Here is a 57,671-nt window from a genome sequence, read left to right on the forward strand (position 1 = left end):
CCGCTTCGCTACCTGCTGTACGAGCAATTAGCAGGATAATCACGTTTCAGATTATAAAGTCAGCCAGGCTTTTCCTGGCACACCAGAGGCGCAGAGGTCGCAAAGGAAATAGAAAGAAGAAATGAGAGAGAGAAATTTCCGGTTTCGTGTCTTTCTCCGCGGTCATTGCGCCTTTGCGGTTTATGAAAGTGGTTGAATGGCGATTGAATGAAGCGGGATGTAGGGGCGACTCGATGAGTCGCCCGTCAGGTGGAGGGGATATGGCTTGGGCATGGCGGAGTGTTGGAGCCATCTTGAAGATCGCCGCGGCGGGGGTATGAGATGCAGCGGAAATTGGAGCCAATTTGACCAAGCACAATGCCCTAAGAACACGATGCAGGGGCACGGCACGCCGCGCCCAGAAAAGTACAGGTCCCGGCATTGTTTCGCCACTTGCTTGTGCTATGCAAAAAGTATATGATTTCAGCAAAAAATGATGTTGCGCGTAGGGCGCACAGTACCCGATTCACGAGGTGAGCCATGGCTCATGTGGACCAGACAAAAGAGGAACTCATTCGAGAACTCGAAGCGGCCCGCGCCCGCATAGCGGAATTGGAAAAAGAAGCGTCCGAGCGAGAAGAGCGCTTCCAGGCCTTCATGGATAACAGCCCGGCAATCGCCTGGGCCAAGGATGAGGAAGGGCGATATATATATTTAAACCAGGCCGTTAAGAATCGATTTCAAACCCGTTTCAATTGGCGCGGGAAGACCGACGCCGAGTTGTGGCCGGCGGCAGTTGCGGAGAAATTCCGCAGGAATGATTTGGCGGTTTTGGAAAGCGGGCGAACGATGGAGGTGGTCGAAGAAACTGTTAATCCAGGCGGGCGCATCCGATATTGGTGGAATTTCAAATTCCCCTTTCAGGATTCTTCTGGGCGGCGATACATCGGCGGGATCGGCGTGGAGATCACCGAGCGCAAGAAGGCGGAGGAGGCTCTGAAGGCAACCGAAAAACAACTGCGCGAGCAAGCAGCGCGCCTGCAGGCTACTTTGGATGCCGCTCCCGTGGTCATTTTGAGCGCGCGGGATAATGAATGCCGCGAGATATTTGGAAACCGATTCGCGAGAGAGCTGGCGGGCGTTCCCGAAGGGACCAACATGTCAAGAACAGGCCCCTCGCCGGGATTCAACTGGCCCTTCCGCCTCTTCAAGGATGGGCTGGAAATGCGGGCGGAGGATTTGCCGATCCAGCGAGTGTCCGCGTCCGGAAGGGAATTGCGGAATTACAGCTACGATTGGGTCTTTGACAATGGGGACGTTCGAACGATGTTCGGCAACATCGTTCCAACATTCGACTCCGACGGCAGACCAAACGGAGCAGTTGCCGCCTTGATGAATATCACTGAACGCAAGCGGATGGAAGAGGTGTTGCAGCAGAGCCAGGAACAGATTCATCAGCAATTGACCGAACTCGAATCCATTTATCATTCCGCACCGGTTGGTTTATGTGTCTTCGATCGCGAACTTCGGTATGTTCGGATTAATCAGCGGCTGGCGGATATGAACGGGGTCCCGATCATTGATCATATCGGCAAGACAGTCCGGGAGATCGTGCCCGATCTGGCGCCGCTCGCCGAAGAAATCGCGGAAAAAATTTTGCGAACCGGGGAAGCTGTTCTCGATATTGAATTCAGCGGAACGACCGAATTCCAACCCGGCGTGCAGCGATATTGGATCGAGCATTGGCTTCCCCTTAAGGGCGCTGATGGCGAAGTGTTTGGGATCAATGTGGTCGTCAATGAAGTCACCGAACAAAGGCATTCCGAGCAGGCGCTGCGCAGAAGCGAACGCGGCCTGGCTGAAGCGCAGCGAGTCGCTCACATGGGGAGCTGGGAGTGGAATCTTCAGACGGGTGAAATGCATTGGTCCGAAGAAATGTATCGTGTCTTTGGGCAAGACCCAATGACTTATGTGCCCACACCGGAAGGGAATCTGGCTATTGTCCATCCCGATGATAGGGAAACTGTAAGGGAATTGAGAAATCTCATTACCTCCGGATGCACGCGCATCAGCGTCGACTATCGCATATTATTGTCAGATGGTTCGGTGAGGATATTGCATTCGGAAGCTAATGTTACCGATTTTGACGTATCCGGTAAGCCTGTCCGGCTGGTTGGCATGATTCACGATATTACTGAGCGCAAGCAGGCGGAGGAGGCCCTGAAGAAGGCGCTGAGCGAAGCAGAGCGCCAGAAGCGTCAACTCGAAGCGGTTATGGAGGCCTTGCCGGTGGGGGTAGCCATCGTGGACAAGCACGGCGGGATCATCCGCTCCAACAGCGAGTATGAGAGAATCTGGGGAGGAAATCACGGCAAATCGATTCCGCCGGTGGGTGCAGTAAAAGATTACGCTGCGTTTCAAGCGTGGTGGGCGGACAGCGACAAACTTGTGAGGCCGGAAGAATGGGGGGCGGCACAGGCCGTCCAAAAAGCGGAGACGGTTTTCGGACAGTTGCTCGAGATCAGGCGGTTCGACGGCTCGCACGGCTTTGTTCTTAACAGCGCAGCGCCCATCCGGGATGCAGGCGGAAAAATTCTCGGCGCTGCCGTCGCCATCCAGGACATAACAGAACTGAGGCGAACACAGGATGCGCTGCGCGAAAGCGAAGAAAAATATCGCCGACTTGCGAAGAGCCTTAAGAAGACGGTTAAAGAGCAGGTGGAGCAACTCCAACAGGCAGAAAATCTGGCTGCCATCGGACGAATGGTGGCGATTGTGGCACACGAGATCCGCAACCCGCTTCTGAATATTCAACTGGGAGTGGATACCTTTTGCACCACCCTGAGCGACAGTAAGGAGAACACGGAGATACTCGCCGAGCTCGAGTACGGGCTCCATCAATTGAACGGCACGGTCAACGAGCTGCTGGAATATGCGCGTGCAGTACGACTCGAGCCGGTAATGCAGCCGGTAGGCCCTATGGTCAGTCGTGTCCTGAAGAACCTGCTGTACAGATTTGATAGTGTCGTCGCTGAGGTAACGCTCGAGAACGAAAAGAGAGAGATCTTCGCTGATACCTCAAAGATAACGCGGGCTCTCACAAACATCGTTTTAAATGCCGCGGAAGCAATGCCCCAGGGCGGCGCACTCAAGGTGGAGTCCAGATTGTCCGGCCCAAACCGGCTTTGTTTGTCAATAACGGATACCGGGCGGGGAATGAATTCAGAAGCCATGAAGAGACTCTTTCAGCCGTTTTACACGACGAAAACAACCGGGACCGGGCTTGGGCTCGCCATCAGCCGGAAAATAGTGGAAGCACATAACGGAAGGTTGACTATACAGAGCAAGATGAATAAAGGTACTACGGTGAAGATTTATCTACCTCTTGGTCTTCCGAAAGCGTCAAGAAAGGGCGGGGACAGCGGGGCGGTCCAGTAAAGATTCTCCGCCGGGGACATTAGGATCGTTGTCATTCCGAGGAGCAAGGCGACGAAGAATCTACTCTTCTTTGACTTCTCAGGCTGAAGAGAGATTCTTCGCTACGCTCAGAATGCCATGCCGCAATGCGCCATTTCACGAGAAAGTAGGCCAGAACCAGCTTTCTTCTCGTCGCATGTGACAGATTCGTTATTTACAGGTAATGGGGAACAGTTCTCCGGTTCCGTGATCCATCCCAATATTATCTGGATCCGGGGAATCAATCTCATGGCAGAATCCGAACCCTTCGTATGTTCCGCTCAACGTCGGCAAGCTCAGTACGATTCTGTTGATGTAGGCGAATGTGTCAGTATCATCAGTACCCGCAGAAACAAGCGTCATGTGAACGTTTCCCGCGTTCATCTCAGCACTGCCAATCAGAGCTTCGACTTTGCCTTCAATCGAGGTATACCTGCCATTTATCAAAAAATGCTGGCTGCCCATATCCGTCGCAACAAGTATTAAAACGCCCCCCTCCTCGTTTTCCCAGCAAAAGGTGCTGCCTGCGCTTGGCCATTTCGCAGCCTCACTTGGTCCGATAAACAACCAGCTCGACAAGAGAATAATTGCGCCGCACAAACCGATCACCCATCCGAATTTCCTCATGCGCTGCTCCTTTCCCGACTCGGGTCCTGCCTGGGACGTCCCCGGTGAATGAAGAATTAAATCATTTTACCAATTGATATGTCAATGAGAGCGCTGCGCCTGAGCATTCAGAACGCGGTAGATCGCGTCGATATCGAGGTTTTGGCGCAGCAGCGCGGCCAGCTTATCGTATTCGAGATCGACATCATAGCGGGTCATTACCGATCCCAACGGTTGAAGGTTTTTTCGCTCGCGGATCGAATCAATGAAGCTCCTGCGGAAAACATCGTCGTCGAACAGCCCATGAACGTATGTTCCCCAGGCGCGGCCGTCCGCAGAGACCGCTCCGTCATCGAGTGAAAGGCCGGTGCGGGAATTTCTGGAGAAGAGCCGTAGTGCGGGGCGGGCGCCCAAGCCGAGATGGGTTTCGCCCATATGGATTTCATAGCCGCGGACACTCAGGCCTGATTGCGCATGGACCGCCTCCACCTGGTAGAGGTGTTTTTCCTTCAGGAAAACGGTCTCGACATCGAGTAAGCCGAGACCGCGCGTTTCTCTCGCCTCCGACTCGACGCCGTCGGGATCGCTCAGTCTTTTCCCGAGCATCTGATATCCGCCGCAAAAGCCGATGAGCGTACCGCCGTTACCGACGAACGAGATGATCTGATTGTCGATGCCGCGCTCGCGCAGGTAAAGGAGGTCGTCGATGGTACTCTTGGTGCCCGGTAGGACAAGGACGTCGCATTGGGGCAGGCTTTCTCCCGGGTGCAGGTAGCGGAGGTTGACGTCGGGTTCCGCCTCGAACGGATCGAAATCGGTAAAGTTCGAGACGTGCGGCAGGAAAACGATCGCGATATCGATCGCATCGTTCCTGCCTTTCTTTTTGAGCGCCGCTTTCCTGGCGAGCGAGTCTTCCTCGGGAATCCGAATTTCGGTGAAATAGGGAATGGTTCCAAAGACGGGTCTCCCTGTGCGCCGTTCGAGGAAGTCGACAGCCGGCGCAAGCAGTTTTCTTTCGCCCCGGAATTTGTTGATGATGAATCCCTTGATTCTGTTCCTCTCCTGCGGCTCGAGCAGTTCGAGCGTTCCCACAAAAGAGGCGAATACGCCTCCCTTATCGATATCTCCAACGAGGATAACCGGCGCATCCGCGATCTCAGCCATTGCCATATTCACGATGTCGCCGTCTCGCAGATTTATCTCCGCCGGGCTGCCGGCGCCCTCAAGGACGACAATTTCATGTGTGCTTGCAAGGTTCTCATACGCCTGCCGCACAAAATGCTCGACGCGCGTGCGATACGTCGGAAATGCTTCTGCCGGCAGATCGAACGCGGGTTTCCCCATCACGACCACCTGCGCCTTGCAGTCGCTTGAGGGCTTGATCAGCACCGGATTCATATCCACGTGGGGATGAAGCCGGCAGGCCTGCGCCTGCACCGCCTGCGCGCGCCCGATCTCGTGGCCTTCCCGCGTCACATAAGAATTGAGCGCCATGTTTTGCGATTTAAAGGGGACGACATCATGACCATCCTGCAGGATAATCCGGCATAAGCCGGCCACTATCACACTCTTACCAACATCGGAGCCGGTTCCCTGTATCATGAGCGGCCTGGCTTGGAGCGGCATCTTTTTATCCCTTGTTTGTCGAATTCGGCAACACAAAACCGGTTTTGCATGCTCATTATATCCTGACGTTTTGGTTAAATCAAAAGATTTATTGCGATTATCGATAACAAGTTGATTTAAATACAGAAGAGAGGAGGGTACCCCTCACACGCCGGGTGGGAAAAATTTTCCAAAATAATGTTGACAATGTTTCATCGCTATGATAACATCATGTTGTATTAGTTACCGGAATTAATACCAGAAGTTGTGGACTCCCGATTTGCAGTCGTTTTCCCCGAGCCGGCGGCAGAGCAGATGATAGAGCATGCGGACAGCGAGATTCCGGAACAAAGCACGACGCGAAAGGCCTCTGAACCCCCCCTATCATTCCTTCGGATATCCGATACCTTATCCAGTATTTCCTCATTTTTCAGAAAAATGCCGGTCTTTCTTTCATCGCTGGTACGCGAAAAAGTCGGACTTTCTATCTGCGCTGGGGCTGGCGCCGGATTGCTTATGGCGTGCGGTTTTCTGTTCTTTGAGACGGGTAAAGAGCAGTGGATGCTGAAGCAGAGATATCCGCAGGCCATGAATTGGGAAGAGCGGTATCTGATGTACTCGCAAGATCTTTTGGCCGAGGGAAATGTGGAGAAAGCGGAACAGATGCTGCTGCGGCTCCTTCAGAAGGAGTCCACTAGTGTTACGCATGCTGATGGGCTGTTGCTCTGTGCGCAGACGATCGAACAATTGCGGCAGGACGAAAGCTCAGCGGCCGAGGCGCGGGAATTGTATGAGAGATTTCTAACTCGTTATCCGGCAGAGCCCCGTGTTCCATTTGCCCGGATGCAGCTTGCGGAGAATTTCGCCGATGTGGGTTATTTTCCCGAAGCGAACGCCGAATACCAGAAAATGCTGGGCGCGTTGCGGGAACCGGAAAAGGCAGATGAAATCAGGCTTCTGCTCTCCAGAAACCACTACAGATCACGCGATTTTGTACGGGCTCGTAACCTGCTCACGCTTCTGATCCAGGAATCCTCGAATGAGAATCTGGTTCGGGATGCGCGGTTTCTGTTGGGTCAAACACATTGGGAACTCGGGGAAAAGCATCATGCCGAAACTCAGATGAAAGCCCTCGTTCGCGATGCTCCCGGGAGTCCGCATGCTGCCGCAGCGCTGCAATTTCTTGCTCAATCCGCGCTCGATGAGCAGGCATATCAGGAGGCGGCGAATTACTGCATACAGTGGCTGAAGGAATCGCCGGTTGCTCACGGACGTCCGGAAGTTATGCTGCTTCTCGGCAGAGCGAAGCTGGGGCTGAACAAGGCGGACGAGGCGGTTAAAGCCGCTTCGGATGTCATCACTTTTTTTCCCGATTCACCTGTTTTGTCCGACGCATTCATGCTGAAGGGAGAAGCGCTCGAATCGCTCGCTCGGGTCGAAGATAGCCGCAACGCATTTAAGGAGGCGGCTGGATTCTTCCCAGAAGCGCCGCTGCCGCTGCTGGAACTTGCCCGGATTGAATCCGAGATGGGCAATCTTTCGGAGGCGATCTTCCTGACGGAGCGGGCATGTGGGCTCGATTTTGAGAATGATTCCGCTCTCGTCGGGCTTGCAAAATTGTATTGGAAAAATGGCGAAAATGTAAAAGCGATACGGCTTCTGCAGGATTTCACCCGGGAGCGCCAGCTTTCGCCAAGCATAGCGGAGGCGTTCCTTCTTCTGGCCGACATACAGGCGAGCCTAAAAGATTTTGACGGGGCATATAAAACACTCGACCGCCTGCTCGCTTCAGGAACAACAACGATTGAACAGCATGTTGTAATCGAGAGGCAGGGGGACATCTACTTGCAGGCCGGCTTATATAATGACGCGCTTGAAGCCTACGAATCAGCCCGCGAAAAAGGCGCAAAGTCGCCAGCTTTTTCTTTAAAAATCGCCAGAACGCTTTTTGAAGCCGGCAAATTCGAGGACTTTTTGAAAGCGGCTTCGTCGATCAACCAGGATTCACTTTCGCCCGCCGAAAAGTTTGACCTCCTTTACTTGCAGGCAAGAGCAAACGCCGAACTTGGATCTTTCAAGAAAGCACGCCGCGAGATCCATCAGGCGATCGCGCTGAAGACGGCGAAGGAAAATTTTTCCACGTTGGCATTATTAATGCACATTAACCTCCAACTGGGCGATGAAGCTGAAGCAGCAAGAATACACGACGTAACTCGCAAACTTATCGGGATGGAACAGGCGGAGGCCCCTTTCGAAGCTCGAAAAATCGTGCTCGATTGGGCCGACCGGTTCTATGAGAGGGCGAATTATCAGAAAGCTGCAAGCTTATACTCGGCAATTTCCCCTCCGCAATTTCCGTTGTCAGATGCGGCCTGGGCGTTGTGTCAGAGAGGAAACTGTTATTTCAGGCTTGCGCAGTATTCGAAGGCGAGAGAAGACTATTCCGAGTTGGAGCGCAGGTATCCCGATTCTGAATATGTTTCCGTCGCAAAGCAGCGGAGGACGCTGTTGGATCTAAGGGTGAAACGGTCCAACCCCGATGCCGGAGATGCTGAAGCCGATGCGCGAATCGATTGAGCGGGAATTTGAGCGGTTTCAACAGATGCTGCGCGCCCAGGCGGAGCTCTATCGAACACTAATCGGCCTGGCGAAGAAACAGGCGCAGAAGATTGCGGAGAAGCACATTGACGGATTCATCGGCGTTCTTGAAGAAAAAAGAACGATATTGCAGGAAATAGAATCCATTGAAGTTTCAAGCGCCCCCTTGCGCGATGCCTGGGAATCGCGGAGCCAACTGGCCGACGAGGAGACGCGACGGCGCGTGCGCGGGCTTGTGGACGAGATACGGAGGCTGCTCGAGGAGCTCCTCGAGCTCGAATCAAACAGCCAGAGTGAGCTCGGACATGCGAAGGATCTGGTTGAAGAGCAACTCCGGCAGGTGAATGCCGGCCCCGATGCGATGCGGTCGTATAAAGGACCTGTTCAGTGCAAACCACGGTTCATGAACGAAATTGGCTGAACCCGGAGCCAAGCGCGAGTCTGGCGGAAGCGGTATCCGCATTTAACGACAGCACACAGCAATTGCAGCGCGCATATATCGCGCTTCAGGTCAAATTCGCGGCGCTCAACCGCAAGCTCGAGGAGACGAACCGCGAACTCAATCACAAAGTAGGCGAGTTGAGCGAAGTCAAGGAATATCTCAACAGCATTCTCCAGAGTGTCACGAATGGAGTGATCGCTCAAAGACCGGACGGTACCATTACCGCGTTCAACACAGCCGCCGAAAAGATTACCGGCCTGAACAGCGCCGACGTTCTTGGAAGAAGATATGAAGATGTTTTCGAGAGCCCGTTCAGCATGGCTGCTCCGGCAAACGCTGCCGGCGGCGCCGCGGACAATAGACATGTGACGCGTGAGATGAAGGTTAAAAGACGCCCGGCATTTCCCGTGCGGGAAAGCACTTCGCGCACGCGCGACAGCCGCGGGCGACTGACTGGCGCCGTGAAGGTGTTTGAAGATCTGAGTGAGTTGCGCGATTTGGAAGAGCAGGCCCGGCGGCAGGACCGGCTGGCGGCGCTCGGGCAAATGTCGGCGACCGTCGCTCATGAAATCCGCAATCCACTCGGCGGGATCGAGGGCTTTGCTTCGCTGCTGGCGCGCGATTTCGATGCGGACGACCCGCGTCTCAAACTGGTGACAAAGATTCAGGAGGGCGCACGCAGTCTCAATCGGATTGTGAGCGAGTTGCTGTTATTCACGCGGCCAATGAAACTGAACTGTCAGGAGTTTGAGGTCAGCACTTTGATATCAAACGTCCTTGGATATCTTTCGGAGGAAATCAAGAGATCCCGAATCTGCGTACACAAGAAGCCGGGGCCGAAGAAAGGCAAACTTCACGGTGATTTCGAGCAGTTGAAACAGGTACTGCTGAATATCATGTTGAATGCAATTCAGGCGATGCCGGGCGGCGGGGCTTTAGATATCGCTTGCCGCAGGCGGAGGCTTCCTCCGGGGGCTCTGGCGGCGTTGGGATCTTGCCGCAACGGGACGTGGCTGGACATCGGCATAAAGGACACGGGTCCGGGAATCGACGAGGCCAAGGTTCCCCTGATTTTCAATCCGTTCTATACGACAAAGGAAAAAGGAACGGGGCTTGGATTGGCCATCGCCTCGAAGATCATTGAAGCGCATAACGGGCAGATAGTTGTTACGAATCCGCCTGAAGGCGGAGCGTTATTTACGATATCAGTTCCATCGGCAGGTTAGGGATGAATGAGAGCGGAGGCTTCACATGCCGCGCGCACAGATTCTAGTAATCGACGATGAGCCGCTCATGCGCGACTTTCTCGAAGAAACTCTTTTTCGGGCGGGATATGAGCTAATCACTGCGGCCGACGGCAACGCCGGTCTGGACGAAATCAAAAATAACGCATTCGATCTCATCGTCACCGACCTCAAGATGCCGGGAATCGACGGGCTTGAACTGCTGAGCAACGTGAAGAGAATACAGCCGGACACCTCGGTTGTCATCATGACGGCCTATGCCTCGGTCGAGACGGCGGTACAGGCGCTCAAGGCCGGCGCCGCGGATTACATCATGAAGCCGTTCACTCCGGATGAGATCGAGCACGTGGTGAGGAAGGCTTTATACGAGCGCAAGCTGGAAAACGAAAACAGGTATCTTCGTTCGGAGATCGAGCAGAGCTTTAATTTTCAGGAAATGGTCGGATCAAGTCAGGCGATGCTTGCGATCTACGACCAAATAAAGAAGATTTCACAGAGCAAGGCATCCGTGCTGATCCGCGGCGAGAGCGGGACCGGCAAGGAATTGATCGCACGCGCGATCCATTACGCAAGTCCGCGCAAAGACAAGCCGTTCATCAAGATAAATTGTGCGGCGCTTGCGCCGACTTTGCTTGAAAGCGAACTGTTTGGCCATGAGAAGGGCTCGTTCACCCATGCCATCAACAAAAAGATCGGCCGATTTGAATTAGCCGATGAAGGGACGCTCCTGCTGGACGAAATAGGAGAGATGGATCCCGGCCTGCAGAGCAAGTTGCTGCGCGTGCTGCAGGAGAAGGAGTTCGAGCGGGTCGGCGGGACCAAACCGATCAAGGTGGATGCGAGAATCATCAGCACGACGAATCGGGATCTGGAAACCGCAATCGAACAGCAGCGGTTCCGCGAGGATCTGTACTTCAGGTTGAATGTCATTCCGATCAAGATAACGCCCTTGCGCGACCGCAAGGAAGACATACCGGCACTGGCCCAACATTTTTTGAAGAAGCATGCCCTGGAAAACAACGACCAAATGAAGAAGTTGGATCCCGAGGCTCTTGCCCTGCTGATGCGCCACAACTGGCCGGGCAACGTGAGAGAACTGGAGAATTGTATTGAGCGTGCCGTGGTTCTTTGTCCCGGAGAATCGATCACCCCGGAATACTTTGCATTCCCTCTACAGAAAACCCGGCCGCAGTCTTCGGACGGCGTCTTTTTACCAGAAAGCGCAACGATCGGAGAGGCTGAACGGCTGATGATATTGCATACGCTGAAGAGAACCAATAACAACAAGACGCGGACGGCGGAAATCCTGGATATCAGTGTGCGAACGTTGAGGAATAAGCTCAAGGAATACCGGGAAAACGGTTTGGCGGAGGCTGTTTCATCGGATGAAGGCTGATTTTTCCCGTTCTGCAATGGCGGCAGCAATCTCACTTGCTGCGAGAACCCACGAGAAAAAGGCGAAACCGCTCCGTTTCACATCCCGGCATTTTTTTCCGCACAAAGTGGCAGTTTTTACCTGGAGTCGAGAAAGCGTTTTCTTCTTCAACAATTTAACCCACTGCGTGGCAAGGTCTTACGATTTATTGTCACATGCAGTTCTCATGGCACAGTTATTGCCCGGAAAAAGGCATCGACGGATATGCCGAATTTCGACTTGAATGGTCCGATTAGGGAGGCGCCGTGAGTACTAGCGAAGTTACAACCATACTCGAGCACGTGCTCGGAGTTTTGGAGGCATCGCAGCGCGTACTCGCGAATAACGTGGCCAATGCGAACACTCCGAATTTCACCCCGACTCGTATTTCATTCGCCGATAGCCTTCGACAAGCGATGCAAAGCAGCGGTTCGATTTCTCTGAGGGTAACGAGTCCCGGGCATATCAGGCAGCCTTCGGCGCGGCCCGCGCTGGTTACCGCAGCCGACGACTATGCGGCCGGGCGGACTGACGAGAGTAAGTTTGACGTGGATCGGGAGATGGTCGAAGTACTGAAGAACTCCAGCAGTTACGACGTTTTTTCCAGCATATTAAGGGGCCGGTATCAGCAAGTGCGCGACGTACTGCGGATGCCATAAGAGGATGAGGGAATGCCGATATTCTCAGCCTTGGATATAAGCGCGAGCGGGCTCTACGCTGAGCGGGTGCGAATGGATGTGATTGCGAACAACCTTGCCAATGTCAATTCCACTCGCACGGCTGAAGGGGGGCCGTTCCGGCGACAGCTTGTGATTCTGAAATCGATGGGGGCCGGCGGTGCGCCTTATGGTTCTGCCGGAGTCCGGGTGGCGGGAGTTGTTGACGATCCGACGCCTTTCCCCGTCGTATACGATCCCGGCCATCCCGATGCGGATGCAGATGGTTACCTGCAGATGCCGAATGTGAGCGTTGTGGAAGAGATGGTTGACATGATGACCGCTCTGAGAGCCTATGAGGCCAATATAACGGCTATTGACGCGACGAAGTCGATGCTGGGGCGCACGCTGGATATCATCAGGGAATAGAAAAGGCTGGACGGCTGATCGGCCAACGTAAAGAGAAGGGAACAGGGCAATGGCTGATGAAATCTTGATCGGCGGCATAAACGCTCCGCAACCCATTCTTCCGGCGATACCGAAGCCGAGCGTTCAACAGCCGGAGGAGGCTGGTCTCTCGTTCAAGGATTATCTGGCGAACTCGATCAGCGAGATCCAGCAATTGCAGACGGCGGCTGACGAGACGATCGGCAAATTGATCACCGGCGAGATCACCAACGTGAGCGAAGCGATGGTCGCCATAGAGAAGGCGAATGCCGCCTTTCTAACGTTGTTGCAGGTTCGCAACAAGATCATTTCGGCTTACGATCAGATTCAGCGGATGCAGGTGTAACGGGGCGGCGGAGGGAGAAGGCGCGCATAAATGGATTTTCTTCGTCAGTTGTATCAGCAGACGAGCAGGCTATGGAACGCATTGAACGTTCAGCAGCGGTTTTTCCTGGTCCTCTGTTTCGGAGGTGTGTTCGCGGGGTTGCTTTACCTTATCGTCTTCCAGACGACTCCCCGGTATGGCACACTCTTCAGCAACCTCCAGCAGTCGGATGCCGGTGAGATAGCCGCAAAGTTGAAAGAGGGCGGTATTCCCTTCACACCATCCGACGATGGCTCCAGTATCAGTGTTCCGGCGGCGCGGGTTGCGGAGACGCGCCTGCTCCTCGCGCAGGAAGGCCTGCCTCGCGGCGGCGGAGTCGGCTACGAGATTTTCAACCAGTCGCGACTGGGGATCACCAGCTTCGAGCAGAAGATCAATCTGAAGCGTGCCATCGAAGGCGAACTCGCCCGGACGATCAATCAACTCAAAGAGGTTCGGTGGTCGCGCGTCCAGATTGCGATGCCGGAAGAACGGCTCTATACCGACCAGCAACAGCAGCCGAGCGCGTCGGTTTTTCTCGAATTGGCGATCGCGGATTCGCTGGACCGGCGTCAAATCAAGAGCATCCAGCACCTGGTGGCGAGCAGCGTTGAGGGGTTGAATCCGGGAAATGTGACGATTCTGGACCAATATGCGAATCTGCTTGCGATGCCAACCGAGCCCTCGATGGCTCCTTCCGAAATGAGCGCGACGCAATTCGAGATGCGCTCGCGGGTCGAGAAGTACTACCACGACAAGCTCAAGAGCATGTTCGACCGGATCCTCGGCCCGGGCAACTCGGTGGTGAGCGTTTCGATAGAGTTGGACTTCGATCAGATCGAAAGGACGGAAGAGAAGTTCGACCCGGACAGCGTGGCGGTTCGCAGCGAGCAGCGTCAGAAGGAGAAAACGATGCTGCCGGCGGGCGCTGGGGGAGTTGCGGGCATCAGCTCGAACCTGCCCGAGGTTGCCTCGCTGAGCGCGCAAAGGGGTCCCCTCAGAGAAGCCTCTTTTGCGATCACGAATTACGAAATCAGCAGGACCGTCGACCACATCATAAAATCGCAATCGAGCATCAAGAGCATCTCGGTTGCAGTTGTGGTCGATGGCACGAACAACAGAATCAGCAAGCCGGACGGCATCACGACGGTCGAGTATGTGCCGCGCAGCGACGATGAACTGGATAAGTATCGACGAATGGTGCTGGCGGCGGTGGGAGAGCCGGCGGTGAAAAACGTTGAAGTCATCAATGTGCCTTTGAGCACAGCCGCCGTTGAGAAAGAGCGCGAGATCGCCGTTGCCGCTCAAAGGGAACAGACTCGCGACCTGTATTTTTCAATTGCGAAAACGGCGATTACCATTGTCGCGCTTCTTCTCTTATTTTTCCTTGTTCGCTCGCTGGTCAAGCGAATCATTCCGGCGCTTCCGCCGGTGCTGCACAAAGATGAAATCGGCGGCCATGTGGACCTGGTGAGCGGCGGCGAGATAGATCTTACAACTGACGTGAAGGAACTCGTCGAGAACAAGCCCGACGAGGCGGCCTCTTTACTCAAAGTCTGGTTGAAGGAACAGTGACTGGGACGCTAACCCGAGAAGGCGGCATGTTTTTATGATTGATCCTTCCGAACTCTCCGGCAAGCAAAAGGCGGCCATCCTGATGGTGACGCTTGGCAGTGAATCCTCATCGAAGATCATGAAGCAGCTCGATCCGGAACTGCTCGAGGAATTGACGTTCGAGATCGCCAGCCTGGGCAGCATTCCTCCCGAATTGAAGCGGAAGGTGGTTGAAGAATTCGTCCATATGGCCCAGGCAAAGGATTTTCTCTCATACGGCGGAGTGGAATATGCGCGCGAGACGTTAAACAAAGCCGTCGGGATCGAGAAAGCCGCAGAGATATTGACTCGCCTGGAAACCGCAATCAAGGAAACGCCGTTTGAGTTCGTGCGCAAGGCCGATCCAAGCCAGATCCTGAGTTTCATTCAGGACGAGCATCCGCAGACCATTGCGCTCGTATTGGCTCATCTGACGCCCGCCGTTGCTGCTATGGTGCTTGCGGCGCTGCCGGAAGAGTTACAGACCGAAGTCATTTATCGTGTTTCCAACATGGAGCAGACCTCGCCGGAAATCATTCGAGACGTTGAGATGGTTTTGGAGCGCAAACTTGCTTCGGTTATCAGGCCGGAGATGACGAAGGTCGGCGGAGTGAAAAATGTAGCGGAGCTATTGAACCGCGTCGATCGCGCGACCGAGAAAAGTATTCTCTCCAATCTCACCGAACGTGATCCCGAGCTGGCCAATGAGGTACGCAGCCTGATGTTCGTATTTGACGATATTGTCATGGTGACCGACGCGGGGATTCAGCGGACACTAAAGGAGATAGAAAACAAGGATCTGACGCTTGCGCTCAAGGCCGCTAATGAGGACGTAAAGAACAAGATATTCAGCAACATGTCGAATCGCGCGACCGAGATGGTTAGAGAGGACATGGAATATATGGGGCCGGTAAGACTTCGCGACGTCGAGGCGGCGCAGATGCGGATTGTCGAGGTAATTCGGCGCCTTGAGGATGCCGGCGAAATCGTCATTCTCGGGCGCGAAGACGAGGATAAGCTCGTTGTCTAAGATAATCAAACCGCACCAGAGAGACGAAGTTTCAAAGGTCAAAAAGTTCGAAAAGAAGAATTTGGCGATTGTCTTGCCGTCACAAGACTCAGACCTGTCGCCGGCCTCGCCCGAGCAGGATTCCCCCCCTGTAAGCGAGCGACTTGACCAGGCGAACCCGCCCGATGATGCTGAGAAGAAAGGCCGTCAGCCCATACCGAAAGCTCATGCCGAGCATGCTTATCTCCTGGCGCAGGAGCAGGGGTACCAAGAGGGCCTTGCGCGGGGGCGCGAGGAGGCTTTGAAGGCGCTGGAGGAAGCGAAGCAAGCTTCCGCTGAAGTGCTGGACTCTCTGGTGGCGCAGTTGAAGAGCCAGGAAGCCGACATGATGCGCTTGCTGGTGCCTCGCCTGGCCGATCTGGCCACCGAACTTGCGAGGCGGATCATTCACCGGGAGATCAGCACCGACCGGACGCTCGTAAGGGTGCAGGCTCAGGAAGCGATCGGAAAAATCCTGGAGCGCGAGAAGTTGATCATTCGGGTGAACCCGGCGGACGAAGACATCATGAAAAGCCACAAACAGCCGCTCATGAGCATGTTCGACGGGATCGAGAAGATCGAAGTCATCGGCGATCAGAGTATCGAGCGGGGAGGATGTATTATCGAGACGCATCTCGTCAAGGTGGATGCGCAGCCTCGTTCTCAACTGCAAGCGGCGCGAAAGACGTTGCTTGCGGACGCGGAATAATGAACATATTGCCTGAAATCCAGAGTTGGCGCGAGCGGATAGAGAAGGCGGAACTGATAAAGACTTGCGGAAAAGTGACGCGGGTGACCGGTTTGATTGTCGAATCGACCAGTCCGGGTCTTTCGCTCGGGCAGATGTGTACGATTTATCCCGGCAATGGAACGAAACCAGCTCTTGCCGAGGTCGTCGGTTTTCGCGACAGCAAGGCGTTGTTAATTCCGCTCGGCGACATTCGGGGGGTCGCGCCCGGCAGTGTTGTGCAGCCCTGCGACAGGCCGTTGAAGATGCGTGTAGGCCCCGATATGCTCGGCCGCGTGATCGACGGCACCGGACAGCCCATTGATGGGAAAGGCCCGATCCGATTGGAAGATGAATATCCCGTCATGGGAGAGCCAATCAATCCAATGCATCGCCGTCGCATCACCGAGCCGCTTCCTCTCGGCATCAGGTCGATCGACGCCTGTCTCACGTGCGGGAAAGGACAGAGGCTGGGCATTTTCTCGGGCAGCGGTGTGGGAAAGAGCGTGCTTTTAGGAATGATCGCGCGCAACACGGAGGCCAAAGTCAACGTCATCGCTCTTATCGGTGAGCGGGGAAGAGAAGTGAAGGATTTTATTGAGAAGGATCTGGGTGAAGAGGGATTAAAGCGATCCGTGGTCGTGGTCGTTACATCGGATCAACCCGCCCTGCTCAGGTTGCACGGCGCCTTTGTCGCCACCGCTATCGCCGAGTATTTTCGCGACCTCGGGCACGACGTGTTGCTCATGATGGACTCGGTCACCCGGTTTGCGATGGCGCAGCGCGAGATCGGACTGGCAGCGGGCGAACCCCCCACGACGAAAGGATATCCGCCGTCGATGTTTATGCTGCTGCCGAAATTGTTCGAGCGGGCCGGCGCGTCGCCTGTGGGCAGCATCACGGGGATTTATACGGTTTTTGTCGAAGCTGATGACTTCAATGAGCCGATTTCCGATACCGCCCGTTCCTTGCTGGACGGCCACATCATGCTGTCGCGGAACCTCGCCGCACAGGGCCTTTATCCTGCGGTCGATCTGCTCGACAGCATTAGCCGCTTGATGGTTGATATCGTCCCGGAAGAGCAGGTCGGCCTCGCGCACATTGCGCGGGACGTTCTCGCCACGCACCGCGAGGCCCAGGATTTAATCAATATCGGCGCGTATGTCAAGGGGAGCAATGCAAAGATCGATTACGCGCAATCGAAAATCGACGAAATGAGCCGGTTCCTCAAACAGAAAATGAATGAGAAAGCTTCTTTTGAGGGAAGCGTAGCGGGCCTGTATGAGGTATTCGGAGATCGTCTCGCCCAGATACAGGAACCGGCAGCGAAGGCCGTATGAAAGCGTATCGGTTCAGATTTGAAAAGCTACTGAAGACGAAGAAAATCATCGTCGACGATCTCGCCGCCAAGACTGCGCGCGCGCGAAAAATCCTGTTGATGGAGGAGAAGAAGCTTCAGCAAATCCGGGAGAGACATGCCGACTGCATGGACAGGCTTGCCGCGCTTCAGACGGGAGAGATCGATGCGTATGAAATTCAGCGCTGCCATCGATACCTTCAGCAGCTGCAGCAATCGCTGAACCATCAGACCGCGCTGGTGAAGGAAATTGAGCTCAGGGTGGAAATGCTGCGCAAGATGCTTGTTGAAACGGAAAAAGAGAAGAAACTGCTTGAGAAACTGGATGAAAAGGAGCGAGAGGCGTATATCCGTGATTTCCTGAAAATCGAGCAGAAGATCATTGATGAAGTTGGAATTGGAAAGTTCGTTCAGCGAACGGCATATCAGCATGCCCGGTTCCCGCAGCAAGCATAAACCAGCGCTTAGTGGATGGAGAAGCCGGCGGCGCAGCGCCGCCGGGAGGCGGACATGAAAACGGCCCTCCTGATCCTGGTTTGCCTGGTGTCGATGACAGCCGTAGGCGCATACGCGCTCCGTGAGAGGGGACTACTTACTGCCGATGTAATCAAACTGTTTGTGCCCAAACCGCCTGGAGAGAAAGAGGAGGAGCCTGCCCCCGCACCCGTCGGTCTGGCTGCTTCTCTGCAGGAGAAGGAACGGCAACTCGAAAAGCAGTACCGTGAGGCTGAAGTGCTCGATACACGCTTGAAACAACAGCGCGACGAATTGGCGAAAGATAAGAAAAGGCTGGATGAGCAACTGCGGGCATTGGAGGAGGCGGTAGGGGCGCAGAGCGGCCCCGCGTTTGGCAAAGAGAGAATGACAGAGCTTGTGAAGATATATGAGGGGATGGAGCCGGAAGGGGCTGCTTCCCTCCTAGAGAATCTACCGGATCAGACGGTGGCGGAAATTTTGCTCCAGATGCGCAGGAGACAGGCTGCGCAGGTGATGGAGTCGCTTTCAATCGCAAAAGGAGTCGCTGTGAGCGCTCGTATTCTTCCTGAGAAAAGCGGGGCGGCCGGCTTGCAGCAGAAGGAGATCAATTAATGGCCGGAATTCTTCTTTCTCAACTGGCGACGCTGGTGCAAGTGGGGATAAAGATTCCGAACACCTGCCTAGTCGAAGGCGCCGTCGCCCCGGAAAAGAACGATTCTGAACCTGAAATCACGTCATTCGAGGCCGTCTTCCGGAAGCTATCTGAGAAATTCGCCGTCCCCGATCTTTCCTTCTGCCCGACAAATCAATCCATGACTGGCAATTTTCCTGTGAAGGCCGGCGGCGGAGGGGCAGTTGGGTCTGCAGCCGCCTCCCAGGTCGTGGTTTCAGGAGATTTTGCTGAACCTGGAACACCGGTTTTCGCGTTCGAGCGAGCGATCCCTCTGCAGAATCCGCACGCCTTTGTTTTTGAAGGAACGGGGACTGACATGGTGAGATTTTTCGGGCCGAAGCAGATGAATCCGGATCAGCAAATCGGCGATGTGACGGCGAACTCGTCATTTGATACTCAGTATCCCGAGGCACAGATCAGATCGTTTTCTTCCTATTACCAGGCGCCACAAATGGAGCAGATAGATTCAAATTCGGCCTCGGGTGAAACTGCGGAAGCGGCCGCGCGCGGAGTCGTGTTGCCCGCTGTGGCGACCGTTTCGGCAGCGCCTGCCGAAATGGAAGCACATTCACTGGTTATCCCGCTTCTACAAGAATACGTCGAAGGGCAGACCGGCGTCAGCAATGAAAACACGGGAACACAACAGCCGCCGACCGCGCCCGGAGCGGTCGTGATCGCTCAACAATTTTCTGAAACATCAGCAGTTCAGCCGACCGCTCATATTATCGATACAGATTCGTTGGTCGAGCAGATTGTGCAGGGCGCGCGTCTCGTGCAACATTCGGGGGCGAGCGAATTACACGTGTACCTGAAGCCCGAATTTTTGGGCAAACTAAGCATCAAGGTGCTCTCCGACCTGCACGGGATCCGCATGGAGATAAGAGCCGAGAACGAAACGGTGCGGCAGATCATGCAGGATAATCTTGGCGACCTGCAGCAGCGACTGGCAAACAAAGGTATTGCGCTCGACCACTTGGCTCTGTTCTCAGGTTCCGATTCGCCGCCCCGGCGAAAATCCGATCAATTTTTACAGGCGCCACCTCCTGTTTCGGTTCTTGAGCGGGAGGGCCTGGTTGAAAGCATGCCGGCGGTTGCAATGCCGGGGCGCCTGTCGCTTCTCGATTATTTTGCTTAGAGAAAGGAGGTGAAGAGGATGTATACCGATCCAATGATAAGTCCGGCAGCTTCCGCGCCGGCCGGCGGGACGGGTTATACGCTTTCCCCCGGCACACAGGAACTTGGTGAGGACGATTTTCTGTCGCTCCTCATCACGGAACTGATGAACCAGGATCCGATGGATCCGCTTGCGGACCGCGATTTCATTGCGCAGGTGGCTCAGCTCAATACGCTCAGTCAGACGATTGAGTTGAATGAAAACCTGGTCACTCTGCAGATGCTTGAGGCGACCTCGCTAGTCGGCAAGGAAATTGAGGCAATCGGTCCAAATGGAGATCATGTCGAGGGAACCGTGACCGGTGTGTGGTTCATTGATTCGGAGCCATGGCTCGTGATCGACGAAGAGCTGGTTGTGGATCTGGATTATGTTGTTCGCATCGAGGAGGCTCCTGTCGAGGAAGACGTCCCCGACGACGAAGCGGGTGAAGAATGATGAATAGGGTGAATCTGAACGAAAGCCAGCCGGTACAGCAGATTCGGCAGGCGCATCCGGCTCCCGGTTCCGGCGCGACGCGGGAAACCTTTGATGCCGTGATGCGGAAGGAGCTTGCAAAGCTCCGGGACGTGAAATTCTCAGCTCATGCGCTTTCGAGGATTGCCTCTCGCAATATTCAGATGGAGGCAAACGAGCGCACCCAAATCGCCGAAGCGGTCAATCGCGCCGAGGCGAAGGGCGCTCGCGATTCACTTGTGCTTCTCGATAAAGCGGCTCTTATTGTGAGCGTCGAAAACCGGACCGTAGTGACGGTGCTCGATCGGGAAGAAATGCGCGGCAATGTGTTCACGAACATTGACAGCGCGGTTTTGATGTATGGCAGCACGTAACGCAGTTATTCCTGTCGAAAGCGGGTCGAGCTTTCGGGGACCGGCCCCCTCGGGGGAAGTCAAATGCCGCTGATCGACTGAAGCGGCATCGGGAATGCGGTAAAGGAGCGATACATGGGACTCAGCACTGCTCTGTATAACGGGGTAAGCGGTCTCAGTACCATTTCTCAATCTCTGAATGTCATCGGGGATAATCTGGCTAATGTCAACACCACCGGGTTCAAAGCAAGCAGCGCCCTGTTCGAGACGGTTTTCAGCCAGACGTTAGTCGGAGCAAGCGGACCGAATGGCGGACTACTCGGCACGAACCCGATCCAGGTCGGGCTTGGCGTCAAACTGTCCGCGATCCAGAGAGATTTTACACAGGGAAGCCTGAATGCGACCGGCAGCTATGCTGATATGGCTGTTCAGGGCAATGGGTTCTTCATACTTAGCGACGGCGAAGGGTTAGCGTATACTCGCGATGGTTCATTCGGTCTGGCCGTGGATGGAACGCTCGTTGATCCTGCCACCGGCTTGCGCGTGCAGGGATACCAGGCCGTTGACGGCGTTGTGAACTCGACGGGAGCGGTCGGTGATATCGTGGTTCCCATCGGCATGTCGATTGCGCAGGAGACTTCGGTCGCCCAGTTCTCCGGCAATTTCGATGCATCCGGCGACATCGCGACCACCGGCACGGTGACCGACGGCCCGGCATTACTCGATGCGACCACGGGTTTGCCGGCGACCGGGACGACCTTGCTGACAGATCTCGAGGACGCATTAGGCACGAACCTTGGGCTTCAGCCGGGCGACATCATCACGATCGAGGCCACCAAAGGCGGAGCGGAGATAACCACGACGTACACGGTAACGGCGGCTTCCACGCTGAATGATCTCGCAGCCGCCATAGAAAGTGATTTTGGAATCGTGAACGGCAGTGTCACCATCGATGCCGACGGTTCCATCACGATTACAGGCGACCTTGGGACTGGCAACGCTATTGAAGATGTTATCCTGACAGCCGCCGATCCCTCCGGAACGGCTCGGACGGACTTCAATAATGTATTTAATCCGGGAGGCGCTTCGGCCTTTACCGAGCTGGTTGCGGCCGATGGCGAAAGTTTTGTGGTTTCAGGACTGACCGTCTTTGATTCGCTCGGCAACGCGGTTCCTCTCAATATCACGTATACCAGGATTGGTACAAATACGGTCGAATATCTGGCGGAAAGCCCACCCGGCACAAGTGTCGGCTCCGGCGTTATCACCTACGATGAGAACGGGCAGTTTGTCAGCGTCACGAACGATCAGATCGTGATCGACCGCTCCGCGGCGGGCGCCATAAACCCGCTGGATATCACGCTGGATTTCAGCGCCACCACCTTCCTCAGCGGCGACAGCGCGCTTGCGCTGGCGAGCCAGGATGGATATCCGATGGGTTCGCTGGCGGAATTTTTTGTGGGTGTCGACGGGACGATAACCGGCTTCTTCACCAATGGGCAGACGCTGACGTTGGGCCAGGTCGCGCTGGCGACGTTTTCGAATCAACAGGGTCTCCTTTCGATTGGCAACAACCTGTTTGTTACGTCGGCCAATTCAGGCGAGCCGATGGTCGGCGTAGCCACCACTGGTGGGCGCGGCGCCATAATCGGAGGGTTCCTTGAAGGCTCCAACGTCGACATTGCGAAGGAATTGACGAACATCATCATCGCGCAGACGGGCTTTCAGGCGAATGCGCGTACGATTACGGCGGCTGACACCTTGCTGCAGGAGATACTGACACTGGTAAGATGATTCATCAGTTCCTCATCCGGGGGCTGAAGCCGCAGCGGCGACTTCGAGAGGCAAGGGATGCCTGCTTAGGCGGTGACTCGCAGCTTCGATCTCTGCAAGGGGGCGCACCTCGACATGATCAAGTTGACTCGTTTTGACGGCTCGGAACTCGCGGTAAACGCCGAGTTGATCAAATTCGTCGAATCAACCCCCGATACGATTGTGACACTGACGAGCGATCAGAAAATTCTGGTGCTCGAAACGGTTGATGAAGTAATTGCAAAAGTGATTGCCTACAAACGAGAGTCGGCGGGGGAACCGTCGAAAAAGAGGGAGCGCGATACCGAGTAAAGCAGTAAGTTGACTTTCTCTCGGCCGCGCTCCAGGAGCACAATTGCTGTGGATGTCGCAACCATTATCGGGATCATATCCGGGTTATCCTTCGTTTGCATCGCAATGAGCCTGGGCGGCTCGGGCCTTGCAATTTATATTCATCTTCCTTCCTTGATGATCACGGTGGGAGGGACGGTGGCGGCCACCCTGATCAATTACCCGCTCCATGAGATCCGCGGCGTGATGGGTACAGTGCGCAATGCCTTTGCCTTTGAGATGCAGACACCGGCGGCGGTGATTGAAAGGATCGTTTCGTATGCCACCAAAGCCCGGCGTGAAGGCATTCTCACACTCGAATCGGAACTGGAAACTGCGAACGACGCGTTCCTGATCAGAGGAGTGCACCTGGCAATTGATGGGACTGCCCCCGAATTGATCCGCGACATTCTGACTACCGAGCTTTCCTATGTTGAGTCGCGCCATGCCCTTGGCCAAGGGATCTTCACGATGATGGGGACGTATTCTCCGGCTTTCGGCATGATCGGCACGCTGATCGGTCTCATCAGCATGCTTCGCTCACTGCAGGACCCCTCGCAGATCGGCCAAGGGATGGCGACCGCGCTAATCACCACCTTTTACGGGGCGCTGATGGCAAACCTGATTTTTCTGCCGATTGCGGGGAAGCTGCGGTCGAGAACCCAGAACGAAATGCTCATTAAGGAAGTCATCATTGAGGGCATCCTCTCGATTCAGTCGGGCGATAACCCGCGAATTGTAGAGCAGAAGCTGAAGGCATTCATCTCGCCGAAACTCCGGGACCAGGTGCACACGTCGATCAAGGCGCGCTAGGCGAAACAGATAGCATGAGCAAGTATAGTAATAATGGAAACGGCAAGAATGGAGTTGAATTGCCGACTGCTCCCGGCTGGATGGTCACCTACGGGGACATCATGGGTCTCCTGCTGACCTTTTTTGTGCTGCTCATGTCGTACTCAACGATCCGCGAGGAAGAGTTTCGGCGGGCGTTGGGCTCATTTCAAGAGGCGCTGGGGATTTTGCCGCACGAGCGAAGCGTGATAGTATTTGAGCAGGTCCCAAACATACGATCAATTCCCGCCATTCCCCCGCATGAGATCGTCCGGCGCATCCGGAAATCGATTGCATCAGCCGGACTTTCAGGCGGCATAAATGTCACTGAGGAGCGGGAGGGCGTTCGAGTTACCATCGAGAGCCCGATCCTGTTCGACTCCGGAAAAGCCGAGCTGCGAATGGAGGCGTCTCCGCTCTTAAATGAGCTTACGGCCATTCTGGCCGAGAACCCGCATGAAGTAGTTGTGGAAGGTCATACCGATACCGTGCCGATACATACGGATGAATTTCCGTCAAACTGGGAATTATCCACCGCCAGGGCCATCAGTGTCGCACGATATATGTTTCACAACGGAGAACTCGATGCGAAAAGATTCACTGTTGCCGGGTACGGCGAGTACCACCCTATCGCACCAAATGATACCGAAGAGGGCCGGCAAAAGAACCGCCGCGTCGAGATCCTGCTGAAATATATGGATAAAGAACAGGGGAGTGATCTATAATGGCTGGAAAAGAGCCGGTTGAAAAAAGCAAACAGGATGATGCTGCCGAATATGGGGCCAGGCAGGCTACATTCAGCGCAAAGAATATTCTTATCCTGATTCTTGCAGTCGCCGTCTCCTCCGTAATCGCGCTGTTTACTGTCGGGAATTATATTGCGCCGAGTATCGAAAGCAGAAGGACGGAGCAGGAATCGTTTGCCTTGTCCGACGGCAGGAAATCCGATCTTGAGAATCTCATTTTTTACGGAATAGATCCGATAATCGTGAACCCGGCGGAAAGCAATGGTGAGCGGTATTTGAAGGCAACCGTGAGCTTGGAAGCGGATGATCCTGAAATCGTTGCTGAAATTGACAAACGTTTGCCCCAGATAAAGAACCAGATCAATACGATTCTCAGTTCGAAGACCATAGAACAGGTGCAGACGAATGAGGATAAAGAGAGGCTTCGCCGTGAAATCCAGAGCCGGATCAACGGGCTATTGGCAACCGGGAACATAAACAACGTTTATTTTGAAGAGTTTGTTTATCAATGAATCCGAAAGATTTTGAAGTGAGTAAAGCGAAAGAAGCGACGGTATCGGGACCCGTTATTGATGCGGCATCATCTCGAAAATCGCGGTTGCGCAGGGCGGCGGGAGAAGTCGCCAATGACATTGCCCCCGGCCTCGAGTTTCTCTCGGATGTGAATCTGAAGATCAGCGTCATTCTTGCAGAAACAAAGATGCCGGTGCGCGAGCTGCTTGCGCTGCGTACCGACTCTGTTGTGCAACTGGATAAGCTTTCGGGCGACCCGGTGGATATTTTCGTGGAGAATCAAAAGTTGGGAAAGGGCGAAGTGATCGTTCTGCAGGAGAAATTGCGGATTCGTCTTCTGGAGATAACGCCGCCGTCAACCCTTTTCGAATCCTCCCCGAGATCGAAAGATGGCTAGAAAAGCCTGCCTCGTATTACTGGCCGTGCTCATGATTCTGATTCCCGCAGTATCCACCCGAGCCGGCGCAGAGGAAGCGTCTCCTGCGAATGTATCACCGCCTGCCTCAGAGCCGGAGGATAATGGGGCCGGCTACCTCCCTTACTCGGAGCCTTCCCCGTTTGGAACGGGTGGGATGCTTGGCTCGATAACCCGCACGATTTTCTCTCTTGTAATTGTTTTGGGGCTGTTGTATGTCGCGCTTTGGGGGCTCAAGAAAATTTCCGCGAATTCGCCGGTTACCGCATCAGGCGGCTCGATTCGTATTGTTGGCCGCGTGTATCTGAATCCGAAGAGCGTAATTCATTTTGTCCGGCTCGTCGATGAACTACTGGTCATCGGAACAAGTTCAGGAAATATCGCGCTGCTCTCTACCGTAAAGGATGCCGCTCAGATCGAGCAGATCGAAAGCGCTTTGAAGGGAAGCCATCCGATGGCATCGGGGAAGTTGTTCTCCCGATTCTTTCAGAAGTCTCTCCTCGGTTTTCAGCAACAGACGCAAAAAGATGATCCGGCATTTGACGACCGACTCCGGGCGCTTGACGACCAGATCGGGCGTCTGAAAGGTCTGTCCCGAAAGAGACGCAGCAGTGAAGAATAGAAGATTTTTCCTCATAATGCTCCTTGGCGCCCTCGCGCTTGCGATGGGAGGGACCGCGATTGCGCAACAGCAAGGGATAACACTGCCCAGCGTCGGCATCCAGATCGGCCAGGCCGACAGCCCGCAACAGGTCTCGACCACGCTGCAGTTGTTGTTCCTGCTGACCGTTCTTTCATTGGCCCCGGCGATCCTCGTGATGGTAACTTCATTTACCAGGATCATCGTGGTGCTCGGGCTTCTCCGCCAGGCGCTCGGAACTCAGCAGATGCCGCCGAACCAGGTGCTTATCGGGTTGGGACTTTTCCTCACGTTCTTCATCATGGCGCCTACCTATACCGAAGTCAACGAGCAGGCGTTGCAACCTTATTTAAACAAACAGATCGGGCATGAGGAGGCTTTCGGGAGAGCCCTTGTGCCCGTGCGCGATTTCATGTTCCACCATACCCGCGAGAAAGATCTCGGCTTGTTCGTTCATCTCTCAAAAATCAATCCGCCGCGGAATCCGAATGACGTGCCGACATACGTGCTCATCCCCGCGTTCATGATAAGCGAGTTGAAAACGGCATTTCAGATCGGGTTTCTGATATTCATTCCCTTCCTGATCATCGACATGGTGATTGCGAGCGCACTCATGTCGATGGGTATGCTGATGCTGCCCCCGATCTTTATCTCGCTGCCGTTCAAGATCGTCCTTTTTGTCCTGGCCGACGGATGGTTTCTGGTTGTCGGTTCGCTCATGAGAAGTTTCGCCTGACGATCCTCGCTTAACCAGCGTGCCGCATCCTGATTCTTCGCCGGTCCCCGCCGTCCTACGTTGTTCTCTTTTGCTTCCTGTGGTAGAATCCCGAGAGCGAAAGGGGTGAAGGAGAAGGGCATCCGGTTCAAGAATCATGTATGTGACTCAGGAAATATTGGCTGATATAGAGCGGAAATATGGCGTTCCTCACGTTGCCCATTTCCGTCATGTTATGGTCAAGGTGGAGTTCGATCTGCTGCTCCGCAGCATGAGATACAACCGGGCGCACGATATCACGCTGTTCATTTCCAAAGGACGGCATTTTGTCGCCATACGAAAACACATGCACCCGGAAGGTGTATTCCGCGCTCCCAGCGGCGGTGTGAATCCGGGCGAGGACTTCGAAAAAGGTGCGTTGCGAGAGGCATATGAGGAGACGGGCGCGACAGTTGAACTGGTGCGGTATATCCTTCGCGCTCAAGCTCTGTTCGAATATCAGGATCAGCAAGTGCCGTGGGTCTCACATGTTTTCACCGCGCGCTATATCTCCGGGGAACTGCAGCCGATTGATACAAAAGAGATTGCTGAAGTTCGGCAGGTGCTGCTCGAAGAACTTCAGGGAGAAATCAGGAGCAAAATGATCGCCAGCGGATCCGGCGGCCTTGCGTACCGGGTGGCGCTGACAGATAAAGTGGCCGAAATCCTCTCTGCCACCGCTTGAGATTTATGTCATTCCTTTCCTTCCGGCGCCATTTTGGCTAATATTTCATTACGTGACATTCAAGATATGGTTTCAGCGTTCGGACAAGGATGATCATTATCCCGGCTTTGAGGCGGGATTGCGGTTGCGGCTCTTCGATATCTTTTCGAAACAATCATGAAAGACATTTCACGAATCGACGCCGTTGTGGTGGGTTCCGGACCGAATGGATTGGCGGCCGCTCTTGAAATCGCGCGCGCCGGTTTTTCCGTGACCGTTCTGGAGGCACACGAGGAGTTCGGCGGCGGAACACGCTCTGCAGAGCTGACACTGCCGGGGTTTGTTCACGACGTTTGCTCGGCCGTTCACCCACTGGCGCCGGATTCGGCTGCGCTCGCGAAGCTGCCGCTGGCGGATCACGGCCTGCAATGGGTTCATCCAGCCGCCCCGCTCGCTCATCCGTTTGATGATGGAAGAGCCGCGGTTCTATATCGCTCGATCAGCGAAACTGCGGCGACCCTTGGCTCTGACGGCGATCGGTACCTGCATTTCATGTCGCGCCTGGTTTCGCTCTGGCCGGATGTTTCGAGAGATATTCTTGCGCCGCCTCATGTGCCGCGCCATCCGCGGAATCTTGCATCCTTCGCGTCTTCCGCTGTCCGGTCGGCGACCGGGCTGGCGAAATCGCTCTTTCGCGGATCACTGGCTCGGGGATTGTTTGCCGGACTTTCAGCGCATTCCTTCCTCCCGCTTGATACGCCTGCATCTGCGGCCTTTGGAATGGTGCTCGGCGTGCTGGGGCATGCTGCGGGTTGGCCGTTTCCTCGCGGGGGAAGCCGGCGGATATCCGACTCGATGATCTCCCTCTTGCGGACTCTGGGCGGGCACATGGTCGGAAATGTATCGATTGAGTCACTGCAGCAATTGCCGGCTGCAAAGATGATCATACTGAATCTTACTCCTCGCCAAATCGTCTCATTGGCAGGAAAGAGGCTGCCCTGGTGCTATCGGAAACAATTGGAACATTATCGGTATGGGCCTGGCGTGTTTAAGATAGATTGGGCGCTGGACGGTCCAATTCCATGGAGGGCGCGCGAGTGCCGGCTTGCGGGAACAGTTCATGTTGGAGGAACGATGGAAGAAATAGCCGCGGGCGAAGCCGAGGTTTCTTCCGGAATCTATCCCGAACGCCCCTTCGTGCTGGTAGCCCAGCAGAGTTTGTTCGATGATTCACGTGCTCCGCGCGGTAAGCATACAGGGTGGGCCTATTGCCACGTCCCGCATAATTCATCGGCCGACATGACTGAGCGGATCGAGCAGCAGGTGGAAAGGTTCGCTCCGGGTTTTCGCAAGCTGATCCTGGCGCGGCACACACGCACGGCTACAGATTTCGAGCGTTACAATCCGAATTGTATCGGAGGAGACATAACCGGCGGTTTGCAGAATCTCAGACAGATGCTTGTGCGGCCGGCACTCAAATTAGTCCCGTACGCCACCCCTCTTGATGGAGTTTATATTTGCTCCTCGTCAACTCCGCCGGGCGGGGGGGTCCATGGACTGTGCGGCTACTATGCCGCTCAAGCGGCAATCAAGAAACTGAAAGCAGACTTGACTGTGTAATCTGTGGCAGCCTTTAGTGAAGCGTTGCCGGCAGTTCGAATGAAGAACCTGTGGGATTGGCAGATTCGGAGACGAGAAAGATGACAACAAGAGCACGAACTGAAGCGTGGAGTTCCGCGACGTTGAGAGAAGAAAAATTCTGGCCGATCGATCTGTTTACAAGATCACTCACGCTTCTGGTTGCAAATAAACTTGGCGTCTTTGAACAATTAGCCGGTGGTCCTCGGCCGCTTGTGGATATCGCCACAAACTCAGGGGCCGATCTGAAGGGAATGCGAATCCTCCTCGACGCGCTGGTAGTGCTTGAATACCTTAAGAAAACGGGCGAGCTGTACGAGAATGAGAACGATACTACGCTTTACATGACAAAGGGGTCCCGTGAATACATTGGGACGAGGCTGCTCCATATTTATGACGGGCTCGATCGCTGGCTTCGTTTGGAAGACCTCGTTCGGCACGGGCAGAAATACAAATATCGATTGCCGGAATTTCACAAGACGCCGGCGGAACAGAAGAAGAGGACGCGGGAATTCACCATCGGGCTCAGCGAATCGAGCAGATCAACAGCCGCTCTTGTCGCCAAGATGCTTGATTTGCGCGGCGTGAAGGATCTGCTCGATGTCGGCGGCGGCGCTGGCACGTATTCAATAGAATTTGTCAGGAAGCAGCCGAAGCTGCGCGCTGTGGTTTTCGAGTTGCCGATTCCAGCCCGCGTGGCCAGAGAACAGGCAAAAGCAGCAGGGCTGGAGAAGCGGATAAGGGTCGAGATCGGCGATTTTCTTTCGCATAATCTTGGCAAGCAAGTGTATGATGCGGTGTTTCTCTCCAACATCATCCACAACCTGAGCGCTGACGACAACAGGCGACTTCTGGAAAAGGCTTGGGTTTCCTTGCGCAGCGGCGGCAGGATCATAGTGAAAGACATGATGCCGAACGATCGCCGAGACGGCCCCTACTATCCGCTGATTTTTGCGCTCACCATGTTAATGTTTACCGACTCGGGCGATACGTATTCGGAAGCTGAAGTAAGAAGGTGGTTGAAAGAGATCGGGTTTGTTCGCCTCAGCCGGAAGACCGTGATCAGGGGTGAAAATTCAATTTTGATCGGCTGGAAAAAATGAAATGCGGCCGGGTGTTATCGTTCCGTTCTTCGTTTGCGGGGCGCGATCGCCTGCGCCTGGCGAATATAGAGCGGCTCGATCGAATCAAGATCGTCTGCATCGCCGCGTTGGAGCCTTTTCGCCGCGAGCAGCCCCACAACCGAGGCGCGCGCCCCCATGATTGCTTCGGGAGGAAAAAGGGCCTGCTCCCCGAGCGCATCGACAATTTCCGCCCGATATCGAAGCGCACCGGTCCCGAAAAAAAGAGTCTTCTCTTTGACCTCTTTCAGAAGCTGGTGCGGCGGCAGCACAAAGTCCTCCGAGACTCGCTCGATCTCTCCTGCTGCCGCGCGGAACCACGCTCCATAAACCTCTTTCATGCGAGCGTCGATCATCGGGCACATCGGATAGGGGGAAAACGGGAATGCCCAGGCCATGGCCTCGAGTGTTGAAATGCCTATGATCGGTTTTGCGGCTGCTGCGGCAAGACCTTTAACCGCCGCCATCCCGATGCGAAGTCCCGTAAACGAGCCCGGCCCGACGGCGACGGCGAAACCATCGACGCTGTCCGGTGTCAAGCGCGCGATCTGCAATACGTATTGGATTGCCGGCAGCAGTTGAGATGAATGAGTCTCTTCCACGTGCAGGGCCAATTCGCAGAGAACCCCATTATCTTCCACGATTGCGACGCTGCCGGATAAGGTGGATGTCTCAATTGCCAAGATTTTCATTTGCATTGATTCCTGTTGGGCCGGCAGATTGTATCTCTTATCATTATAGCCGAGGGCTTGCTGGTTGAAAAGTGGTGCTCCCGTTTATCCGGGATGCGGGAAGCTTACGCGCACCGCATTGGAAACATGTTATCGAGCAAGAGTCTCGGCAAAAGGAGAAGAATTGTTGGAGCGGCTTAGTGGTTGTCTGTGTGACTCTTGGGCGACGAAGCGGCTTTTCGTTGCATTTTTCGCCTGGCGTTCCCGATGTTTCCGGCGACCTGAGGCAGGTCGGGGTGCAGTTCAAGTTCTTTTTCATATTCAGCGATGGCGAGTTCATATTCTCCCCGCATCTCGTGAATGACGCCGACGTTGCTGTGAACCCATGGCATGTAGGGCGCCAGGCGCAGGGCCTCGCGGTATTCGGCGAGAGCCCTCTCATAGTGTCCCTTATAAAAATAGCCCACCCCAAGATTAAACCGAGCCTTTGCGAAATCGTCGGCCAGACGAACGGGAATTTGTGAACTCTCAGGGAACCGGGCGAGCGTGGGCGCCAGAATTTTGACTGCGTCGTCATAGTTTCCCATTTTCAGATAGAGGGCGCTCAAGCTGAAATTTGCCTCGGGCGAAGCGGGGTCCATTGCAAGAGCGGCGTTTAGTTCCGAGACCGCTTCGGGCATGTCCCCCTTTTCGGCAAAAGCCATTCCGAGATTGATATGCGGCCTTGCTTTGGCCGGGGATTTTTCCGCGGCGTCTTTCCATAGCGTGTATTCGTTCCTCCAAACTGTGTTTCTCAAGATTGTCGCGCCACCTAAAAGAAGGACAAGGATGGCGATGGCGGCCGGCAGGAGCCGATCTCTGCCTGCGCGTCTCAGCAGAAGGTTATGCAAAGGAGGCAGACAGGCGACGACTGCAAGGAAGATGCCTGCCGCGGGCAGATAAATCCAGCGCTCACTCATGATATCCCAGAGAGGTATCACCGAGGTCGGGCTCAACGTGATAAGAAACCACAGGATTCCGAATGAGACCAGTCTGTTCCTTCTGGACAGCATGATCGATATGAGGATGAGGGCAAGAAGACCAGCGAGCGAAAGGAAAGTCTTGAGTTCGAAAAGCGAATGGGAAAGTTGGATATGATGATCGATATTCTGTCCAACGGGCAGGAAAATCAGGCGCAGGTACACAAAAATCACCCGGAGCTGTGTCAGGAGATTAACCGATAAAGCTCTCACCTCGAAGGGATCGCCGATCACGCCCAGGTACAGTTTTCGCCAGAGGAGAATCGCGGCAAGAACAAGGAAGAAAGGAGCTGCTCTCAGCAGAGAATGCTTCACGTCTTTCCATCGTCCCTGTTCGTGAAAATACAAATCGGCCATCAGAACGATGGCCGGCAGCGTTGCATTCGACTCCTTCACCCAGAGCGAGAGGAAAAACATGAACAACGAACTTCCGTAAAAAACGGTCCTGGTAACAAATGAGCCTGAATGAGCTTTAAGCAGCAATAAGTACAGGAGGAGAGCGGCGAGGAAAAAGGCCGCGCCCAACGATGACGCGCGACCTGCAATGTATGTGACGGATTCCGTCATCACCGGGTGAGCCGCAAAAAGAAGCGCAACAAGCAGAGGAGAATAGGCCACGCCGTTCTCAACGTCGCTCTCCGGCCGAGATGCTCTCCAAAGGATGCGGCTGATAGAATAAAGAAGGAGAGCGTTCATCATGTGAATCACAAGATTCATCACATGATAGCCTACGGGATCGGCCTGATGAAAATAATAGTTTACGGCAAACGAATACATGAGGAGGAACCTGCTGGGGAAAAGCCGGAAGATTTCGCCAGCGTTGGTTACATCCCGAACTGCGGCGTTCCCGGTTATGGCAAAAAAATCATCATAATGAAGCGACGTCCCGAGAGAGTTCGAATAGATGACCAGACAGAGGGCGGAAATCAACAGAACGGGGCTGGCTTTTCCAAACATATGTCTCATGTTAAACCGGAATGACGTTTGGGTAAATGCTGCGAACGCGTATCAAGATCGGGCGAGGGAACGCTTTTAAGAATGAAGTTGTCATGCTGTAATCACCAATCATAATATCAAACTCAAATCGGCAGTGTCAATCGAAGAGCAGGGGATAAATCTTCGATTTCAGCCTGCCTTCAGGAAGTGCAGGATTTTTACGAAAGAGTTTTTTGATTGTGCGGGCGGAATGTGATGCTTTATGAGACCACCGGGTAATTACTCTCCACAAGGAGCGGGAGCCATGCTGGTTGATCTGTTGATCGTTCATGGGGATATTCTTACGATGGCGGGCGAAGGTGTTGGCTACGTAGCCGACGGTTCAGTGGCTGTCAACGGAAATGAAATCGTAGCAGTTGGCCCTTCATCCGACCTGGAAAAGCGATACGAAGCGAAGCGGGTAATTGACGCCAAGAACAAGGCGGTACTGCCTGGACTGATTGACGGGCATCTTCATACGGTCATCGGAATCCTTAGAGGATTGGGACAGGACGCCCGAAGCTGGCACGAAGGAGTGGATCCATTTTTTGAGCAGTTGACTCCCGATGCCGTGTTGGCGGGCGCGTATCTGTGCGCGATCGAGGCAGTCCGCGCCGGTACAACGACATTTGGTGATTACGGCCCGGGCATGCTGATCACGCTGCCGTTTTATGAAAAGCTCGGTGTGCGCGCGAAAGTGTGCACTCTGATCAGCGAGGTGCCGCCGGTCGAAAGCCTTCTCCGGGAAGGCGAATTATACCCGTTCGATCCCCAGATCGGACAGATGCGGCTGCAGGAGAACCTGGAGGTGATAAACAATTGGAACGGCGGCGCCGGCGGCAGGATCACGACGATGATTGGCCCGCAGGGCGCCGATTATTGCAGCGTAGCGCTTTTCGAGAAAATAAAGGATATCGCGGAACAGCGCGATTTGAAAATTCACATGCACATCGGTCAAGGCGAGCGCGAAATTCTGCAGATGAAAAATCGCTATGGAAAGCGGCCTGTCGAATTTCTGCACGAAATCGGTTATCTTGACGAGCGGCTTCTGGCGGTGCACATGGTCAAGTGCACGAATGACGAGGTCGCGCACATTGCCGAAAGCGGCGCCTCAATGGCGTTCTGTCCCTCAAGCCTGATCATATGCGATGGGATCGTGCCGCCGGCCGACGTTTTTCTGGATCATGGCGGCAGCGTTTGTCTCGGGACCGACGAAACCAGCTCGAACAACGGGACCAATGTATTCAGCGAGTTAAAGCTCGGCTCGCTCGCTCTTAAGATGAAAAGGCAGGACCCCGAATATCTCCCGGCGTGGAAGGCGCTCCGGATGGCCACGATTGAAGGCGCGCGAGCCATCGGACTCGATCGCGATATCGGATCGCTCGAACCGGGAAAGAAGGCGGATATCATTCTCGTGGATCTGCAGAAGCCGCCGACGCTGCCCGTGCTGCGCGAGCCGGTGAGAAATATCGTTCCAAACCTCGTGCTTTCGGCGCGCGGCGATGAAGTGGCCGTATCCATCATCGACGGGAAGATCATTTACGAGAACGGCAGGATCACAACTATTGATGAACAGGAGTTGCTTGGTTTTGTGCAGAAAGTCTCCGATGAAGTGAATCTTGAAGCGTCACGCGAAGTCAAAAAGAGAAAGACGTTTCAGCATCGGTTGACGCTTGAAGGAAAATATTGAAATTCGGGCTGAAGCGATGATCAAGGCGGACTCCCAAGATACTTGCGACTCACGCGCATGTATTTTTCGGCCCAGTACTTGTTTCCGGCGCCCTCTTCCTCCGAAAGCTGTTTGGTCACTTTTGCCGGCACTCCCACCACCTGGCTGCGCGGAGGGATCTTCGTGTTGGGCGGGATCAAGGCGCCGGCGCCTATTATTGATTGCGAACCGACCACAACTCCATTCATGATGATCGCGCCCATCCCCACCATCACCTCGTCCTCGATGACGCATCCGTGCAGGTTCACCCCATGCCCGACCGTCACAAAGTCGCCCACGATACAGGGCCATTCATCGGCAACGTGCACGATGGAATTATCCTGGATGTTGCTCCATCGTCCGACGCGGATGTCGTTGATGTCGCCGCGCAAGACCGTGTTGAACCAGATGCTGGCGTTCTCCCCGATTTCGACTCCCCCGATAATCTGGGCGCCTTCGGCAATAAAAGCGCTCGGCGCAATGGTAGGGCGCCGGTCTCCATAATGATGGATCATCTGGTGAAATCCCTCATGGATTGGTTTCGGCTGCCTCGCCGAAAATCTCTGCGAGTGTCGAACAGATTTCGCCGATCGTGGTATAGTTCTCGACGCACTCGATAATCGGATCCATCAGGTTCATGTCGCCCTTGGCCGCCTCGCACAGCTTTTTGAGCGAACTTTCGACTGCAGCCGCATTGCGTTCGGCGCGCACCTTCTTGAGGTCGTCGATTTGTTCTGCCTGCACTTTCAAGTCGACTTCCAGGAGCTTCTCCGGCGGCGGCTCCTTCGATTGGAATTTGTTGACGCCGACAATTATTTTCTCGCCTTTTTCGATGGCTTGCTGATATTTGTAGGAGCTTTCCTGTATTTCCCTTTGCATATACCCGTTTCTGATGGCCGAGATCGCTCCTCCCATCGTGTCGATCTTTTCGATGTAGTCTTGCGCGGCTTTCTCGATTTCGTTCGTCAGTTTCTCGACGAGATAGGAGCCGCCCAGCGGGTCAATAACATCGGCGACACCGGATTCATACCCGATCAGCTGCTGTGTTCGAAGAGCCAGGCGAACCGCCTCTTCCGTCGGCAGGCAGAGGGCCTCGTCGCGCGAATTGGTATGCAGAGATTGAGTGCCGCCAAGAACGGCCGCAAGCGCTTGCATCGCCACGCGGACAACATTATTCTCATGTTGCTGCACCGTGAGTGTCGAGCCGGCGGTCTGTGTATGGAAACGGAGCTTGTAGGAGTTTTCTTTTTTCGCTCCGAAGCGGTCCTTCATGATTCTTGCCCACAGGCGGCGCGCTGCCCTGAACTTGGCGACTTCCTCGAAGAAATTGTTATGCGAGTTGAAGAAGAAGGACAAGCGGCCGCCGAAATCGTCGACATCCAGCCCCGAATCCAGCGCCGCTTGCACATATGCGATTGCGTTTGCGAGCGTAAATGCCGCCTCCTGCACCGCGGTTGAGCCGGCTTCGCGAATGTGATAGCCGCTGATGCTGATCATGTTCCACCGCGGAAGCTTTTCGGTGCAGTATTTAAAGGTATCCGTTACCAGGCGCATTGAAGGCGCAATGGGAAAACGATGAGTGCCCCGCGCCACATATTCCTTGAGGATGTCGTTTTGGATGGTGCCTCCCAATTGATCGAGCGGAGTCCCCCGTTTTTTTGCGAGCGCGACATACATCGCCAGCAGGATTGCCGCCGTCGCATTAATTGTCATTGATGTGGTGACTTTTTCGAGTGGGATTTGATCAAAGAGCACCTCGATATCGCGGAGGGAATCAATCGAGACGCCGACTTTGCCGACCTCTCCATCGGCCAAGGGGTGGTCCGAATCGTAGCCGATCTGGGTCGGCAGGTCAAAAGCTATGCTGAGTCCGGTTTGCCCATGATCAAGCAAGAAGCGGTAACGCCGATTGGATTCCTTTGCGTTGGCGAAGCCTGCATACTGCCTCATCGTCCACAGCCGGCTCCGATACATCGTGGGCTGTATTCCGCGGGTGTAAGGAAATTCGCCGGGAAAACCAAGGTCGTTGCCATGATCGATGTCCCGGGTATCAAGGGGGGAGTATACACGCTGCAATTCAAGCCCGGAGTCCGTCAGGAATTTTTCGGTTCGTTCGGGGAATTTTTTCAGCACCTTTCCCAGAACCGCCTGTTCCCACTGCTGTCGCTGCTTCTCGAGTTCTTGCATATCCATCGCCGACCGTCCCTTTCCGAGTTCTGCGCGGGGGATCGCGCCCTCTATTCTGCAATCACAACGAGCGGTATACCCTCGGCTACTGTATCGCCTTTTTTAATGGATATTTCCTTAATAGTACCGACGCGAGGGGAGACGACATTGTTTTCCATCTTCATCGTCTCGATGACAACCAGCACATCGCCCGGCTTCACCTTGTCACCCGGAGCAACCTTGATGTCGATGATCAGACCGGGCAGTGGAGCCTTTACGGTTATAAGTCCGCCGGCGCTTTCCACCAGACACGTCTGCTGAGCGGGCGCCACGGGCGCAGGCTGTGACGGCGCACTCTCTTTCATCATTTGCGCGAGATCCATCTTTGAAAGGTCATTGATTCCGACTTCATACGGCGTGCCGTTCACGGTGACCAGCGCGCTTTCTCCGGTGATTTTGGTAACCTCGACCAGGTATGCCTTTCCATTCAGCAGCAGCTCAAACCGTTTCACCTGATAAAACCTCCTGCCGGCCCCGCCGAAAATCAGAGGGGGATATTACCATGTTTTTTAGGGGGATTGCTGTCGCGCTTGTGCTGGAGCATATCGAGCGCCCGGATCAATTTTGCGCGGGTCTCTTTCGGTTCGATAACCTCATCGATATAGCCCATCTGAGCCGCGATATAGGGACTGGCGAACTTTTCGCGGTACTCCTCCACCAGGCGCTTGCGCGTCTCTTCCTTATTCTCCCCGTCGCCCAGCTCCTTGCGGAACACAATGTTTACGGCGCCGTCGGGGCCCATGACGGCGATTTCGGCTGACGGCCATGCATAATTGATATCGTTTCGAATGTGTTTCGACGACATGACGCAGTATGCGCCGCCGTATGCCTTGCGCGTGATCACGGTGATTCTTGGCACGGTCGCTTCGCAATAAGCGTAAATCAGCTTTGCTCCGTGAACGATGATCCCGCCGTATTCCTGCGCCGTTCCCGGCAGGAAGCCAGGCACGTCCTCAAAGGTAATGATCGGGATATTGAATGCATCGCAAAAACGGACGAAGCGCGCGCCTTTTTTTGATGCATTGATATCGAGACAGCCGGCTTGGAATTTCGGCTGGTTCGCGACGACGCCGACCGATCTGCCGCCGAGTCGCGCGAATCCGACGACGATGTTGGGCGCGTAATTGGCATGCACCTCGAGGAAGCGGCCGTCGTCAACTACCGATGTAATAACCTGGAGCATGTCATACGATTCTTTTGGATTATCGGGAATAATCGAGTTCAATGTTTCATCGGCTCTCTGAGGGTTGTCCGAAGACGGCAAGAATGGTGCTTCTTCCAGATTGTTCTGGGGAAGATAGGAGAGCAGATCGCGCACCATCTGAAAACATGATTTCTCGTCGCACATCGCGAAATGGCAGACCCCGCTCCTGGTAGAATGCGTGACCGGCCCGCCCAACTCCTCCTGCGTTACCTCTTCAAAAGTCGTCGCCTTAATCACCTGCGGGCCTGTGATGAACATGTAGCTGATCTTGTCCACCATGAAAATGAAGTCCGTCAGGGCCGGGGAATAGACTGCGCCTCCCGCACAAGGGCCCAGAATGATCGATATTTGGGGGATGACACCCGATGCGAGCGTGTTCCGCAGGAAGATATCGGCATATCCCGCAAGGCTTTCGACGCCTTCCTGTATGCGGGCTCCGCCTGAATCGTTCAGCCCGATGAGCGGCGCCCCGTTCTTGAGCGCCATCTCCATTAAGCGGCAAATCTTTTCTGCGAATGCATGTCCGAGAGTTCCGCCGATAACCGTGAAATCCTGCGCGAAAACATATACAAGCCGTTCATTTATTTGTCCGTAGCCGGTTATCACTCCGTCACCCAGAAAATGTTTTTTCTCCATCCCGAAATGAGTGCACTTGTGAGTGACAAAGGCGCCGATCTCAGTGAAGGTGCCCGGATCGAGCAGCAGTTCAATTCGCTCGCGGGCCGTCAGTTTTCCTTTCTCGTGCTGGTCCTTGATGCGGCTTTCGCCTCCGCCTGCGAGGGCCTCTTTTTGCATCTCCTTCAGTTTTTCGATGTTCTTCTGGGTCGTCATTCAAAGTCCCCTTCGAGAAAATTGATTCTCCCGACGTTTGGCAATATCACTCACTTTTCAATCATTTGTAGTTTACTTTGCGACTCTTCAACCGGACAATCGAGGGCGATTCGGTCTAGGATGGCCGTCTTCAGGCATAGTTGACTGTGCTGAATGCAGTTCAAGAATTTGCAGACGCGCAGAAAACCAGCAGGAAAGACGGGCCTCCAGCTCTTTAGAGCGGTAGTCTACCACAAACATGAGACTGTGTCAAGAAGTACAAACGCATGAATTTGTTTATTTTATGAAGAAACCCTCTCATGGTCGGCCCGAATTGGTGAGGTCGCGAAAACTTTTCCCCGCTGGCTGTTCTTCAAATCGGCGGCTCTCTTGAAGCAGCCGTGACTTCTTTTTTCTTAATGAGGCGCATTGGCTGATCCGTGAAGGTGCACTATTGGAGACAAAACCGGAGCATGGTCTTGCTTCAGATAATTCTCAGATTTGATTCGGAATCGAATAGATTCGCTTCTTGACACACTTTTCTAATGGTTGTATAATGACCAAATATGGTCGCGTTTCTCTAACGTTTGCAATTACTTACGGTGACTTCCAATGCTGAGATATATGACCGCCGGAGAATCGCACGGGCAGGCTCTTGTCGCGATTGTCGAAGGAATTCCCGCCGGCCTGCGCGTGCGGCGAGATTTCATCCAGATGCGGATTACCGCTCGTCAAGCCGGTTATGGGCGCGGCGGCCGAATGAAGATCGAGCAGGATACCCCCTCCTTTCTCTCAGGAGTGAGGAACGGGATCACGCTGGGCAGTCCGGTGTCGGTGTTGATATCGAACAGGGATTGGGAGAACTGGCAAAAGGTGATGGCGCCCTTTAACGTTGATGAGGCGGCTGTCCAAGCGAGATCGATTTCCCGACCGCGGCCGGGCCATGCCGATCTGGCCGGTGCGCTGAAGTATGGACATTCGGACATCCGCAACATCCTCGAACGAGCGAGCGCACGCGAGACGGCGGTTAAAACGGCAATCGGCGCGATCGCAGAGCAACTTCTGCTTGAATTTGAAATCGAGATCGCGGCCCACGTCATCCGGATCGGGAAGGTATGCGCAGATACATCCTCTATTGCGCGGAAGCAGCTTCTGAAGAACTCCGAGATGTCTCCGGTTCGCTGCGCGGACCCGGCGGCTGCGGGAAAAATGATGAAGGAGATAGATGCGGCGGCGGCGGCGCGCGACACGTTGGGTGGAAAGGTCGAGGTTGTGGCCTATAACATACCAGTCGGCCTGGGCTCTCACGTGCAGCATGATCGGCGCCTCGGGGTGCGGCTGGCGGCGGCGGTAATGGGGGTTCCCGCCATCAAAGCGGTGGAAATAGGGGAGGGCGTGCGGCTGGCCGAACTGAGGGGATCAGAGGCGCATGACGAGATCTTTCATTCTCGGCGAAAGGGCATGCGTTCGGCCGGTTTCTATCGAAAGACCAATCGCGCCGGCGGCATCGAGGGCGGAATCTCGAACGGAGAGAACATCATTCTCAAGGCGACCATGAAACCGATCCCAACGCTGGGCCGCCCGCTTCGTTCGGTCGATCTTCTAACGCGAAAACCGGCGAAGGCGGCCGTCGAGCGGAGTGATATCTGTGCGGTTCCGGCAGCGAGTATTATTGCAAGAGCTGCTGTGGCTCTTGAACTCGCGTCGGCGATGATCGAGAAGTTCGGAGGCGATAGCATCGCGGAGATGAAGAGGAATTTTACTGCGTACCTCCGTGCGCTGAGGAGCTTCGGCGGGAATGCATAAGATTCATGTGGACCTCGGCGCTGACAGCTACGACATTGTCGTCGCAAACGGAGCGATAAGAAAGCTCGCGGAGTTCCTTCGCCCTCTCGTCGCTCCAAGCCGCATCCTGATCATCAGCAATTCAACCGTCTTCGGGCTGTACGGCGATACCATAAGGGAGGCGCTGATTCCGCTGGGCTGCGAGATTTCAGCCGATCTGGTCGAGGACGGCGAACAATACAAGAATTTGGCGACCATCGAACATCTTTTGGACGGCATGGTGAAGGCGCGGCTCGACCGGAAGTCTGTGGTCGTCGCTTTAGGCGGCGGCGTCGTCGGCGACATGGCCGGATTTGCGGCATCCATCTTCATGCGCGGCGTGCCGTACGTACAGGCGCCGACCACTCTGCTGGCGCAAGTTGACAGCAGCATCGGCGGCAAGGTCGGCGTTGATCACGTGTCCGGAAAGAATCTCATTGGCTCGTTTCATCAACCGCTATTGGTCTGCACCGATCCCGCACTGTTGAGTACGCTCTCAGCAAGAGATTACCGGAATGGTCTTTCGGAAGTGATCAAGTACGGCGTCATAGCGGATGAAGGACTGTTTTCGCTGCTCGAAAGGCATATCGGCGTTCTGTGCGAACGAGGAGACGGTGTACTGACAGATATCATCAAGCGATGTTGCCAGATAAAGGCAAGAATCATTCAGCAGGATGTGCGCGAGATAACCGGCCTGCGGTCGATACTGAATTATGGACATACCATAGGTCATGCAGTAGAATCAGTTACAGGCTATACACGGTACAGCCATGGAGAGGCTGTCTCGATAGGAATGGTGGCCGCCGCCAGGATCGCGGGTATCCTCAATCTTGTTCCCCAGGGTGTGGAGCAGAGGCAGGAACATCTGCTCGAATCAGTTGGGTTGCCGGTGAAGGCCGAGGGTGTGGCGATGGACCGCGTGGTCGATGCGATGCAACTGGACAAGAAGGCATCCGGTGGAAAACTGAAATTTGTTGTCCCCATATCGATCGGGCGGGGCGTGATCAGGGAAAATGTTCCCGCCGAGGTGGTAGAGCGGGCCCTGGCCGAGATTGGGGCGAAATAGCACAATGGACGGGGTCGAAAAAAAACCCACATTTGACGACGGGCTTACCGCCCAAATGAAGGGAGACCTTCAGAGCGCGATCTCCATTTTTGCAAAAGTGATCGAGGAACATCCGGCGCATGCGGCAGCACATCACCAGATGGGGCGCTGTCACATGAAGCGCGGCGATTTCAGCAAGGCCGTCCAGAGTCTCGAAACGACCGTCAGAATCGGTCCCGATCGGGTGGCAGCCCGGCTGGATCTTGGCATGCTCTATTTGACAGCCGGAGTGATATCCAAGGCAAAAGCGCAGTTCCTGAAGGCTCTTTCGATTTCCGCATCGAATGTGAAAGCTATGGCCGGCCTCGGGATCGTCCATTACCATGAGCGCGATTATGGCAAAGCGATCGCTCAATTTCAGGAAGCATGCGCGCTGAATCCGACGAACTTCTCCGCGCATTTCTACCTTGCAAAGATACACAAGTTGCTGGAGAACACTTCAGGCGCAATGGAGGAGGCGCTCAAGGCGGCGTCCATATGCCACGGGCTGATTCGGGCACGGCCGGAACAGCCGGAAGGCTATTATTTTCTCGCCGAGACATTCATCCTGCAGGACGATTATAAGCCAGCTCTCCAGAATTATCTGATTGCGCGCGATTTCTCGCCCAAAGAGGCAACCGATTTTTTCGCCTTTGGCTTACATTACAGCACGGTTGACAATTATCTCGGCATTGCCCGCTGCTATAAGAAGCTCGGAGAGAGTTCCTATGCTCGCTACTTCGCACAATTGGTTCTGAAACTGGACGCGACAAACGAGGAAGCGAAGGCGTTTTTGAACGGCGAATAAACGGGTATTGACGGGGCCACGATGGCAGACAGCAACGTACGCATCGTTCGCGAATTTCTCGAGGCGCTTGGTTTCAGCGTATTGACGAATCGCAAATTTCAACTTCAGAAGGCGGACCCGCCCGGACGCTACAGCATTGACGTTGTGGCGACGAATCTGCGGTATGCGGAGCCGGAGGCCCCGCTTCCCATGAAGCTGAATGCCGAGCATATGCGGTTTCTCCCGAATGTGATTGTCGACGTGAAGGGATGGCATGGACATCGATTTGTCCCTTCACTGATTACTGCGACTCCGGAATTATTTTACTTTGTCAGTGCCGGCGCACTTCAATATGCGCGCAGCGTTTTCAACGGCGCTCCTTTCAAGTCGCTTCTGGTCATCTCGGAGGCCACCGCCGTCGAGCCTCTTTGGCTAAAGGTCGAAGAGATGCTGAAAGAGGGCGGAATAGATCACGTGGTGGAGTTTACCACCATCCTCGGTTTTCTGATCTCTTATGTGGAAGTGAATGTGAACTATGTGGAGAGCGAAACGCTCCAACTGCTTCGTCTCCTTAAACGATACGACCTGGTGAAGGGTCTCCAAATGGAACTCCCCTTCAAGAGCCGGTCCTCGAATCCCGAAGGTGAGGAATGAATATGGTCCGGAAGGCGCGGATGCAGGACGTGCAGACAATTCGCAGCCTGATCAGTTATTATTCTCAGCGGGGCGACATGCTGCCCAAGGCTCTGATTGAAATATATGAGCACCTGCGCGACTTCTTTGTATATTCCGATGAAGAGCAAAATGTGCTCGGATGCTGTTCGCTTCATCTGTTCTGGGAAGACCTGGCTGAAATTCAGTCCCTGGCCGTCGGCGAACCGGATAAGCTGAAAGGGATCGGAAGCGCTCTGGTACGAGCCTGCCTTGAGGAAGCGCAATTACTGGGAATTACGAAGGTGTTTACTCTCACCAACAAGCCGGCTTTCTTCGAGAAACAAGGTTTTCAACAGGTTGAACGATCGGAGTTGCCGCACAAAATATGGTCAGCGTGCGTAAAATGCATCAAGTTCCCCGACTGTGATGAGGTCGCTCTTGTCCATACGCTGAATTCGCATTAGGCCATGTTGCCGCCTCCGGATGGCGTCTGCTATAATGAACTGATTCTTTGGTAGGATAATCTTCTGGCATCCGCGAGACCGCCAAAGTGTACAAGTTTATAATTAAAGAAAAAGGTAAAGAGCTGCGCGACGTGCCTGTTGAAAAGTCCCGCCTGAATATCGGCAGAGACACCTCTAATGACATTGCGCTGGAGGACGATTCGGTCTCCGCATGCCATTTCAGCGTTTACATCAAACGAGACAAAGTCTTACTCAAGGACGAAGACAGCCTGAACGGCACCTTCGTCGGGAATTCGCGCGACCGCGTGAAAACGGCGGAATTGAAGGCGGGCGATATTATCCGAGTCGGGCACACTCTGATCAAGCTGGTGCAGGTTCCCGACGCGCCGCCGGTCCAGGAATTTGTGCGAAGGCAACCGCCGCGGGAAGCGCATACGATTGTCGCAAGCAATATTCGCCTCATGGAGAAAGAGCTGGATTCGGTTGAGGCTCGTTTGGGAGCTTTGCGCGCGAGCGGCGCAGGAATTCCTGCGGGCGAAATCGACAGCTTATCAGATCCGTTTGTCTCCGCCAGAAACAAGCTCTCAGAGGTGGGCAAGTCATACGACCGCCTGTCCGCGCTCTACGAAGCCAGCAAGTATATTATTTCCGGATTCGACCTCGAACAGCGGCTGAACCTTGTTATGGACGCTGCGATCGATGTTCTGCAGGCCGAACGCGGATTCCTGATGTTGAAGAATGATCAATCGGATGAACTGAAAGTGGTGGTCAAGCGAAAAATCGGGGGGGAAGAGCTGGACGAGCTTTCTCTCAGCATGAGTGTTGCCGCCGAAGTCGCGCGCACGGGGGAGTCGAGGCTCACTTCGAACGCCGCCAAAGATCCGTTTTTTCGCGATCGCGGAAGTATCATCATGCACAAGATCGTCTCAATCATGTGCGTTCCCCTGAAAATCGAGGAACGCGTGCTTGGGGTTATCTACCTCGATAACAGGATATCCGAGGGCGTATTCGACGAAAGCGACAAAGAGCTTTTTTCCGCGTTTGCCAGTCTTTCGGCGATCGCGATAGAGAACGCACGGCTGTTTCAGAAGCTGCAGTATGAAGAAAAGATCCGCGCCACCATGTCCCGCAATCTGCCTACGGGCGTCGTCGAGATGTTGATGAAGAATCCCGAAGACTGGAAACCGGGCGGAACACTGCAGAAAGTGACCGTCCTGTTCAGTGATATTCGCGGATTCACGAGACTTTCGGCCGGAATGCCTCCTGACACGACGATGGCAATGCTTAACGAGTACTTCGACGAGATGTCTAAAATCATTTTCGCGCACCAGGGAACCCTCGACAAATTCATGGGCGACGGCATCATGGCCATCTTCGGCGCTCCCTTCTCCTATGGTGATGACGCCGATCGGGCGGTTCAGGCGGCGGTTGATATGATTCAGCGCGTCCAGATTCTCAAGGAACGCGCCCGCGAAACGGGAAAGCAGTCTTTCGATATCGGTATCGGCGTTAATACGGGCGCCGCTATCGCGGGCAATGTAGGGACCCTCGAACGGATGGACTACACGGTCATCGGAGATATGGTGAATACCGCCTTCAGGCTCACTTCGGCCGCCGGACGAAACCAGATTCTGATCAGCAAGGAAACCAAATCAAATTTGCAGGCGGTGCTTGATCTGAACGATATGGGCAGGATCAAGACGAAGGATGTTGTCGTCGAGGCGTATGAGGTTATCGTGCCGCCGGTGCAGGATGGGCAGGTTGCTCTGCACGATGAGACAATGAGAGAACCCGGGAGGTAGAGGTGAAGGCGAGCGTTGTGGCGCAAAGCGATGTTGGGCTCAAACGCAGTGACAATGAAGATTCATACCTCATAGATGAAACGAGTCTCCTGTTCGTTGTCGCCGACGGCATGGGCGGGCACGCTGCCGGGAACCTTGCAAGCAGAGTCGCGGTTGAAAGCATCTGTGATTTTTATCGCCGGTATTCCGCTTCATCCGCCGATCTGCTCCCTTACGGATCCAACCCGGACCTCTCGGACCATGCGAACAAGATCACGAATGCTATCAGTGTGGCCAATGACCAAATCAGAAAAATCGCAACGCAAAGCGAACAACTGGCGGGGATGGGAACCACGGTCGTCTGCGCTCTTCTGAACGGCAGGGTCGTCACCATTGGCAACGTTGGCGACAGCCGGGCCTACTTGTTCCGTCCGAGCGGATACCGGCAGATCAGCGAGGATCACTCATGGGTCAATGAACAGCTACGCCAAAACCTGATTACTGCGGAGGACGCGCGCGCGCATCCATGGCGCAACGTGATCACGCGGGCGCTAGGCTCCCGGGAATTTGTGGAAGTGGATATTTTCGAAGAACGCGTTCGCGGCGGAGATCAGATCCTCCTCTGTTCCGACGGTCTGTCAGGCATGGTTGACGATATCACCATGTTCGAGATCATCACCGACAGCGCATCGAGCCAGGAAGAGAAAGCAGAACGGCTGATCGTGGAGGCCAAGAAGGCTGGAGGGTCCGATAACATCACACTCGTCCTTATCAGGTTCATGGAGGAATAGGATGACCGCCGCCAAACTCGGGATCATCGGCGCAGGCAATATGGGAAGCGCCATTATCCGGGGAGTCCTGCGGGCAGGCATCTTCGCTCCGAATGAAATCGGCGCCTGTGACGTCATCCAGGAGAAGGCGCAAACGCTTTCGCAGGAACTTCATATAACAGCGTTTGCCACGGTGGCCCAGCTTATGGCGGCCACAGATTCCGTCATTTTAGCCGTTAAACCGCAAACGATGAAAGAGTGTCTGGCCGAGGTGTACGATTCGCTCAAGCCTGCTGATTTGATAATCTCTATCGCCGCCGGCATATCGACCGCGTTTATCGAGGAGCGACTGCCGAAGGGCACGCGGGTGATTCGGGCAATGCCGAATACGCCGGCGCTTGTCGGAGCGGGCGCAACGGCTTTATGCGCCGGATCAAATGCGGGGGACAGTGATTTGGCGGTAGCCGAGAGAATTTTTGCCGGGATCGGGAAAGTATATCGGTTTCCGGAAAATCTGATGAATGCGGTGACCGCTATCAGTGGGAGCGGACCCGCTTATGTTTTTTATTTCATCGAATCTTTATTGGAAGCCGGCTTGAAGGAGGGCCTGCCCAAAGAAGCAGCCGTCGATCTGGTTGCTCAAACGCTCTATGGCGCGTCAAAGCTCTTGTTGGAATCCGGAGAGGAGGCATCGGTATTGAGGGCGAAAGTGACTTCTCCGGGCGGAACCACAGAGGCTGCTTTGGAGACAATGGACAAGCGTGGTTTCAAAGAAACAATCGCTGCCGCGATCGAGAGTGCGGTCAACCGAGGACGGGAGTTGGGGGGGTGAAAAGAACTTGAATCAAAACATCACGCCCAACGAAATACTACAGAAAAAATTCACGCAGACGCTGAAAGGGCTCAAACCGGAGGAAGTATACGATTTTCTCAAGTTCCTGGCCGGCGAGTTTGAAGAATTACTCCGCCGAAACATGCTGATGGAGGAGAAGGTCAGGCAACTGGAGGAGGCGATTGAGGAATACCGCCACATGGAGAATACGCTGAAAAACACGCTCATTGCCTCGCAGAAAATCGGACAGGAGATCAAGGAAGAAGCCGAACGCAAAAGCAACCTGCTGATTCGCGAATCGGAACTGGACGCCGCGCGCATTATTCAGAAGGCGAAACAGCGGAAGGAACAACTGGAGGAAGAGACGTACCAGCTTCTGAACCAGCACAAGCGCTTCCGCGCTGAATTCATGGCGCTGCTGGAGACCCATCGGAAAATGGTTCACACACAGGATTCGAGGGTCCTGCTGGATTACGAACTGAAGGGGTCGCAGGACTCCACGCCGTCTGCGGAGCCGGAAATTGAACATGGCGATGGCGACGACGACAAATCCGAGGTCGGCGAGGAGGAAATGAAGGACCTCGAGATCCTCTTCCCCGATGAGAAGGAGCAGTGATATGCCAATTGCCGGAATGATCTCGCGACTGAGAATTATCGGCGCCGCGCAGCCGAGCCGCCTGGCGAAGGCTCTCTTTTTCATCCAGATGGCATTCCTGGTGGTTGTTTCAAGCGGTAATTCGGACGGCGGCTCACCTCAGCAGGAGTTCCTCGAGAAATTCCAGACGGAGCGGGAACAGGTAAAAAGCTTTTCCGCCGATTTCATTCAAAAGAAGACGCTGCCTCTCTTTGGCGAAGAGAAAACATCGACCGGAAAGGTTTTATTTAAAGCTCCGCACCAGATGATCTGGAAATATAAAACGCCGGACAAGACGCAGATGCGGGTGACAAGCGAAGCCGTTTCTTTCTATTTCCCTTCGCTCGAACAAATTGAGGTCTACCGCATGAACCAGGGCAAAGGGGCCGCTCCGTTTTTCTTCGCCTTCGAGGCTACGGCCGAGGAACTCGCTGCGAATTTCGACATTTCCGGCCCGGTCGATGTCGAGGGACTGCGGCGGGTTGAGTTGACTCCGAAGAGCGAACCGCTTGCGGCCGAGGTGAAAAGCGTAACGTTGTGGCTGGACCAGTCCGACTATCTGCCGCGCAAATTGTTGATCAGTGAAATCACCGGCGACACGACCGAGATAACCTTCGACAATATCCGCATAAATCGGCCGCTCGCTGATGAGGACTTACAGCTTGACGCTCCCGAAGGCACGGAAGTCATTGAGGAAAATGCCGGCATCTGAAGTCGATGCCGGATATTATCTGCTCTGTCTGAAGCTGCCAGCGTCCATTTCGCTTCGTGTCGGCTCCCTCAAACAATTGCATTTGAAGGAAGGCAGCTATGTCTATTGCGGGAGCGCAAGAGGCAGACTTTCCCGAAGGATTGCGCGACACTTGAAAAAAGGGAAAACCGTGCGCTGGCATATCGACTATCTCACGACGCGAAAAGATGTCGTGATCGAAGGAGTGCGGGCGTTCCCTTTGGAAATGACGACCGAATGCGGCCTAAATCGGCAGGTCCAGCAACTGCCGGGCGCTGAAGCGATTGCGCGCTTCGGCTGCTCCGATTGCTCGTGCACATCCCACCTAACCTTCTTTCGGCGCTCACCCCTCAGCGCGATTCGCCGCTTATGAAAAATACCGGCGTGCACCCTCCCATCATCCTTGCTTCCGCTTCACCCAGGCGTCTTGAACTGCTCCAATTGCTGAATATAATTTTTGAGGTCGTTCCCAGTGCCGTCGAAGAGGCCGAGCACGAAGGAGAATCGCCGGGTGATTTGGTGGAGCGTAACGCGTTGGCGAAAGCCCTCGATGTGGCCCGGCGGCGGGCCTCAGGATTGATTATCGGAGCCGACACTCTGGTTTGGCTGAACGACCGCGCTTTCGGGAAGCCGGCGGATATTGAAGATGCGCGGCGGATGCTGCGCGTGCTCGCTGGAAAGACGCATCAAGTTTACAGCGGCCTGGCTGTCGTGCGCATCGAAGATAACAAGCGCCTGACGGCGCACGAGGTGACAGACGTGACTTTTCGCCCGCTTTCGGAGGAGCAGATTACGCGGTACCTTGGGATGATCGATCCGCTCGATAAAGCCGGCGCGTATGCCATTCAGGGAGCGGGCGGCATAATCGTTGAAAAATTGTGCGGCTGTTACTATAATGTTGTGGGTCTTCCACTGAATCTCCTCGACACGATGCTCGCCCCGTTCGGCGTGCGGCTCCTATAGCAAGCGCAAACGGTTTGCCGAAAGGTTGATACAATGGAACGATATATTCTTGCGTTAGACCAGGGGACCACCAGTTCGCGGGCAATCGTTTTCAACCTTTCCGGTGTTCCCATAGCTTCCGCCTCAAAGGAGTTCCGGCAGATTTTCCCGCAGCCCGGTTACGTTGAGCACGATCCCGAGGAAATCTGGACCAGCCAACTGGAGGTGGCCGGACAGGCCCTCGAGAAGGCAGGGCTCGAGCCGTCCGCGATTGCGGCCATTGGTATTACCAATCAGCGCGAGACGACGGTCGTGTGGAACCGGAAAACGGGCAAGCCGGTCTCGAATGCAATCGTGTGGCAGTGCCGCCGAAGCGCGGCCATCTGCGATGATATGAAAGCGCGCGGTCTGGAAAAGACGGTGCGCGAGAAGACGGGACTGGTGATCGACGCCTATTTTTCGGGAACCAAGATCAAATGGATTCTTGAACATGTGGCCAATGCGCGTGAAAACGCGAATCGCGGCAATCTCGCTTTTGGAACCATCGATTCCTGGTTGATTTATAAACTGACGGGCGGGCGTATTCACGTAACCGACTATACCAATGCGTCGCGCACGATGCTGTTCAACATCAATACGCTTCGCTGGGACGACGAATTATTGGAGGAGCTTTCGGTTCCGGCGAGCATGCTGCCGGAAGTCGTTCCTTCGAGCATGATCTACGGCAAAACAAACCCCTCGGTATTCTTTGGAGAGGCGATTCCCATTTCCGGTATCGCCGGAGATCAACAGGCGGCGTTGTTCGGACAGGCATGCTTCCAGCCCGGCCTCGCAAAGAATACGTACGGGACCGGCTGTTTCGTTCTGATGAATGTCGGCGCAAAGCCGGTCGCGTCCAAATGCGGTTTGATCACGACGATAGCGTGGGGGATCAATGGAGCAGTCGAGTATGCATTGGAGGGAAGCATCTTCATAGCGGGAGCGGCGATTCAGTGGCTGCGGGATGGCCTGGGCATCATCTCCACCGCCTCCGAGAGCGAGTCGCTGGCTCTCACGGTGTCCGACAATGGGGGCGTATATTTTGTTCCCGCATTCGTAGGTCTGGGCGCGCCATATTGGGACATGTACGCCCGAGGCACAATTGTCGGTCTCACCCGCGGATCAACAAGCGGTCACCTGGCGCGCGCGACGCTGGAATCCCTGGCGTACTTGACCCGCGATGTTATCGAGTGTATGGAAGCCGATTCCGGCCGTAAGCTTCATAGCCTGAAAGTTGACGGCGGCGCCATTCGCAATAACCTGCTGATGCAATTCCAGAGCGATATCCTCGGGGTACCGGTCAGCCGTCCCGAAGTAAGCGAGACCACCGCCCTCGGCGCGGCCTATCTTGCCGGTCTGGCCGTTCAGTATTGGGACAACCTTTCAGAGATCTCCGCCAACTGGCGCGAGCAAACCAGATTTACTCCCGCAATGAATGCAAGCGAGCGAGCGCGGCTGTATGGGCGATGGAAGCGAGCGGTGGAGTGCTCAAGAGGATGGGCAAAAGAGTAGACTATGTCCAAATACAGGAAGATGTCACGGCCGCTCGGTGATAAGATCTCCATAGCCGATGGAGAGTTGACTGTTCCCGATCAGCCGGTCATACCCTTCATCGAAGGAGACGGCATCGGTCCCGACATCTGGACCGCCGCAAGAAGAGTCCTTGATGCCGCAGTGGAGCTGGCGTACGGGCGGGCTAAGAGGATTCAGTGGTTTGAGATATTCGCGGGCGAAAAAGCATTTCACCAATATGGCGAGTACCTGCCGGACGATACCCTTACCGCTATCCGCGATTGCAGCGTAGCGATCAAGGGGCCGCTGACGACTCCCATTGGCGGCGGATTCAGGTCGCTGAACGTGACGCTGCGCCAGGAACTGGATTTGTACGCCTGTATCAGGCCCGTCCGCCATTTCCCCGGCGTCCCAAGTCCGATGTTGCATCCGGAGAAAGTTGATATCGTTATTTTTCGGGAAAATACGGAAGACGTCTATGCCGGCATCGAGTGGCCCGCCTTTTCGCCCGGCGCCAAGCAAATGATGGATTTTCTGAAGCAAACGTTCGACATTTCGCTGCGCTCTGATTCCGGCATCGGAATCAAGCCAATGAGCGCCACCGGCTCGAAGCGGCTCGTGCGGCGGGCGATCCAGTACGCAATCGACGAGCGGCTCCCAAGCGTGACTCTTGTTCACAAGGGCAACATCCTGAAATACACGGAAGGCGCTTTTCGGGATTGGGGATATGCGGTCGCACAGCAGGAGTTTGAAGATGATACGATCGCCGAGCGAGAAGTGGACGCCCAGGTGGGAGCCGGAAAAATTATCATTAAAGACCGCATTGCGGACGCGATGTTTCAGCAGCTTCTCTTACGGCCTGAAGACTATTCCGTTCTGGCGATGCCGAATCTGAATGGGGATTATTTTTCCGATGCCGCCGCAGCCCAGGTAGGCGGGCTGGGGATGGCGCCCGGCGCCAATATCGGCGATGAGGCCGCGGTCTTCGAGGCAACCCATGGCTCAGCGCCCCGCTATGCCGGGCAGGACAAGGTGAACCCGAGTTCGCTTATCCTGTCGGGCGTAATGATGCTGCGGCATATCGGCTGGCGTGCAGCGGCCGATCTGATTGTGAAAGGTATCGAAAAGAGTATTGTTGCCGGCACGGTTACCTATGATCTGGCGCGGCAGATGCAGGGCGCCAAACTGGTGAAATGCTCCGAGTTTGCTAACGAGATCGTGAGACATATGAAATTGATGTTTCCTGAGAATCGGCATGCTCATTCTTGACTCCCGCTCTCAAATCTGTTTATAATTTCAAGAAGTGCAAAAGAATTGCTCTCGGAAAAGAGGTGATACGATGATAGACCCGAAGCTCCTGGAGATCCTCGCCTGCCCCAAATGCAAGGGTGATATCCGATTGAACGAAAAAGGGGACGGCCTGATCTGCGACGCCTGCAAGCTCATGTACCCCATTAAGGACGACATCCCCATTATGCTGATTGATGAAGCAATCAAGCTTGAGGAATAGGGCCGACCACGATTCTCCCGCCGGATTCCTTTCTCAATAGCAGCAAGTTGCGCTCGCGAAAACACGCATCTCCATACTGGGGGAAGACAAAGAGGGAGGGGAGACAGTCTATGGATGCGCCTTGTTTTTCTCGTTGCTTGCTTTCTCGGTCCCGCCTATTCGACTCCGCGCGTGCAGGGAGTCGAATGCTGATTTTGCTCATTTTCTTTTTTGCGCCGCCTGCGATGGCGCAAGATGACAACCCGACCGCGATTATGGTGCGCCCGCAATATGCTAACGTCCGTCAACTTGAGCCGGTGATACAATCCCTGTTGACTTCAGCCGGCAGCCTTACGGTTTATGATCGGACGAACTCCGTGGTGATTCGCGATATCGCTTCGAATTTACGGGCCATTGAAGATACGGTGACACGGCTGGACGTCAAGATGCCTTCGCTCAATCTCACGTTGAAATATGCGGATCCGCTCATAGTTGCGGGCAATGTTCAGGATATTCTCAGTTCCGCAGGCGGAGTCGTTCTGCCCGATCAGCGGACGCACTCGCTCTACATAAGGGCAGTGCAATCCGATCTTGACCTGGTTGAGTCCCTTATGCCCACCTGGGACAAGCCGCTGCCGCAAGTCCTGATCGAGGTGGATATCCTGGATGTTTCCTCAGCAAAGCTGAAAGAACTCGGAGTTCAGTGGGAGCTGCGGCTGGGATATGACGGTGGAGATCATGATGCCGTTATAAATGTCAATGCAGGCAGGGAGACGCCGACTGAGCCATCGAGCGGAAGCGTTTCGTTCGGAACGCCGACGATAACAATACCAGGTGTTTATGATCTTGCCGGGAATCTCGTTACACCGCCGCAGGTGATTCCCGGCTCCGATTTCAGCGCTACGATCGATGCACTGATTGAAGACAGCTCGACCCGGACCCTCTCAAGGCCGCGCATCATGGTTCTTGATGGCCATCCCGCCCGCTTCGAGGTCGCGACACTCGAACCGTATGCGACAACCCGCTATAATGAGAGCGGGAACGCGGCCTCGCTTGAGATCGAATTCCTCGACATCGGCATCATTCTCGAGACGATCCCGCACATCAACGAGGATGGACTTATCCTGATGGAGATTCAGCCCGAGATCTCGCGACTGGTTCGAGAAGAATTCTTCGAGACCACTATTATCCCTGAAGAGGGAGGCGTCATCACCAATCGAATTCGCGTGCCGGTGAAGGCTCAAAGCCGCGCAACCACGAAGGTAATGGTGCGCGACAAGCAGACCATCGTTATCGGCGGCCTCAAGACTCGCGAGGATTTTGAATCAACGAGAAAAGTGCCGGTGCTGGCAGACATTCCGATCCTCGGGATTCCATTCCGCAACCTGAATCAGGCGCACGACGACCGCGAGTTGGTTATCTTCATTACGCCGCACATATCGAATGGATTTACATCGGCGGAAGCCCGTGAGCTTCTTCCGGAAAGGCCGATGACCGAAGAGCGCGAATAAGAAACCACCAGATGGAAGGAGAATCCGCGCGATGGATCACAATATTCTTCTCTCCCGAAATGTCCTCTCCAGGTATTGACAACGCTGGCGCTGTTCTGATATAGTCCCGCTACTATAACACCCACGCGATGAAAATAATCTCACCGTCCCCCCAAAAGGCGATTTCTCAGGATTTCACTATTACTGAAGCAATTGGAATAGTGTGCCGTATGGACTGGAGATCCACCCTGACCGGACTGGAATCAAGGCGAGTCGTATCTTTGGCGGGAACACCATCTCCAGACACTCCAAGAAAAAACGGCATTCCTGAAGAACCGACTCTGAACTGATTCGGACCGAGCAAAGAGTCTCGGTCCAATAGCGAGAAGGTTCTAAATGTCCCCTGTAATAAAGAATCTGATTGCATATCACGGCAAGGGTTGCGCGAGCTGAGGAGCAGCCCGCCAATCGCGACAGCTGGGCTTCGTAACGTACTACTTGGGAGAAAGTCATGCATCTTACTAAGGGAGTTCTTTATTTCATTACCTGTCTTATTGCTACAGTGCCGCTTCTGCTTTTTTCTGCTTCTGCATCGGAGGCGGCTGTGTACCTTAACCAGCCGCTGGTCAATTTATCCTGGAGTTCCTCCGGGGCACCCGACACGAAGGGGTATGAGGTCCATCGATCCACGACCTATAACGGCGTGTTCACAAAAATCTCCGCCACTCTCATTGAGGCCTCAACCTGGACTGATTCGAATGTTGCCGATGGCAGCACGTACTACTACAAGCTGACGGCCATTGACACGTGTGGCAATGTGAGCGGGTTATCTATTGCTTCCGATGCAGCTGTTATAGATCTCTCAGCCCCCTCGGTCTCGGCCAACCCTCCCGGCGGAACCTACCGCCAGTCTGTTTCTGTGATGCTTGAGGCAAATGAGCCGTCCACGATCTACTATACGACCGATGGAAGCGTTCCCACGACCTCCTCTGCGGTTTTCTCGGCTCCCATAATTTTGGCGAAAAGCACCGTTCTGAAATATATCGCGGTCGACCGCGCATCAAATAAAAGCCAAACGATGACAAGCACCTATACGCTCGATGTCGGCTCGATAGATGCAGACGATGATGGATATGATTCGGACATTGATTGCGACGATACTGATCCCTTGATCAATCCGGGCGCAAGCGAGGCCTGCGGCGATTTTGTCGACAATGATTGCGATGCCCTGGTTGACGAAGGATGCGATGATTTAATAGCGCCTGCGTACATCGATAACTCGCTTTTCCCATTCCCGGGAAATGGAATCGATGATGACGTGATCATACCTCCCGATACCACTATTCGCCTTCGATTAGTTGACGGAGCAGGACTCGATATTTGTGAAGAGATCTACCGAACTTCAATCACTGCATCGGCTGTCTATATTGCAGGCGGGGAGGAATTCTTCGAGCCCCTGATCGGGGAAACCAAATTCAAGGTAATCGACGAGGGGGACTGCACTGACGCGTGGATTGTTTTCGTTCCCGATTTTGAAAATGCGTATGGTGATGGGCTTCCTGTCGGCGGGATCATTGAGGTTGTTGTCGAAGCTTCGGATGTTTTTGGCAATTACACCGTTTTCTTCGAAGGCGGCTCGTACCGGTTCAGGGTAAGCGAGAATGATCCTCTGCCGTCTCAGTCTTTTGAGGATCCCAATCCGTCAGCGGATGGCAATCTCGTGACGGTAACGCTTCTTGAAGGGCCCAATTCGGGTGTGTTCATGCAGTATCCGGATTCCATTATGCCTGCGCCATATTTCGGGCCGCCGGCTGATATTCCCGGGCTGCCTGGCAGCGTCACCCCCGTCTTGCCGGAGCCTGTTAATCTGCAACCTCCCTGTGTGTTCTTCAATGATGAATTCAGCCTGTTCATTCCGCTTCCTGATGGCGCTGAACCGGCCTCTTTCGAGGTTTGGCGCTTCGATGCGGTAACGGGCTGGGAGGCAGCCGACAGCGGCGACGATTGGCTCGTCAACAGGATCAATCATGCGTCATATCCGGCTCCCAATGGTCCGCCGACGGTGGAATTGATTGTCAGCCACTTCACCGGCGCTCAGCTTGCTACGGCCTCCGTCATATATGGCGGCGGCGGCGGTGGTAGCGCCAGTTGCTTTATTGCCACGGCCGCGTACGGCTCTGCCCTCGAAAAGGACGTGATGATCTTGAGGCAATTCAGAGATACCTATCTTTTGCCGAACGTGCTGGGAAAAGAGCTGGTTGAAATTTACTACAGAACCAGCCCGGGAATTGCACAAGTGATTGCCCGGCATGAAATGTTGCGAGCGGTAACCAGAACGATACTGATGCCCATTGTCTGGGTGTGTAAACTCTCACTTGAAACTCCCGCTCGCGCCATATGGCTCCTCATGACGATGTTAATGGGAGTTATATGCGCCGGCCTTCTCACTTTCAGAATCCGGAAAAAGAGATTCTCCAAGCAGGCCTGTTGAGAGAAGGGGAATAAAGTAAGGAAAAGACCGGGCCGCTTAATCAAAAGGAAGAAGCAGATCATATCGAAAACCAAATCTTCTTCCTTTTGATGGCGGCCCCCTTCAACTTTGATAACTTCCAGAGGGATTGACCGTTCAGGGCGCAATAGAATATGATGCACGCGCGCAGGAAAGGAGCCGAGCAAGTGGATCAATTCGGCAGAGAACTCTTTTGGACACGAGAAAGGAGTAACGCATGAAATCCCTGATGCCGCTTGTGCTTATTGGAGGATTACTCTTGTCAAGTTACGGCTGTTCGTCCGTCGGTGTCGCCGGCACAATATCTGCCGGCCAGCCGACCGAAGTGTATTCCGGGCCGATCGGAATCCCTCCCGGACATTTGCCGCCGCCCGGCCAATGCAGAATCTGGTATCCCGGTTTTCCGCCCGGCCAACAGCCGCCCCCGGGCCATTGCGATGATCTCGAATGGCGAGTGCCGCCCGGAGCATGGCTCATTTACGGTCCGTCGGCACAATACAATGATTTCGTTGTCGCGGTTTACGACGAGCGCCAGCCGGGAGTGGTGATCTCGGTGCAATATTATGATACGGAAACCGGCCGATTTCTCAAAGAGGAAAAAGGCCGTGGCCGTGGCCGGCAAAACAAGGGTGGAAAATACTGAGGCGCACCGGCTAGATTAAACTTGCGAACATGACTGTGGGAACAGCTGCGTGCATTCTCGCGCTGTCGGCGCAATAAGCATTCCGCACGTCGCCGCAACTGCCGCGCTACCTCCTTCTTTATCTTAGGCTCTTCCTGTTTTATCGGCATAACGGCCTCCCAAGAAATCACCGATAGCAAACCTTAATTCTCCATCACTATCGATCCAGTCCTTTAAACCGCTATATGGAAGTTCAATCTCATCGATAAAAAATAAAATAATAAGGAAGTATACAAAAGGGCAATATTGACATGAGATAATAAACGTGATAAGTAATTATCTGAAATTGAGCTTATTACGTACCGTGCACAGAGAAGAAACAAGGAGGGCAGCCATGGAGGCAATGATAGGGGCGGGCAAGCTTCTGATTCGTGCCGACGATCTGAGGGCGATTCGCAAAGATACCGTCAGGAAATTTTCCGCAGATATGACAGCAGGCAACGAAGCAAAATTGGATTTTAGAAGCGGGACTTTGGCCTCGGCTGATATTCCGCGGGGGAGAGGGGAAGAGGTTGGGATTGGGAAGCCTCTCTGCATCCAAATAGAACGCATTTATGTAGGCAATTTACCGAAAAGATTTCCGCCAGGAACTGATGTCTTGGTGACTTCCGGTGTTAAAGCCGCTCATACCTATGAGGCGGTTGCGAGAGCCATCAATTTGCTGAAAAAAGATGTCAGTCGATTCACGGAGATTCAATTCAGTGC

At 54.5% G+C, this 57,671-nt stretch carries 56 protein-coding genes (1 of these 56 running past the window's edge); 48 read left to right on the plus strand and 8 right to left on the minus strand.

Annotation, left to right across the window (positions count from 1 at the left end; translation table 11 throughout):
* The first annotated feature begins 519 nt into the window (after nucleotides 1-519).
* Nucleotides 520-3,417, plus strand: a complete 2,898-nt coding sequence (locus C4520_20520) for a PAS domain S-box protein (GenBank protein ID RJP14961.1) — start codon at nucleotides 520-522, stop codon at nucleotides 3,415-3,417.
* 189 nt (nucleotides 3,418-3,606) lie between these two features.
* On the opposite strand, the gene C4520_20525 is transcribed toward C4520_20520, so the two are convergent.
* Both C4520_20525 and C4520_20530 read right to left on the minus strand, forming a co-directional pair.
* On the minus strand, nucleotides 3,607-4,062 hold the full coding sequence (locus C4520_20525; protein ID RJP14962.1) for a hypothetical protein: 456 nt from the start codon (nucleotides 4,060-4,062) through the stop codon (nucleotides 3,607-3,609).
* 81 nt (nucleotides 4,063-4,143) lie between these two features.
* Complete coding sequence (locus C4520_20530) at nucleotides 4,144-5,667, minus strand: cobyric acid synthase (GenBank protein RJP14963.1); 1,524 nt, start codon at nucleotides 5,665-5,667, stop codon at nucleotides 4,144-4,146.
* 246 nt (nucleotides 5,668-5,913) lie between these two features.
* Between C4520_20530 and C4520_20535 the strand changes: the two genes are divergently transcribed.
* From C4520_20535 to C4520_20665, 27 genes are all read left to right on the plus strand, one after another.
* Nucleotides 5,914-8,223: a hypothetical protein gene (locus C4520_20535; GenBank protein RJP14964.1), complete on the plus strand. Its 2,310-nt coding sequence runs from the start codon at nucleotides 5,914-5,916 to the stop codon at nucleotides 8,221-8,223.
* Nucleotides 8,186-8,665, plus strand: coding sequence for a hypothetical protein (locus tag C4520_20540; GenBank protein ID RJP14965.1), 480 nt, complete (start codon nucleotides 8,186-8,188; stop codon nucleotides 8,663-8,665). The genes C4520_20535 and C4520_20540 overlap by 38 nt, the downstream gene beginning before the upstream one ends.
* Nucleotides 8,632-9,912 (plus strand): PAS domain S-box protein, encoded by a 1,281-nt coding sequence (locus C4520_20545; protein RJP14966.1) that lies wholly within the window; start codon nucleotides 8,632-8,634, stop codon nucleotides 9,910-9,912. The genes C4520_20540 and C4520_20545 overlap by 34 nt, the downstream gene beginning before the upstream one ends.
* Before the next feature lie 25 nt (nucleotides 9,913-9,937).
* Entirely contained in the window at nucleotides 9,938-11,326 is a 1,389-nt protein-coding gene (locus C4520_20550; protein ID RJP14967.1) for a sigma-54-dependent Fis family transcriptional regulator, read from the plus strand.
* 284 nt (nucleotides 11,327-11,610) lie between these two features.
* Nucleotides 11,611-12,003 carry a flagellar basal body rod protein FlgB gene (gene flgB / locus C4520_20555; GenBank protein ID RJP14968.1) on the plus strand — a complete coding sequence of 131 codons (393 nt, stop codon included), beginning with the start codon at nucleotides 11,611-11,613 and terminating at the stop codon, nucleotides 12,001-12,003.
* 12 nt (nucleotides 12,004-12,015) lie between these two features.
* Complete coding sequence (gene flgC / locus C4520_20560) at nucleotides 12,016-12,429, plus strand: flagellar basal body rod protein FlgC (protein RJP14969.1); 414 nt, start codon at nucleotides 12,016-12,018, stop codon at nucleotides 12,427-12,429.
* 49 nt (nucleotides 12,430-12,478) lie between these two features.
* Complete coding sequence (gene fliE / locus C4520_20565) at nucleotides 12,479-12,793, plus strand: flagellar hook-basal body complex protein FliE (GenBank protein ID RJP14970.1); 315 nt, start codon at nucleotides 12,479-12,481, stop codon at nucleotides 12,791-12,793.
* Nucleotides 12,794-12,823: 30 nt separating this feature from the next.
* Complete coding sequence (gene fliF, locus C4520_20570; GenBank protein RJP14971.1) at nucleotides 12,824-14,386, plus strand: flagellar M-ring protein FliF; 1,563 nt, start codon at nucleotides 12,824-12,826, stop codon at nucleotides 14,384-14,386.
* 37 nt (nucleotides 14,387-14,423) lie between these two features.
* Nucleotides 14,424-15,434, plus strand: a complete 1,011-nt coding sequence (gene fliG, locus C4520_20575) for a flagellar motor switch protein FliG (protein RJP15011.1) — start codon at nucleotides 14,424-14,426, stop codon at nucleotides 15,432-15,434.
* Complete coding sequence (locus C4520_20580) at nucleotides 15,379-16,161, plus strand: hypothetical protein (GenBank protein RJP14972.1); 783 nt, start codon at nucleotides 15,379-15,381, stop codon at nucleotides 16,159-16,161. The genes fliG and C4520_20580 overlap by 56 nt, the downstream gene beginning before the upstream one ends.
* Complete coding sequence (locus C4520_20585; GenBank protein ID RJP14973.1) at nucleotides 16,161-17,519, plus strand: FliI/YscN family ATPase; 1,359 nt, start codon at nucleotides 16,161-16,163, stop codon at nucleotides 17,517-17,519. The genes C4520_20580 and C4520_20585 overlap by 1 nt, the downstream gene beginning before the upstream one ends.
* The gene (gene fliJ, locus C4520_20590; protein RJP14974.1) at nucleotides 17,516-17,992 is read left to right on the plus strand and encodes a flagellar export protein FliJ; all 477 of its coding nucleotides are present in this window, start codon (nucleotides 17,516-17,518) and stop codon (nucleotides 17,990-17,992) included. The genes C4520_20585 and fliJ overlap by 4 nt, the downstream gene beginning before the upstream one ends.
* 15 nt (nucleotides 17,993-18,007) lie before the next feature.
* Nucleotides 18,008-18,625 (plus strand): hypothetical protein, encoded by a 618-nt coding sequence (locus C4520_20595; protein RJP14975.1) that lies wholly within the window; start codon nucleotides 18,008-18,010, stop codon nucleotides 18,623-18,625.
* The gene (locus tag C4520_20600) at nucleotides 18,625-19,821 is read left to right on the plus strand and encodes a flagellar hook-length control protein FliK (GenBank protein RJP14976.1); all 1,197 of its coding nucleotides are present in this window, start codon (nucleotides 18,625-18,627) and stop codon (nucleotides 19,819-19,821) included. Before C4520_20595 ends, C4520_20600 begins: the two co-directional genes overlap by 1 nt.
* Before the next feature lie 33 nt (nucleotides 19,822-19,854).
* On the plus strand, nucleotides 19,855-20,295 hold the full coding sequence (locus tag C4520_20605) for a flagellar hook assembly protein FlgD (protein RJP15012.1): 441 nt from the start codon (nucleotides 19,855-19,857) through the stop codon (nucleotides 20,293-20,295).
* Nucleotides 20,292-20,687, plus strand: a complete 396-nt coding sequence (locus C4520_20610; protein RJP14977.1) for a flagellar protein — start codon at nucleotides 20,292-20,294, stop codon at nucleotides 20,685-20,687. The genes C4520_20605 and C4520_20610 overlap by 4 nt, the downstream gene beginning before the upstream one ends.
* A 114-nt stretch (nucleotides 20,688-20,801) precedes the next feature.
* The gene (locus C4520_20615) at nucleotides 20,802-22,460 is read left to right on the plus strand and encodes a flagellar hook protein FlgE (protein ID RJP14978.1); all 1,659 of its coding nucleotides are present in this window, start codon (nucleotides 20,802-20,804) and stop codon (nucleotides 22,458-22,460) included.
* Between the two features lie 114 nt (nucleotides 22,461-22,574).
* Entirely contained in the window at nucleotides 22,575-22,790 is a 216-nt protein-coding gene (locus C4520_20620; protein ID RJP15013.1) for a flagellar protein FlbD, read from the plus strand.
* Between the two features lie 48 nt (nucleotides 22,791-22,838).
* Nucleotides 22,839-23,621 (plus strand): motility protein A, encoded by a 783-nt coding sequence (locus tag C4520_20625; protein ID RJP14979.1) that lies wholly within the window; start codon nucleotides 22,839-22,841, stop codon nucleotides 23,619-23,621.
* Between the two features lie 14 nt (nucleotides 23,622-23,635).
* Complete coding sequence (locus tag C4520_20630; protein ID RJP14980.1) at nucleotides 23,636-24,364, plus strand: flagellar motor protein MotB; 729 nt, start codon at nucleotides 23,636-23,638, stop codon at nucleotides 24,362-24,364.
* Nucleotides 24,364-24,897: a flagellar basal body protein FliL gene (locus C4520_20635; GenBank protein ID RJP14981.1), complete on the plus strand. Its 534-nt coding sequence runs from the start codon at nucleotides 24,364-24,366 to the stop codon at nucleotides 24,895-24,897. The genes C4520_20630 and C4520_20635 overlap by 1 nt, the downstream gene beginning before the upstream one ends.
* Complete coding sequence (locus C4520_20640; GenBank protein ID RJP14982.1) at nucleotides 24,894-25,295, plus strand: hypothetical protein; 402 nt, start codon at nucleotides 24,894-24,896, stop codon at nucleotides 25,293-25,295. The genes C4520_20635 and C4520_20640 overlap by 4 nt, the downstream gene beginning before the upstream one ends.
* The gene (locus C4520_20645; GenBank protein RJP14983.1) at nucleotides 25,288-25,935 is read left to right on the plus strand and encodes a hypothetical protein; all 648 of its coding nucleotides are present in this window, start codon (nucleotides 25,288-25,290) and stop codon (nucleotides 25,933-25,935) included. The genes C4520_20640 and C4520_20645 overlap by 8 nt, the downstream gene beginning before the upstream one ends.
* A gap of 16 nt (nucleotides 25,936-25,951) precedes the next feature.
* Nucleotides 25,952-26,689 carry a flagellar biosynthetic protein FliP gene (gene fliP, locus C4520_20650; protein RJP15014.1) on the plus strand — a complete coding sequence of 246 codons (738 nt, stop codon included), beginning with the start codon at nucleotides 25,952-25,954 and terminating at the stop codon, nucleotides 26,687-26,689.
* A gap of 136 nt (nucleotides 26,690-26,825) precedes the next feature.
* The gene (locus C4520_20655) at nucleotides 26,826-27,392 is read left to right on the plus strand and encodes an NUDIX hydrolase (GenBank protein ID RJP14984.1); all 567 of its coding nucleotides are present in this window, start codon (nucleotides 26,826-26,828) and stop codon (nucleotides 27,390-27,392) included.
* A gap of 156 nt (nucleotides 27,393-27,548) precedes the next feature.
* Nucleotides 27,549-28,991, plus strand: coding sequence for an NAD(P)/FAD-dependent oxidoreductase (locus C4520_20660; protein ID RJP14985.1), 1,443 nt, complete (start codon nucleotides 27,549-27,551; stop codon nucleotides 28,989-28,991).
* Between the two features lie 50 nt (nucleotides 28,992-29,041).
* Nucleotides 29,042-30,112: a methyltransferase domain-containing protein gene (locus C4520_20665; protein RJP14986.1), complete on the plus strand. Its 1,071-nt coding sequence runs from the start codon at nucleotides 29,042-29,044 to the stop codon at nucleotides 30,110-30,112.
* 14 nt (nucleotides 30,113-30,126) lie between these two features.
* On the opposite strand, the gene tsaB is transcribed toward C4520_20665, so the two are convergent.
* Together tsaB and C4520_20675 are read right to left on the minus strand one after the other, a co-directional pair.
* Complete coding sequence (gene tsaB / locus C4520_20670) at nucleotides 30,127-30,828, minus strand: tRNA (adenosine(37)-N6)-threonylcarbamoyltransferase complex dimerization subunit type 1 TsaB (GenBank protein ID RJP14987.1); 702 nt, start codon at nucleotides 30,826-30,828, stop codon at nucleotides 30,127-30,129.
* A 170-nt stretch (nucleotides 30,829-30,998) separates the two neighbouring features.
* On the minus strand, nucleotides 30,999-32,786 hold the full coding sequence (locus tag C4520_20675; protein RJP14988.1) for a tetratricopeptide repeat protein: 1,788 nt from the start codon (nucleotides 32,784-32,786) through the stop codon (nucleotides 30,999-31,001).
* Nucleotides 32,787-33,018: 232 nt separating this feature from the next.
* On the opposite strand from C4520_20675, the gene C4520_20680 reads away from it, so the two are divergent.
* Nucleotides 33,019-34,485, plus strand: coding sequence for an amidohydrolase (locus C4520_20680; GenBank protein ID RJP14989.1), 1,467 nt, complete (start codon nucleotides 33,019-33,021; stop codon nucleotides 34,483-34,485).
* A 20-nt stretch (nucleotides 34,486-34,505) separates the two neighbouring features.
* On the opposite strand, the gene C4520_20685 is transcribed toward C4520_20680, so the two are convergent.
* The 4 genes from C4520_20685 to C4520_20700 are packed head-to-tail and all read right to left on the minus strand — an operon-like array spanning nucleotide 34,506 to nucleotide 38,764.
* Nucleotides 34,506-35,018: a gamma carbonic anhydrase family protein gene (locus tag C4520_20685; GenBank protein RJP14990.1), complete on the minus strand. Its 513-nt coding sequence runs from the start codon at nucleotides 35,016-35,018 to the stop codon at nucleotides 34,506-34,508.
* A gap of 13 nt (nucleotides 35,019-35,031) precedes the next feature.
* Entirely contained in the window at nucleotides 35,032-36,690 is a 1,659-nt protein-coding gene (locus C4520_20690; GenBank protein ID RJP15015.1) for a methylmalonyl-CoA mutase, read from the minus strand.
* Between the two features lie 50 nt (nucleotides 36,691-36,740).
* Nucleotides 36,741-37,181, minus strand: coding sequence for a biotin/lipoyl-binding protein (locus C4520_20695; GenBank protein ID RJP14991.1), 441 nt, complete (start codon nucleotides 37,179-37,181; stop codon nucleotides 36,741-36,743).
* A gap of 32 nt (nucleotides 37,182-37,213) precedes the next feature.
* The gene (locus C4520_20700) at nucleotides 37,214-38,764 is read right to left on the minus strand and encodes an acyl-CoA carboxylase subunit beta (GenBank protein ID RJP14992.1); all 1,551 of its coding nucleotides are present in this window, start codon (nucleotides 38,762-38,764) and stop codon (nucleotides 37,214-37,216) included.
* A gap of 591 nt (nucleotides 38,765-39,355) precedes the next feature.
* Between C4520_20700 and C4520_20705 the strand changes: the two genes are divergently transcribed.
* The 19 genes from C4520_20705 to C4520_20795 form a co-directional block, all read left to right on the plus strand.
* Nucleotides 39,356-40,549, plus strand: coding sequence for a chorismate synthase (locus tag C4520_20705; protein RJP14993.1), 1,194 nt, complete (start codon nucleotides 39,356-39,358; stop codon nucleotides 40,547-40,549).
* The gene (locus C4520_20710; protein ID RJP14994.1) at nucleotides 40,542-41,633 is read left to right on the plus strand and encodes a 3-dehydroquinate synthase; all 1,092 of its coding nucleotides are present in this window, start codon (nucleotides 40,542-40,544) and stop codon (nucleotides 41,631-41,633) included. Before C4520_20705 ends, C4520_20710 begins: the two co-directional genes overlap by 8 nt.
* Nucleotides 41,634-41,637: 4 nt before the next feature.
* Nucleotides 41,638-42,459 (plus strand): tetratricopeptide repeat protein, encoded by an 822-nt coding sequence (locus tag C4520_20715; GenBank protein ID RJP14995.1) that lies wholly within the window; start codon nucleotides 41,638-41,640, stop codon nucleotides 42,457-42,459.
* A gap of 21 nt (nucleotides 42,460-42,480) precedes the next feature.
* Complete coding sequence (locus tag C4520_20720) at nucleotides 42,481-43,092, plus strand: hypothetical protein (GenBank protein RJP14996.1); 612 nt, start codon at nucleotides 42,481-42,483, stop codon at nucleotides 43,090-43,092.
* 2 nt (nucleotides 43,093-43,094) lie between these two features.
* On the plus strand, nucleotides 43,095-43,556 hold the full coding sequence (locus tag C4520_20725) for an N-acetyltransferase (protein ID RJP14997.1): 462 nt from the start codon (nucleotides 43,095-43,097) through the stop codon (nucleotides 43,554-43,556).
* An 86-nt stretch (nucleotides 43,557-43,642) separates the two neighbouring features.
* Complete coding sequence (locus C4520_20730) at nucleotides 43,643-45,358, plus strand: FHA domain-containing protein (protein RJP14998.1); 1,716 nt, start codon at nucleotides 43,643-43,645, stop codon at nucleotides 45,356-45,358.
* Between the two features lie 2 nt (nucleotides 45,359-45,360).
* A complete protein-coding gene (locus tag C4520_20735) occupies nucleotides 45,361-46,128 on the plus strand; it encodes a Stp1/IreP family PP2C-type Ser/Thr phosphatase (GenBank protein RJP14999.1) in 768 nt (255 codons plus the stop codon).
* Nucleotide 46,129: 1 nt separating this feature from the next.
* Nucleotides 46,130-46,939 (plus strand): pyrroline-5-carboxylate reductase, encoded by an 810-nt coding sequence (locus C4520_20740; GenBank protein ID RJP15000.1) that lies wholly within the window; start codon nucleotides 46,130-46,132, stop codon nucleotides 46,937-46,939.
* The gene (locus C4520_20745; GenBank protein RJP15001.1) at nucleotides 46,845-47,555 is read left to right on the plus strand and encodes a DivIVA domain-containing protein; all 711 of its coding nucleotides are present in this window, start codon (nucleotides 46,845-46,847) and stop codon (nucleotides 47,553-47,555) included. Before C4520_20740 ends, C4520_20745 begins: the two co-directional genes overlap by 95 nt.
* Entirely contained in the window at nucleotides 47,539-48,285 is a 747-nt protein-coding gene (locus C4520_20750) for an outer membrane lipoprotein carrier protein LolA (protein RJP15002.1), read from the plus strand. Before C4520_20745 ends, C4520_20750 begins: the two co-directional genes overlap by 17 nt.
* On the plus strand, nucleotides 48,221-48,676 hold the full coding sequence (locus C4520_20755; protein RJP15003.1) for a GIY-YIG nuclease family protein: 456 nt from the start codon (nucleotides 48,221-48,223) through the stop codon (nucleotides 48,674-48,676). Before C4520_20750 ends, C4520_20755 begins: the two co-directional genes overlap by 65 nt.
* Nucleotides 48,673-49,266, plus strand: a complete 594-nt coding sequence (maf, locus tag C4520_20760; GenBank protein ID RJP15004.1) for a septum formation protein Maf — start codon at nucleotides 48,673-48,675, stop codon at nucleotides 49,264-49,266. The genes C4520_20755 and maf overlap by 4 nt, the downstream gene beginning before the upstream one ends.
* A 33-nt stretch (nucleotides 49,267-49,299) precedes the next feature.
* Nucleotides 49,300-50,796, plus strand: coding sequence for a glycerol kinase (gene glpK, locus C4520_20765; protein ID RJP15005.1), 1,497 nt, complete (start codon nucleotides 49,300-49,302; stop codon nucleotides 50,794-50,796).
* Between the two features lie 21 nt (nucleotides 50,797-50,817).
* Entirely contained in the window at nucleotides 50,818-52,065 is a 1,248-nt protein-coding gene (gene icd, locus C4520_20770; GenBank protein RJP15016.1) for an isocitrate dehydrogenase (NADP(+)), read from the plus strand.
* A 70-nt stretch (nucleotides 52,066-52,135) separates the two neighbouring features.
* Entirely contained in the window at nucleotides 52,136-52,306 is a 171-nt protein-coding gene (locus C4520_20775; protein ID RJP15006.1) for a Trm112 family protein, read from the plus strand.
* Between the two features lie 110 nt (nucleotides 52,307-52,416).
* Nucleotides 52,417-53,796: a type II secretion system protein GspD gene (locus C4520_20780; GenBank protein RJP15007.1), complete on the plus strand. Its 1,380-nt coding sequence runs from the start codon at nucleotides 52,417-52,419 to the stop codon at nucleotides 53,794-53,796.
* 490 nt (nucleotides 53,797-54,286) lie between these two features.
* Nucleotides 54,287-56,266 (plus strand): hypothetical protein, encoded by a 1,980-nt coding sequence (locus C4520_20785; protein ID RJP15008.1) that lies wholly within the window; start codon nucleotides 54,287-54,289, stop codon nucleotides 56,264-56,266.
* A gap of 235 nt (nucleotides 56,267-56,501) precedes the next feature.
* Entirely contained in the window at nucleotides 56,502-56,927 is a 426-nt protein-coding gene (locus C4520_20790) for a hypothetical protein (protein RJP15009.1), read from the plus strand.
* A 373-nt stretch (nucleotides 56,928-57,300) separates the two neighbouring features.
* On the plus strand, nucleotides 57,301-57,671 hold the 5' end (the start) of the coding sequence (locus C4520_20795) for a hypothetical protein (GenBank protein ID RJP15010.1). Its footprint extends 601 nt past the window's final position; 371 of the gene's 972 nt are visible here — the first part of the coding sequence; it begins with the start codon at nucleotides 57,301-57,303; its stop codon lies off the right edge, out of view.

This window comes from Candidatus Abyssobacteria bacterium SURF_5 (assembly GCA_003598085.1).
In the GTDB taxonomy this organism is placed as follows: domain Bacteria; phylum Abyssobacteria; class SURF-5; order SURF-5; family SURF-5; genus SURF-5.

Bases quoted from the DNA above. Each gene is read 5' to 3' on its own strand.
- C4520_20520 (RJP14961.1), top strand. From the start codon at position 520: ATGGCTCATGTGGACCAGACAAAAGAGGAACTCATTCGAGAACTCGAA.
- C4520_20525 (RJP14962.1), bottom strand. From the start codon at position 4,062: ATGAGGAAATTCGGATGGGTGATCGGTTTGTGCGGCGCAATTATTCTC.
- C4520_20530 (RJP14963.1), bottom strand. From the start codon at position 5,667: ATGCCGCTCCAAGCCAGGCCGCTCATGATACAGGGAACCGGCTCCGAT.
- C4520_20540 (RJP14965.1), top strand. From the start codon at position 8,186: ATGCCGGAGATGCTGAAGCCGATGCGCGAATCGATTGAGCGGGAATTT.
- C4520_20550 (RJP14967.1), top strand. From the start codon at position 9,938: ATGCCGCGCGCACAGATTCTAGTAATCGACGATGAGCCGCTCATGCGC.
- flgC (RJP14969.1), top strand. From the start codon at position 12,016: ATGCCGATATTCTCAGCCTTGGATATAAGCGCGAGCGGGCTCTACGCT.
- fliE (RJP14970.1), top strand. From the start codon at position 12,479: ATGGCTGATGAAATCTTGATCGGCGGCATAAACGCTCCGCAACCCATT.
- fliF (RJP14971.1), top strand. From the start codon at position 12,824: ATGGATTTTCTTCGTCAGTTGTATCAGCAGACGAGCAGGCTATGGAAC.
- C4520_20580 (RJP14972.1), top strand. From the start codon at position 15,379: ATGCCGGCGAAATCGTCATTCTCGGGCGCGAAGACGAGGATAAGCTCG.
- C4520_20585 (RJP14973.1), top strand. From the start codon at position 16,161: ATGAACATATTGCCTGAAATCCAGAGTTGGCGCGAGCGGATAGAGAAG.
- fliJ (RJP14974.1), top strand. From the start codon at position 17,516: ATGAAAGCGTATCGGTTCAGATTTGAAAAGCTACTGAAGACGAAGAAA.
- C4520_20595 (RJP14975.1), top strand. From the start codon at position 18,008: ATGGAGAAGCCGGCGGCGCAGCGCCGCCGGGAGGCGGACATGAAAACG.
- C4520_20600 (RJP14976.1), top strand. From the start codon at position 18,625: ATGGCCGGAATTCTTCTTTCTCAACTGGCGACGCTGGTGCAAGTGGGG.
- C4520_20605 (RJP15012.1), top strand. From the start codon at position 19,855: ATGATAAGTCCGGCAGCTTCCGCGCCGGCCGGCGGGACGGGTTATACG.
- C4520_20610 (RJP14977.1), top strand. From the start codon at position 20,292: ATGATGAATAGGGTGAATCTGAACGAAAGCCAGCCGGTACAGCAGATT.
- C4520_20615 (RJP14978.1), top strand. From the start codon at position 20,802: ATGGGACTCAGCACTGCTCTGTATAACGGGGTAAGCGGTCTCAGTACC.
- C4520_20620 (RJP15013.1), top strand. From the start codon at position 22,575: ATGATCAAGTTGACTCGTTTTGACGGCTCGGAACTCGCGGTAAACGCC.
- C4520_20630 (RJP14980.1), top strand. From the start codon at position 23,636: ATGAGCAAGTATAGTAATAATGGAAACGGCAAGAATGGAGTTGAATTG.
- C4520_20635 (RJP14981.1), top strand. From the start codon at position 24,364: ATGGCTGGAAAAGAGCCGGTTGAAAAAAGCAAACAGGATGATGCTGCC.
- C4520_20640 (RJP14982.1), top strand. From the start codon at position 24,894: ATGAATCCGAAAGATTTTGAAGTGAGTAAAGCGAAAGAAGCGACGGTA.
- C4520_20645 (RJP14983.1), top strand. From the start codon at position 25,288: ATGGCTAGAAAAGCCTGCCTCGTATTACTGGCCGTGCTCATGATTCTG.
- fliP (RJP15014.1), top strand. From the start codon at position 25,952: ATGCTCCTTGGCGCCCTCGCGCTTGCGATGGGAGGGACCGCGATTGCG.
- C4520_20655 (RJP14984.1), top strand. From the start codon at position 26,826: ATGTATGTGACTCAGGAAATATTGGCTGATATAGAGCGGAAATATGGC.
- C4520_20660 (RJP14985.1), top strand. From the start codon at position 27,549: ATGAAAGACATTTCACGAATCGACGCCGTTGTGGTGGGTTCCGGACCG.
- tsaB (RJP14987.1), bottom strand. From the start codon at position 30,828: ATGCAAATGAAAATCTTGGCAATTGAGACATCCACCTTATCCGGCAGC.
- C4520_20675 (RJP14988.1), bottom strand. From the start codon at position 32,786: ATGAGACATATGTTTGGAAAAGCCAGCCCCGTTCTGTTGATTTCCGCC.
- C4520_20680 (RJP14989.1), top strand. From the start codon at position 33,019: ATGAGACCACCGGGTAATTACTCTCCACAAGGAGCGGGAGCCATGCTG.
- C4520_20685 (RJP14990.1), bottom strand. From the start codon at position 35,018: ATGATCCATCATTATGGAGACCGGCGCCCTACCATTGCGCCGAGCGCT.
- C4520_20690 (RJP15015.1), bottom strand. From the start codon at position 36,690: ATGCAAGAACTCGAGAAGCAGCGACAGCAGTGGGAACAGGCGGTTCTG.
- C4520_20700 (RJP14992.1), bottom strand. From the start codon at position 38,764: ATGACGACCCAGAAGAACATCGAAAAACTGAAGGAGATGCAAAAAGAG.
- C4520_20705 (RJP14993.1), top strand. From the start codon at position 39,356: ATGCTGAGATATATGACCGCCGGAGAATCGCACGGGCAGGCTCTTGTC.
- C4520_20710 (RJP14994.1), top strand. From the start codon at position 40,542: ATGCATAAGATTCATGTGGACCTCGGCGCTGACAGCTACGACATTGTC.
- C4520_20715 (RJP14995.1), top strand. From the start codon at position 41,638: ATGGACGGGGTCGAAAAAAAACCCACATTTGACGACGGGCTTACCGCC.
- C4520_20720 (RJP14996.1), top strand. From the start codon at position 42,481: ATGGCAGACAGCAACGTACGCATCGTTCGCGAATTTCTCGAGGCGCTT.
- C4520_20725 (RJP14997.1), top strand. From the start codon at position 43,095: ATGGTCCGGAAGGCGCGGATGCAGGACGTGCAGACAATTCGCAGCCTG.
- C4520_20740 (RJP15000.1), top strand. From the start codon at position 46,130: ATGACCGCCGCCAAACTCGGGATCATCGGCGCAGGCAATATGGGAAGC.
- C4520_20750 (RJP15002.1), top strand. From the start codon at position 47,539: ATGAGAAGGAGCAGTGATATGCCAATTGCCGGAATGATCTCGCGACTG.
- C4520_20755 (RJP15003.1), top strand. From the start codon at position 48,221: ATGAGGACTTACAGCTTGACGCTCCCGAAGGCACGGAAGTCATTGAGG.
- maf (RJP15004.1), top strand. From the start codon at position 48,673: ATGAAAAATACCGGCGTGCACCCTCCCATCATCCTTGCTTCCGCTTCA.
- glpK (RJP15005.1), top strand. From the start codon at position 49,300: ATGGAACGATATATTCTTGCGTTAGACCAGGGGACCACCAGTTCGCGG.
- icd (RJP15016.1), top strand. From the start codon at position 50,818: ATGTCACGGCCGCTCGGTGATAAGATCTCCATAGCCGATGGAGAGTTG.
- C4520_20775 (RJP15006.1), top strand. From the start codon at position 52,136: ATGATAGACCCGAAGCTCCTGGAGATCCTCGCCTGCCCCAAATGCAAG.
- C4520_20780 (RJP15007.1), top strand. From the start codon at position 52,417: ATGGATGCGCCTTGTTTTTCTCGTTGCTTGCTTTCTCGGTCCCGCCTA.
- C4520_20785 (RJP15008.1), top strand. From the start codon at position 54,287: ATGCATCTTACTAAGGGAGTTCTTTATTTCATTACCTGTCTTATTGCT.
- C4520_20790 (RJP15009.1), top strand. From the start codon at position 56,502: ATGAAATCCCTGATGCCGCTTGTGCTTATTGGAGGATTACTCTTGTCA.